Annotated in this window: 45 protein-coding genes; 27 read left to right on the top strand and 18 right to left on the bottom strand. The window is 45.9% G+C overall.

The window, feature by feature from the left end:
* The first annotated feature begins 440 nt into the window (after positions 1-440).
* From fliD to R8O10_RS13235, 9 genes are all read left to right on the top strand, one after another.
* A complete protein-coding gene (gene fliD, locus R8O10_RS13275; protein ID WP_318191468.1) occupies positions 441-1,787 on the top strand; it encodes a flagellar filament capping protein FliD in 1,347 nt (448 codons plus the stop codon).
* A gap of 32 nt (positions 1,788-1,819) precedes the next feature.
* The gene (gene fliS, locus R8O10_RS13270) at positions 1,820-2,206 is read left to right on the top strand and encodes a flagellar export chaperone FliS (protein WP_005375014.1); all 387 of its coding nucleotides are present in this window, start codon (positions 1,820-1,822) and stop codon (positions 2,204-2,206) included.
* On the top strand, positions 2,190-2,510 hold the full coding sequence (locus R8O10_RS13265; RefSeq protein ID WP_005375013.1) for a hypothetical protein: 321 nt from the start codon (positions 2,190-2,192) through the stop codon (positions 2,508-2,510). The genes fliS and R8O10_RS13265 overlap by 17 nt, the downstream gene beginning before the upstream one ends.
* Entirely contained in the window at positions 2,507-3,580 is a 1,074-nt protein-coding gene (locus tag R8O10_RS13260; protein ID WP_318191467.1) for a flagellar hook-length control protein FliK, read from the top strand. The genes R8O10_RS13265 and R8O10_RS13260 overlap by 4 nt, the downstream gene beginning before the upstream one ends.
* A 22-nt stretch (positions 3,581-3,602) precedes the next feature.
* Entirely contained in the window at positions 3,603-4,103 is a 501-nt protein-coding gene (gene fliL, locus R8O10_RS13255) for a flagellar basal body-associated protein FliL (protein ID WP_005375011.1), read from the top strand.
* 12 nt (positions 4,104-4,115) lie between these two features.
* A complete protein-coding gene (locus tag R8O10_RS13250; RefSeq protein ID WP_005375008.1) occupies positions 4,116-4,844 on the top strand; it encodes a FliA/WhiG family RNA polymerase sigma factor in 729 nt (242 codons plus the stop codon).
* 10 nt (positions 4,845-4,854) lie between these two features.
* Positions 4,855-5,712, top strand: coding sequence for a flagellar motor stator protein MotA (gene motA, locus R8O10_RS13245; protein ID WP_005375006.1), 858 nt, complete (start codon positions 4,855-4,857; stop codon positions 5,710-5,712).
* Positions 5,712-6,707 carry a flagellar motor protein MotB gene (locus tag R8O10_RS13240; protein ID WP_005375003.1) on the top strand — a complete coding sequence of 332 codons (996 nt, stop codon included), beginning with the start codon at positions 5,712-5,714 and terminating at the stop codon, positions 6,705-6,707. The genes motA and R8O10_RS13240 overlap by 1 nt, the downstream gene beginning before the upstream one ends.
* Positions 6,708-6,784: 77 nt before the next feature.
* The gene (locus tag R8O10_RS13235; RefSeq protein ID WP_005375002.1) at positions 6,785-7,072 is read left to right on the top strand and encodes a hypothetical protein; all 288 of its coding nucleotides are present in this window, start codon (positions 6,785-6,787) and stop codon (positions 7,070-7,072) included.
* Here R8O10_RS13235 and R8O10_RS13230 read toward each other — a convergent pair.
* The 4 genes from R8O10_RS13230 to R8O10_RS13215 all read right to left on the bottom strand — a co-directional run bounded on the left by R8O10_RS13230 (position 7,069) and on the right by R8O10_RS13215 (position 8,615).
* Complete coding sequence (locus R8O10_RS13230) at positions 7,069-7,287, bottom strand: DUF6500 family protein (RefSeq protein ID WP_017634431.1); 219 nt, start codon at positions 7,285-7,287, stop codon at positions 7,069-7,071. The genes R8O10_RS13235 and R8O10_RS13230 overlap by 4 nt on opposite strands.
* Positions 7,288-7,297: 10 nt before the next feature.
* Positions 7,298-7,675 (bottom strand): PH domain-containing protein, encoded by a 378-nt coding sequence (locus R8O10_RS13225; protein WP_005386881.1) that lies wholly within the window; start codon positions 7,673-7,675, stop codon positions 7,298-7,300.
* 112 nt (positions 7,676-7,787) lie between these two features.
* Complete coding sequence (locus R8O10_RS13220) at positions 7,788-8,003, bottom strand: TIGR02450 family Trp-rich protein (protein ID WP_005374999.1); 216 nt, start codon at positions 8,001-8,003, stop codon at positions 7,788-7,790.
* A 138-nt stretch (positions 8,004-8,141) separates the two neighbouring features.
* Entirely contained in the window at positions 8,142-8,615 is a 474-nt protein-coding gene (locus tag R8O10_RS13215; RefSeq protein WP_005374998.1) for an HPP family protein, read from the bottom strand.
* A gap of 98 nt (positions 8,616-8,713) precedes the next feature.
* Here R8O10_RS13215 and R8O10_RS13210 point away from each other — a divergent pair, with 98 nt between their 5' ends.
* Positions 8,714-9,259 (top strand): TetR/AcrR family transcriptional regulator, encoded by a 546-nt coding sequence (locus R8O10_RS13210; RefSeq protein ID WP_054579365.1) that lies wholly within the window; start codon positions 8,714-8,716, stop codon positions 9,257-9,259.
* 84 nt (positions 9,260-9,343) lie between these two features.
* Here the strand turns inward: R8O10_RS13210 and R8O10_RS13205 are convergent, their stop codons facing one another.
* Positions 9,344-11,782, bottom strand: a complete 2,439-nt coding sequence (locus tag R8O10_RS13205; RefSeq protein ID WP_318191466.1) for a formate C-acetyltransferase/glycerol dehydratase family glycyl radical enzyme — start codon at positions 11,780-11,782, stop codon at positions 9,344-9,346.
* 2 nt (positions 11,783-11,784) lie between these two features.
* A complete protein-coding gene (locus R8O10_RS13200; protein WP_025768602.1) occupies positions 11,785-12,726 on the bottom strand; it encodes a glycyl-radical enzyme activating protein in 942 nt (313 codons plus the stop codon).
* A 258-nt stretch (positions 12,727-12,984) separates the two neighbouring features.
* Here R8O10_RS13200 and R8O10_RS13195 point away from each other — a divergent pair, with 258 nt between their 5' ends.
* A complete protein-coding gene (locus R8O10_RS13195; protein ID WP_054576623.1) occupies positions 12,985-13,659 on the top strand; it encodes a fructose-6-phosphate aldolase in 675 nt (224 codons plus the stop codon).
* A 507-nt stretch (positions 13,660-14,166) separates the two neighbouring features.
* On the opposite strand, the gene R8O10_RS13190 is transcribed toward R8O10_RS13195, so the two are convergent.
* The 4 genes from R8O10_RS13190 to R8O10_RS13175 form a co-directional block, all read right to left on the bottom strand.
* A complete protein-coding gene (locus R8O10_RS13190) occupies positions 14,167-14,595 on the bottom strand; it encodes a DUF2809 domain-containing protein (RefSeq protein ID WP_053303880.1) in 429 nt (142 codons plus the stop codon).
* A complete protein-coding gene (gene creD / locus R8O10_RS13185) occupies positions 14,582-15,922 on the bottom strand; it encodes a cell envelope integrity protein CreD (protein WP_318191465.1) in 1,341 nt (446 codons plus the stop codon). The genes R8O10_RS13190 and creD overlap by 14 nt, the downstream gene beginning before the upstream one ends.
* A 75-nt stretch (positions 15,923-15,997) precedes the next feature.
* Positions 15,998-17,440, bottom strand: a complete 1,443-nt coding sequence (gene creC / locus R8O10_RS13180) for a two-component system sensor histidine kinase CreC (protein ID WP_258487795.1) — start codon at positions 17,438-17,440, stop codon at positions 15,998-16,000.
* Entirely contained in the window at positions 17,440-18,150 is a 711-nt protein-coding gene (locus tag R8O10_RS13175) for a response regulator (protein ID WP_262650078.1), read from the bottom strand. The genes creC and R8O10_RS13175 overlap by 1 nt, the downstream gene beginning before the upstream one ends.
* Positions 18,151-18,409: 259 nt before the next feature.
* Here R8O10_RS13175 and R8O10_RS13170 point away from each other — a divergent pair, with 259 nt between their 5' ends.
* Positions 18,410-18,922 carry a DUF2799 domain-containing protein gene (locus tag R8O10_RS13170; RefSeq protein WP_054730098.1) on the top strand — a complete coding sequence of 171 codons (513 nt, stop codon included), beginning with the start codon at positions 18,410-18,412 and terminating at the stop codon, positions 18,920-18,922.
* Between the two features lie 34 nt (positions 18,923-18,956).
* Here R8O10_RS13170 and R8O10_RS13165 read toward each other — a convergent pair whose 3' ends face one another.
* Both R8O10_RS13165 and R8O10_RS13160 read right to left on the bottom strand, forming a co-directional pair.
* Positions 18,957-19,415, bottom strand: a complete 459-nt coding sequence (locus R8O10_RS13165) for a GNAT family N-acetyltransferase (protein WP_054730099.1) — start codon at positions 19,413-19,415, stop codon at positions 18,957-18,959.
* Between the two features lie 24 nt (positions 19,416-19,439).
* A complete protein-coding gene (locus R8O10_RS13160; RefSeq protein WP_262650075.1) occupies positions 19,440-19,910 on the bottom strand; it encodes a GNAT family N-acetyltransferase in 471 nt (156 codons plus the stop codon).
* 132 nt (positions 19,911-20,042) lie between these two features.
* On the opposite strand from R8O10_RS13160, the gene R8O10_RS13155 reads away from it, so the two are divergent.
* The 10 genes from R8O10_RS13155 (at position 20,043) to R8O10_RS13110 (ending at position 31,245) form a co-directional block, all read left to right on the top strand.
* Positions 20,043-21,233, top strand: a complete 1,191-nt coding sequence (locus tag R8O10_RS13155; protein ID WP_262650072.1) for an MFS transporter — start codon at positions 20,043-20,045, stop codon at positions 21,231-21,233.
* Positions 21,208-22,176 carry an HTH-type transcriptional regulator YidZ gene (gene yidZ, locus R8O10_RS13150; RefSeq protein ID WP_005374957.1) on the top strand — a complete coding sequence of 323 codons (969 nt, stop codon included), beginning with the start codon at positions 21,208-21,210 and terminating at the stop codon, positions 22,174-22,176. The genes R8O10_RS13155 and yidZ overlap by 26 nt, the downstream gene beginning before the upstream one ends.
* A 141-nt stretch (positions 22,177-22,317) precedes the next feature.
* Positions 22,318-23,187, top strand: coding sequence for a DMT family transporter (locus R8O10_RS13145; RefSeq protein WP_161440752.1), 870 nt, complete (start codon positions 22,318-22,320; stop codon positions 23,185-23,187).
* A 388-nt stretch (positions 23,188-23,575) separates the two neighbouring features.
* Positions 23,576-25,753, top strand: a complete 2,178-nt coding sequence (locus R8O10_RS13140; RefSeq protein ID WP_318191464.1) for an FUSC family protein — start codon at positions 23,576-23,578, stop codon at positions 25,751-25,753.
* A 10-nt stretch (positions 25,754-25,763) separates the two neighbouring features.
* Positions 25,764-27,407, top strand: coding sequence for a TolC family protein (locus R8O10_RS13135; protein WP_054574892.1), 1,644 nt, complete (start codon positions 25,764-25,766; stop codon positions 27,405-27,407).
* Positions 27,407-27,610, top strand: a complete 204-nt coding sequence (locus R8O10_RS13130; protein WP_005374946.1) for a DUF1656 domain-containing protein — start codon at positions 27,407-27,409, stop codon at positions 27,608-27,610. Before R8O10_RS13135 ends, R8O10_RS13130 begins: the two co-directional genes overlap by 1 nt.
* Before the next feature lie 12 nt (positions 27,611-27,622).
* On the top strand, positions 27,623-28,513 hold the full coding sequence (locus R8O10_RS13125) for an HlyD family secretion protein (protein WP_033906681.1): 891 nt from the start codon (positions 27,623-27,625) through the stop codon (positions 28,511-28,513).
* 16 nt (positions 28,514-28,529) lie between these two features.
* A complete protein-coding gene (locus R8O10_RS13120) occupies positions 28,530-29,216 on the top strand; it encodes a potassium channel family protein (RefSeq protein ID WP_005374942.1) in 687 nt (228 codons plus the stop codon).
* Entirely contained in the window at positions 29,209-30,357 is a 1,149-nt protein-coding gene (locus R8O10_RS13115; RefSeq protein ID WP_318191463.1) for an AI-2E family transporter, read from the top strand. Before R8O10_RS13120 ends, R8O10_RS13115 begins: the two co-directional genes overlap by 8 nt.
* Positions 30,358-30,573: 216 nt before the next feature.
* Positions 30,574-31,245, top strand: a complete 672-nt coding sequence (locus R8O10_RS13110) for a DUF2057 domain-containing protein (RefSeq protein ID WP_318191462.1) — start codon at positions 30,574-30,576, stop codon at positions 31,243-31,245.
* Positions 31,246-31,305: 60 nt separating this feature from the next.
* Here R8O10_RS13110 and R8O10_RS13105 read toward each other — a convergent pair whose 3' ends face one another.
* On the bottom strand, positions 31,306-31,752 hold the full coding sequence (locus R8O10_RS13105; protein ID WP_025768614.1) for an RDD family protein: 447 nt from the start codon (positions 31,750-31,752) through the stop codon (positions 31,306-31,308).
* 180 nt (positions 31,753-31,932) lie between these two features.
* Positions 31,933-32,697: a ferredoxin--NADP reductase gene (locus tag R8O10_RS13100; RefSeq protein WP_005374935.1), complete on the bottom strand. Its 765-nt coding sequence runs from the start codon at positions 32,695-32,697 to the stop codon at positions 31,933-31,935.
* Between the two features lie 210 nt (positions 32,698-32,907).
* Between R8O10_RS13100 and R8O10_RS13095 the strand changes: the two genes are divergently transcribed.
* Positions 32,908-33,360: an acyl-CoA thioesterase gene (locus R8O10_RS13095; protein WP_171345528.1), complete on the top strand. Its 453-nt coding sequence runs from the start codon at positions 32,908-32,910 to the stop codon at positions 33,358-33,360.
* 1,327 nt (positions 33,361-34,687) lie between these two features.
* Here the strand turns inward: R8O10_RS13095 and R8O10_RS13090 are convergent.
* A complete protein-coding gene (locus R8O10_RS13090) occupies positions 34,688-34,906 on the bottom strand; it encodes a VF530 family DNA-binding protein (RefSeq protein ID WP_005374929.1) in 219 nt (72 codons plus the stop codon).
* A 132-nt stretch (positions 34,907-35,038) separates the two neighbouring features.
* Between R8O10_RS13090 and R8O10_RS13085 the strand changes: the two genes are divergently transcribed.
* Positions 35,039-35,962 carry a LysR family transcriptional regulator gene (locus tag R8O10_RS13085; RefSeq protein ID WP_025768616.1) on the top strand — a complete coding sequence of 308 codons (924 nt, stop codon included), beginning with the start codon at positions 35,039-35,041 and terminating at the stop codon, positions 35,960-35,962.
* On the opposite strand, the gene R8O10_RS13080 is transcribed toward R8O10_RS13085, so the two are convergent.
* Positions 35,959-36,249, bottom strand: a complete 291-nt coding sequence (locus tag R8O10_RS13080; protein ID WP_005374925.1) for a putative quinol monooxygenase — start codon at positions 36,247-36,249, stop codon at positions 35,959-35,961. The two genes, R8O10_RS13085 and R8O10_RS13080, sit on opposite strands and share 4 nt — an antisense overlap.
* Positions 36,250-36,318: 69 nt before the next feature.
* Complete coding sequence (locus R8O10_RS13075) at positions 36,319-36,972, bottom strand: oxygen-insensitive NAD(P)H-dependent nitroreductase NfsB (protein WP_005374924.1); 654 nt, start codon at positions 36,970-36,972, stop codon at positions 36,319-36,321.
* 167 nt (positions 36,973-37,139) lie between these two features.
* Between R8O10_RS13075 and R8O10_RS13070 the strand changes: the two genes are divergently transcribed.
* Together R8O10_RS13070 and R8O10_RS13065 are read left to right on the top strand one after the other, a co-directional pair.
* On the top strand, positions 37,140-38,603 hold the full coding sequence (locus tag R8O10_RS13070; protein WP_186585076.1) for a helix-turn-helix domain-containing protein: 1,464 nt from the start codon (positions 37,140-37,142) through the stop codon (positions 38,601-38,603).
* 129 nt (positions 38,604-38,732) lie between these two features.
* Positions 38,733-41,390 carry an alpha-amylase family glycosyl hydrolase gene (locus R8O10_RS13065; protein ID WP_318191461.1) on the top strand — a complete coding sequence of 886 codons (2,658 nt, stop codon included), beginning with the start codon at positions 38,733-38,735 and terminating at the stop codon, positions 41,388-41,390.
* 85 nt (positions 41,391-41,475) lie between these two features.
* Here the strand turns inward: R8O10_RS13065 and R8O10_RS13060 are convergent, their stop codons facing one another.
* Positions 41,476-42,633, bottom strand: a complete 1,158-nt coding sequence (locus R8O10_RS13060; RefSeq protein WP_213965838.1) for a D-alanyl-D-alanine carboxypeptidase family protein — start codon at positions 42,631-42,633, stop codon at positions 41,476-41,478.
* Between the two features lie 210 nt (positions 42,634-42,843).
* Between R8O10_RS13060 and R8O10_RS13055 the strand changes: the two genes are divergently transcribed.
* Positions 42,844-44,139, top strand: a complete 1,296-nt coding sequence (locus R8O10_RS13055) for an alpha/beta fold hydrolase (protein WP_140267471.1) — start codon at positions 42,844-42,846, stop codon at positions 44,137-44,139.
* The last annotated feature ends 458 nt before the right edge of the window (positions 44,140-44,597 follow it).

The raw sequence follows: 44,597 nt of genomic DNA, 5'->3' as shown, positions 1-44,597 counted from the left end.
CTGAAACTCGGTATGTTGTTTAAGAACTGATCAACATGGGGCTACCATGTCTTCTCACCGAATTAAGCAACAAAGCCCATCGCACTATCAAAAATAATATCAGAACGCAATTAATGCACTCTGTAAGAATTATCTGAATCAAGCTGAAGTAAAGGCTGAATATAACGTCTAATTAAAACATCTCTCCTAATTAGAACCGTCAATACAATTAAATATTTTCTTTGTTTAGGTCGCCTTTTCTTATAAGGAAATTACTTTTTCCATGGAGGAAGGCGGAACAAACAAGGTGGAAACACCACTTCCTCCCAAGAAAACAAAATAGCTTTAAACCTTTGTTTTAATTGAATTTAATATACGGCACGCATCTTGCCACTGATAATTAAACTAAGGCGTAGCATTCAAAGTATTCAAGCCAATAAGAGATGAGAGGAGCACACCTCATGAGTTCTTTAGACCCAGTAAAAATGGCAACCCAATTCGCACAATTGGACACAAACCCATTCAAAAACCGTTACCAAGCGCAAGCTAATGTGTACCAGTCACAACTGTCAGCTTTTAATAAAGTTGAAAGCGCACTACGTGATTTTCGTACTGCAATGAAAGAGATGAATAACAGCACAAACAGCATCATCAAAAACAGTGCGACACTCTCTCAAGAAGGTAACTTTACTGCAAACGCGGATGCTAAAGCGCTAACGGGTAACTATCAGATTTTTGTAGAAAAAGTGGCATCGGCGCATCAAGTATCTACAGGAATGCCTGCAGACCTTGAGGCGACGACAGAAGTACCAACTACTGGATCTTTAGAATTCACCATCAACGGTGAAACAATGACTCTAGACTTGTCCTCCGTTGATGTTAATGGTGACGGCACTGCAACGATCAGCGATTTAGCCAGTGCGATTAACAATCACACGGACAACCCTGGCGTTAACGCCACTCTAGTTCGCTCGAATGGTCAAACACACTTTATGCTATCGAGCACTGAGACTGGTGTCGAAAATAAGATCAACGTATCTGCATCGGGTACTGGCCAAGCGTGGTTTGAAGACGCCTTCACCAACCTCAAGCAAATCAACGCTCCGCAAGATGCGGTTATGTGGCTAGGTGCAAAAGACTCAGGCCTGAAACTAACCAACGCAAGTAATACTTTTGAAGGTGTCATCGACGGTGTTGACATTACCGTATCTAAACCGCAAGCCGCGGGAGATTCTCCAATCGGTTTAAAAATTGGAGCTGATAGCGAAGGCACTAAAGAACAACTAGATAAGTTTGTGGAAACCTACAATGCCCTTGTTTCGACTATCGATCAGTACACCCAAATTGGCGGTGAAGATCAGAAACGCGGCGTGCTCGCTAGCGACTCGACATTGCGTTCTATTGAGAGTCAGTTAACGGGGTTAATCCGAGGTGAACACAATGGTATGCGCCTAAGCGAAATCGGCGTGAGCCTAGACCGCAACGGTAAAATGAAAGTTGATCAAGAAAAGTTCAAAGAAGCTCAACAAACAAACAGCGCAGGCTTAGAGGCGTTGTTTAATGGGGATGACGCTTTGCTAGATTCTCTTGACGCGATGGTAGAACCTTTCTTGAAGTTCTCATCAGGTACCTTCAGCACGCGTAAAGACGCAATACAGTCAAGCTTAGACCGAATCAAAGATAAACAAACCAATTTAGAGCGTAAGTACGAAATGTCGTACAACCGCTATCTCAAACAATTCACTCAAATGAATTCAATTATGACCCAAATGAACCAAACCATGTCCATGTTTAATGCTCAAAAATAAGACATTTGGTTCCAAATTTAGGAGAAATATTCATGCTTATGGATTCTGGTTACGATTCGTACCAACAAGTCGATCTCGACGCTCAAGCGGCAGCAGCAAATCCACACCAATTAGTCATCATGTTAATCGATGGCCTACTCGATGAAGTTGAACGTATTCGCGGCCACCTAGCCGCAAATCGTTTGGCTGAGAAAGGGAATGGAATCAACAAATGCATGAACATCTTGATTGGACTAACAAGTGCTTTAGATGATGAAAACGGCGGTGAAATTGCGGAAAACCTACGCCAGCTGTATGACTTCTGCCAAGTCGAACTTTATTACGCTAGCGTGCAAAACGATGCAAATCGCTTGGTTAACGTTGAGCGTGTAATGGGTAACATTCGTGAAGGTTGGATGAATTTTGGACAACAAGCATAAAGTATCGCCAGAGCGATTCCGTCATTTATCTCAGCTCATCCAGTTCGCCGCAAAAACGGCCGATTGGCATGCGCTCAAGCGGTACGACTTGCAGTTGCGAGAGCTTTTGATCAGTCACAAGCCTTTTTTGAAAGATCCTAAGCTTGCCCCTGAAATCCAGCGAGCGAAAACAGTGCACGCTAATGCTTTCGCAGTATTAGAGAAGTCGACCAACGAGTTGAAAAAAGAGATGAACATGGTCAATGACCATCAAGAACGCGCTATGGCCTATCAATTAGCAATGACCATGGAGCTGACTCAATGATCATACCTTCTTCAACTCAGCACTCGGGTAATTCGCCAGCTAATAGTGAGGGTCACATCAAGCAAGCGAGCTCGGTACACGGCTTTTCTCATGGTTTTAAATCAGGGAACAAGCAGAATGGTGAGCAAGACTTTAACTCTGCGTCAGCGGTACCGAGTTTTCACCTTACGGCCTCTACTTTGAACAGCGCAAACAAAGTACAAAGTCATGGTTTTGATACTGATGACCGCTCAGCTTCAGATCCGGATGCCAACTTGACCAGTACACCAGGGTTAACAGAATCGACTGATCTTGCAGCGCAAGCTCAAGCTTTAACCCAGGGTATGATTACCATGGTAGAGAAGCAGGCTGAGAAACTAGGAAAAGCGTCATCTTTAATGACTGCGAGCGAAGTTAAGTCTGTTACTCAAGATTCGTCTAACGCTATGTTAAACACATCATCAAAACAAGATGTGAAGCAAAGTCTGCCGACTTCATCGAGTTCGCGTTTGCCTATCTCCGGTGCTGAGTTTCAAACTCTTTTGAATCAACCTGTTCAAGGGCAACCAACCGCATCTCTACTTCAAGCACAAGCTCCTACAACACAACCTGCACATTCACCGGTTGCGACGAGTCATGTTCAAGCTCAAGGCTCTGAGTGGGCAGCGGTGCGTGTTGATACCACTGCCGGAAAGTGGGGGGAGCAAATGATGCAAGTTTTACATGATCGCGTGACGCTCCAAGCTCAACAAAATGTACAAGAAGCAAAAATCCGCCTAGACCCACCAGACTTGGGGAAACTGGATTTACTTGTACGTGTTGAAGGTGACCGATTGAGTGTCCACATCAACGCCAATGCCGCAGCAACACGAGAAGCTTTAATGCAAGTTTCGGAACGATTGCGTACTGAGTTACAAGAGCAAAACTTCGTTCATGTCGATGTCAATGTTGGCTCTGATCAAAACCAAGGTCGAAATGACCCACATGCAAACGAAGAAGACGCCAATATTTTCGCCGCACGAGAATCTGGTGCATTCCAAACCACGACAACAACTAACTATTCAGAACACTGGCTAAGCACTCAAGCTTAGTGAATCTTCGAGGAAAAAGGTTATGACCAAACAACAAATGATCGCCCTGTTTATCGCCATGATCATCACCAGTGCCCTCGTTTCGGCCGTCACAATTATGGGCGGAATCTGGTACTTAAACAAACACGCTCAAGAGTCACCTGACTCTGGTTCACTGATCGAAGACTCCCCACTGTCTTTTTTGGTCACAGAACAACCGACAAGCAAAGGTCCTAGCTTCCATCCTTTGGACAAAGTCGTTTTGACCGTTAAAGGCAAGAAACAGACTCACTTTGTGATGCTAGAACTGGCAATTGAGACACGCCGCCCAGAGCGTATCAAAGAGATCGATGAATACATGCCTATGGTACAAAACTCTCTATTAAAACTGTTTAGCGACAAAACGTTTGATCAGTTACAGCAAGCGGGTGCCATCGATATTCTGCAAGACGAAGTGAAGCAAACGCTTCTACTCGCTTTTGCTAAAACAGACATCGTCCGAGAAATCGACGATGTTTTGTTGACTAAATATGTTGTGCAATAACGGAGCACAACCATGTTAGACATGAATGTACAAGACACTTACACCACAGAAGAGGAAGTGACAACACCGTCACGACCAATTGATGAAAACGCATTGCTACAACGTCATCAGGTCATGGTAAAACGCGTAGTTAACCAGCTGCGCGTTCATGCCACTTCTCACTGTAGTATTGAAGATATGCAGCAGATAGGCCTCATCGCTCTAGTCGAGGCTGGACGCCGATATGGCGATGTTGACGATCCTCACTTTCCTGCTTTCGCCGTTTGTCGAGTTCGGGGAGCTATTTTAGACGAATTACGCCGACTAGATTGGCGTTCACGTAAGACTCGTCAACAAGCCCACGAGCTCAACGACGTGACTCGAGATCTCACTCGAACGTTAGGTCGAATGCCAACGGATGCCGAAATCATCCAGGCTTTAGGGACGAATGAGCAAGATTATTACAACCGTCAAAATGCCGCTCTCGCAGGCGAGATGCAAAGCCTTGACCAACTGATGGAGAGCAGCGGTGATAGCTACATTGGCGGACAATACGATGGCATGGAACATGAACATATTCGTCGTAGTTTAGACAGTGCTTTGGGTAAGTTACCTAAGCGCGATCAACTGCTCCTGACTCTGTTCTATCAACATGAACTCAACTTACACGAAATAGCTCTGGTATTGGATCTGACACCACCTCGTATATGTCAGCTTCACAAACAAGCGCTGAAACAACTCAACCAATTAATGTCCTCTTAGGAGTCACAAGATGCAAAAGTTTTTTGGAGTGCTCACTATCCTGGTGTGCGTCTTCGGTGGATATATGTGGGCCGGTGGTAGCTTAGGTGCTATCTGGCAGCCAGCCGAATTCCTTATCATTATTGGCGCCGCTGCTGGTTCTCTGATCATCGGTAATCCGCCTCATGTACTGAAAGAAATGCGTCGCCAAGTGCCAGCGACCATTAAAGGTCCAACAGAAGAGCATGAGTACTACATGGAATTAATGGCACTACTCAACAACTTGCTAGAGACAGCGAGAAACCGCGGATACAAGTTTCTGGATTCTCATATTGAGGCTCCGGAGCAAAGCTCTATGTTCCTCGCTTACCCGACGATCGCAGAAGATCATCGCCTAATTTCTTTCATTACTGACAATTTACGTTTAATGGCAATGGGACAGATGTCGCCTCATGAATTAGAGGGACTGCTAGAGCAAGAAATCGAAGCAATACAGAACGAAATGCTTTTACCTTCACGCTCACTACAGCGTACAGCAGAAGCACTACCTGGCTTCGGTATTCTTGCAGCAGTTGGTGGCATCATTATCACCATGCAAGCTATTGATGGCTCAATCGCTATGATTGGTTATCACGTTGCGGCAGCTCTCGTTGGTACATTCATTGGTATTTTCGGTTGTTACTGTGGCTTAGATCCACTAAGTAACGCCATGGCTCAGCGAGTAAAACGTAATATGACTGCTTTTGAGTGCGTTCGTGCAACCTTGGTTGCCTACGTAGCGAAAAAGCCGACATTGCTCGCCATTGACGCTGGTCGTAAACATATTCAGCTAGACATCAAACCAACATTCAACCAAATGGAGAAGTGGTTAGCTGAACAGGAGGGATAATGCAAAAACAAGAGCATGTAGTGTTCAAACGTGCCAAAGTATACAGCCATGATGAGTCGTCTCATGGCGGCGCGTGGAAAGTCGCGTTTGCTGACTTCATGATCGCCCTAATGGCGCTGTTTCTTGTACTTTGGGTTATGCAGGTGGTAGACAAAGAAGAGCGTAAAGCGATTGTTGCCCACTTGCATAGTTCAAGCGTATTCGACAAGAGTTACGGCAACCCATTTGATACGTCACAAAGTATTTCTCCTATCGACTTGGCACAGGACTCTTCTGTGCCAAGTAAACACAACTCCAACCATGTGGTAAGCTCTTACTTCAAAGGTGATGGGGATGGACCAGAAATTGATTCTTTGATTCCTGGTAACTTCGATACTCAAGAGCAACTTGCCGCACTAGCGAAAGTAATTGAGCAAATGACTGCCCAAATTAACGCGCAGGGAAATGTAAACGTCACGGTGACACCACAAGGTTTGCGTATCGTCCTTCAAGATGATTACAAACAGCACATGTTCAGCCGTGGTGGTGCAGAACTTACTCCTTTTTTTGAAGATTTACTGCTCGCACTAGCACCTGTATTTCATCGTGTTAACAACCCTCTGATCATCAGCGGACACACAGATGCAATTCCATTTAAAAAGCGTTTTGGTCGTCAATCTAACTGGGCGTTATCAGCCTCTCGAGCAGACGTAGCAAGAAATACGTTAGTTGAAGGCGGTATGCCGGATGATAGAGTAATGCAGGTAACGGGTATGTCAGATAGAGCGCTGCTTAATCCTGATGAGCCAGATTCTAGCGAAAACCGTCGTATTGAGCTGTTTGTTTTAACGACTCCTGCCGCTAAAGTGCTTGAGACCCTTTTTGGCAACCACCAAGAAAGTGAACTGCAAAAAGCGAAAGATAAGGCTGAATTCAACCAACCAGTCATTCGTCAAGAAGTCATCAATTACTCCGGCGATACCGCCACCAGCGAAGTAAAAATTCAAGAATTATAATCTTAAAAGGTCACCACTCTGATGGTGACCTCTCTAACCAAAGCCTCTGTTACTGTGACTTTTTAGTTGAGTTCTATATGCACATAACATCATCCGAAAAAAGAAAAAGCGACTTACTGAAGAAAGCCTTTTTATGGCTCATTGTCTTCGATTACCTTTTATTGGCGTTTTTCTTAACTCAGCTATCAAGTATGACACTAAACAGCGGAACCATGATCAGCTTGTTACTTGTTGTTTATAACGTCTTACTTGTTTCGCTATGTTTTCAACGAACCAACAAGCAGGACTCTTACATTATCTACCCTGTTTTGTCCGCAACGTTATTAGCATTTGTCTGCTTTCTTTACTTCTTTTTTTTAATTTAGCTCCCCGACTCGACCATTGATTTTATTTTTACTGCTTTTTCGAAGTGGTCGAGCTGATGAGTCTGAATCCACCACGTAGCCGCTTCCATCAACAGCTCTGGGTCGTCATTTTTATTAGCGAAAAACGCATAAAATGAGAGACCAACCAATTCACCTTTACTCGCGATCTTTTTGTCACAGACCTCTATAATTTTGTCTCTCAGCGAAGCTCTCATTTCTAATCCCTTAACCTAGTACATACTCACTAACCATACGGTTGAAAGAAATCAAATCAAACGAGCCTTTAATTTCAAAACGCACTCTTCCCACCTCACTCATGAAGAACTCGATTTCACAATCCAAATCAAAAGTACCAGAGGTCTCGATAGAAAATGCATTGATCTTACTGTAAGGCAAAGAAGTGTAATCCACTTTTGAGCCGGTAATCCCTTGCACATTTGCCGCTATCACTCGCTTGTTCGTAAACACCACTTGGTCACGAACTGTTTTAAAAGCAGCGAAAATAGTCTCACCATCAATCAAGAACTTAAGGAAGTCTTCTCTGGCATTAGAAACGTCAATCGGCTTAAGCTTAAATACAGAGGAATTGTCGAAATCAATCATAATTAATCCTTTGAGTGGGCGTTAGAACGAATTATCAACGTATCAGATAGCACCACTTTTGCCTACTCGCAACGCACGTTTCTGCTTGATTCGCCCAACAACGAAGCGTCACTCACTTCCACCCTTGCATCCATTGCTCAGAGTCTTTTAGGTCTTGCCAGTTCATCTCTCGGTCGCGTTTACTCATGACTGCCTCGATGACACATCTCACAACGTTACCATCTTCATCTAGTTCCATTTCCGTCACGACAAAATGCTTCTCTTTGTTTTTAGGTGAAATTGCCGTCCATTTACTGTGCAATAGTTTCTTAGGGTGGATTCTGTTCATCGCATTGTACCAATTTAACTACCATGTTGATGTATACGACTGAATACCAAGAGAGAATCAGATTTTGTTTTTGCAAACCGACAAAAGATAAAACCGCAAAAGAGATCACTCCCTTTCGCGGCTCTAACTACAATCCGACTAGGTCTTCTGACCATTCAGTCGAGGGTTTAGGTACTGACTTTGTAGCAACTGTAACCCTTTACCGACCAGAACAATCACTACCGCGCCAATCAGGACAGGCGTGAAGAGAAAACTCCATCCCTGCCCAGACGCCATGATCAAAATTGGATTTGCACCCGCAGGTGGATGAGTGGTCTTCGTAATCAGCATCGCAGACACGCCTAGCCCCGTCGCAATCGCGAGCGTGACCGGCGTGACGTCAACATACTGGCTAAACGCAATACCGATAGAGGCCGTGATAAAGTGACCAATGATCACGTTTTTGGGTTGAGCGAGAGGGCTGCTAGGCACCCCAAACACCAACACCGCCGTAGCACCAAATGGCGCCATGAGAAGTACTACCTCAGTAAGAGATACCTCAGCGTAGGACAATACGCCAATAGCCAACGTAGCGCCAAGCCCGGCAACCAACGATAAAATTAAATTATTCATAAACACCTCAAAGTAGACCGAATTGTCTACAAAATAAAATAGACAAAACTGTCTACCTTTGTCAATATGTGTTTATGGAACTTTTTGAGGACGTAGTTATGAACAAAAAGAAACAGTTATTGATCGACACAGCTTTGTCACTGTTTTACAAACAAGGCATAAACTCTATTGGCATCAATGAAGTCCTCAATGTTTCCGGCGTGGCTAAACGCACGCTATATAACCATTTTGAGAGCAAAGAAGCGCTTATCATCGCCGCATTAGAACAACGCCACGAAATATTTATGGAATGGTTGGAGGAAAAGCTTTCTTCAGCACAAACGTGCGCGGAGGTGATCGATCAGTTATTTACAGCACTCAACGGCTGGTTTCATGGCTCTGAAGAAAAGTTGGGCGAGTTTCGCGGTTGCTTTTTCATCAATACGTCCGCGGAGTTCAGTGACGACAGTGGCGAGATCGCAACGTATTGCCGCTACCATAAGCAGCAAGTCAGAGAGCTAATTCAACGCTATCTCAAATCAGACAACGCTGCATTACTTGATGCCATTTGCATCATGAAAGAGGGCGCGATCACTACCGCTTACATGACGAAAGAGTACGACAACGTCACGAAAAAATGCGTGACCATTTTGCACAAGCTGTAATGCGGTCAGGTATAGTCATTCGCGAATTAAGTATTCAAACCAAAGGCACCAGTCGGTGCCTTTTGTTTTAGTTAATCAGTGTACTTATAGCTCGTGCTCAGTACGTGCGATGATGTCGTCTTGAGCATCTGGTGATAGCGCGGTGAAAAACGCTGAGTAGCCTGCAACTCGCACGACAAGATCACGATATTGCTCTGGGTTCTTCTTCGCGGCTAACAAGGTCTCACGAGAAACGATGTTGTACTGCACGTGCCAACCTTTGTGGTGGTTGAAGAAGGTACGAATCAACATAGAAAGCTTGAGCTTATCCCCTTCAGACTCAACCGCCGCCGGGCTTAACTTCTGGTTAAGCAGCACGCCACCAAGGATCTTGTTCGCTTGGATCTTACCGACCGAGTTGTACACAGCCGTTGGACCTAAACGGTCTGAGCCAGATGACGGGCTTGCACCTTCAGCTAACGGCGTTTTCGCTTTACGACCATCTGGCGTTGCCATGGTTGAAGCACCGAATGGGACGTTTGCCGAGATACTTGATGTACCTGCGTAGTAACCGCCGCCAATTGGACCACGACCCTGACGCGTATTAACGAACTGCTCTAGCTCATCAATGTACACTTGGTACGCGTCTGCCAGTAGTTGGTCTACTGCGTCATCATCGTTACCGTATTTTGGTACAAAGTTGATCAGACGTTGGCGAAGTTGTTCGTTCTCCATGCCGTCGAAATCTTCAGCCAATGCTTTTGCTAGCTGTTGTTGTGAGATAAGGGGCTGGGTGATTTGCGCATCATCGAAAACAAGGTGCTTGATGGCAGCTAGGCTGTTACCCAAGTTTGCGATACCGACTTGTAAGCCAGATACCCAATCGTATTTCGCACCACCCTCTTTCACGGTTTTACCGCGAGCCAAACAGTCATCCACCAGCGTTGAACAGAAGATGTCTTGTGCCTGCTGTTCAAGCACACTGTCAACTACCGTATCAATCTCAATCGATTTACGGGTGTAGTAGCGGATTTGCTCTGCCCAAGAAGCCGTCACTTGCTCAAAGTTCTCAAAGTTGCCTTTTGCTAATGACTTATCGTGCGGCAAGAAAGCTTTACCCGTTGTTGCATCCACACCTTCGTTCAATGAAGCGAGCAGGATACGAGCGAAGTTAATGAAGCTCATGCCCGTACAACGGTAACCCCATTTGCCGGGAACCGCCGTCTCGATACAGCCGATAGATGCGTAGTTGTAAGCGTCTTCTTTCTCTACACCAAGCTTGATGAATTCAGGAATAACAATCTCATCGTTGTTGAACGCTGGCATACCGAAGCCGCATTTAATCACTTCAATACAGCCCATTAAGAACTCTTGGTTTAAACCTTCATGGTAACGCACACTCAAGTTAGGTTGCGTCGAACGTAACTGACCACAAGATTCCAGAATCGCCCAAGAAAGTGGATTCACTGCATCTTCAGGCTCACCCTTTTCATTCAACTTCTGACCGCCGATACACACGTTTTGATACAGCGGAGAACCTGCCGATGCTTTTGAGTGTGCACCAGAGCGAATCTTGTTTACTTCAAGCAACTTCAACCAGCAGCTTTGTAAAAGCTCTAGTGCAAAGTCTTTTTCAATCGCGCCGTTTTCGATATCGCGAACATAAAATTCGTTTAGGAATTGGTCCATACGACCGAAAGAAACCGAGTGACCATTCGATTCGATTTGTAGCATCAACTGAACAAAGTAGCTCAATTGCAGTGCTTGCCAGAAGTTTTCTGGTGCGTGGCTTGCTACATGACGACAGTTTGCAGCAATGCTTTCTAATTCAGCTTTGCGTAGGGGGCGCGTCTCTTCTAGCGCCATTTTTGCCGCCAATTCAGCATAGCTCAGCATGTGATCTTGAATCGCAAGCAGCACGATTTCGACTGATTTGTAGAACTGCTCTTTCTTCAAGCCTTCAAAGGTCGAAACATCATTGTTAGCACGGTGCTGACGAACATCCTCTAGCAAACCGTTCATGCCTAGCTTCAAGATTTTCTCGTTATCCACCGCAAGGTGCGCGTCACCCGAAGTCATGTTGCCTTCGGCTTTAATGATGGTGCTGGCTAAGATTTCTTGCTGCTCATCAGTAAACAAACCATAACAACGGTCTTGAACAGTTTTACCGCGCCAATACGGTGTGATGCTGTGGATGCTTTGCTTATCTTCTTCAGTAACAGCAAAGCCTGCACCAGGACGGTCGGCTAGCTCATCAATTTCCGCTTCAATCCAACGCACTGTGTATTCTGGGAAAATAGGCGCAGCGCGTACTTTGCTCGCTTGGTTACCGACGATCAACTCATCGTGTTTAATCCAAATCGTACGAGTGCGTAAGTGCTCTTGCAGTGCTAGCGCACGTTGGACAATCACAGGTTTGTCTTCGTTTGCTTGATAAGCACGAGTGTATGCCTCTGCACGCTCGGTACAGACAGGTGGCGTTACGATATTTACCAGTGCCGATTTGTGCGCTTTGATACGCTCAGGAAGGTAATTCAGGTCCATAGTTAACCTCTTACAATCACGTTAAGTTGGGTGTTTTCGCTTGCGTATTGCATGGCGCTTTCTAGCAGTTCTGGTTTGTTTAATGGCTTGTCAGAACACTCGTAAGGCATATCGAGCAAACGGTATTTATTGATGCCGAGCGTGTGGTACGGCAGCAAGTGAAGTTCTTGGCAGCTTTCTAGTGAAGCCGCAAAATCGATGATGTCTTTCAACTCTTCGATGGTGTCATTGAACCCCGGCACAACGGGAACGCGAATCACAATGCGTTTCGCGATAGGTGCCAGTTTTCGGAAATTGTCTTTGATGCGTTTTAGTGAACCTTTCGCCCAGCTAAGAAACTTTTCTTCATCAGTGTGTTTTAAATCCGCCAACCAGCAATCAATATGCGGCGCGGCTTTTTCGACGTTCTTCCACGGCACATGCATGCACGATTCAATAGCGGTAGAGACTTGGTTGTCATGCAGACGCTGCGCGAGCTCTGCTACCAAATCGGCTTGCATGAGTGGCTCACCACCGGAGAAGGTCACACCACCTTGGCTTTGGTCGTAGAAAGGTTTGTCTTTCATCAAGGTGTCGAACAACATGTCTGATTTCGCCTCTTCACCGCAGACAGTCAGTGCTTGCGTAGGACAGACGTCTCGCAGCGCGATCAGTTGGTCTTCTTTGATGGCTTTGCGATTGATGATGATCTGGTTGTCGATGCGTTGAATACCATCGCTCACCGTTTCACTATCCGCTCTGGATTGAGTTGTGGCTTGATAAGCAGAAACGCATAGCTGGCAACCTTCCATACAGCTTCGCTGATCAAACAGCAGTGAATGCTTTTCGCTGCGGCTTTCTGGGTTTTGACACCAAGGGCAAGACAAGCTGCATCCTTTAAGAAAAAGAATGGAACGAATGCCATCGCCATCATGGGTAGAGAATCGTTGAATATTGAAATACATCTCTGCTTGCCTCTTGGTCTGTGCTACCGCTTTTACTTAATTCGTTTCTTTTTGTGCTGGTTAAGTCTTATGAACGGCTTTTCTTTGTTCGAACTGAAAGCTTCATTTGAGCATTTACAAGTTTCACTTAACTTTCATTTAATGAAATTATTATAGTTTCAAATGAAATTTCAATTGATCAAAATCAAGATCTCGTTCGATTGTCAGATCTATAGTGATCCCATCATCAAAACGAAGATTTTGTTTAAGGTAGAAACCATGATCGAACTTTATTTAGATACTGCTGATGTGGCAGAAGTAAAACGCTTTAACCAATGCCTACCGCTAAAAGGCGTGACGACAAACCCAAGCATTTTGGCGAAGTCAAAACAGGGACTGAATAAAACCCTAGCAGGCATGCAAGAAGCACTTGGCGGTACACCTCGCTTTCACGCTCAAGTCGTGAGTTCAACCGTCGAAGGCATGGTGGCAGAAGCGCGCCAACTGAATGAATTGCCTTACGATATGGTGGTAAAAGTGCCAGCCACAGAAACCGGATTAGCGGCAATTAAGCTAATGAAAAAAGAGGGAATTCAGGTTCTTGCTACCGCTATCTATTCAGCTCAACAAGGTTTCCTAGCGGCACTGTGCGGTGCTGACTACCTAGCACCTTACGTAAACCGCATTGATGCGATGAACGGCAACGGTGTTGAAGTGGTCGCGGATCTTCAATTGTTGCTCGATCAAAACCAACTACCAGCGAAGATTTTGGCAGCCAGCTTCAAGAACACTCAACAAGCGATGGAGGTGATGAAACTTGGTATCGAAGCCATTACATTACCAACCGATGTGGCGGCACAAATGTTCGCTCACCCAGCAGTAAAACCTGCGGTTGAACAGTTCGATAAAGACTGGAAAGAGACGTTCGGCGATAAACTTTCATTTGAAAGCTAATTAAAAGTAGCAGCTAGATGTCTTAGTTAGGGTCTATTGAACTTTCATGGTTAAATTTTGTTCGAGATAAAAGCGTTTTAATCGCGGCGAGAGGTTTGCCGCCTAGTCATTCTAAGCAATTACCTCTCAACAAAGAGTAAAACGCTTTTAGCCGAACCCTTCGGGCAGCGTTTGTGGTTCATTTCTACTTCATTACCGGCTTATCAGTTACACCAACTACATTTCAAATGTCTCTGCCTCATATAAATTACCCACAAACAGCTGCAAAAATCAGCTTGAAAGCTCAATAGCCCCTATTAATAAAGGGAATCTTAACTCACCCTGTGCGCCGGTGAGTTTGAGATTCCCTTTTGTATTTCATATAAAGAGGTGATGTTTACAGCAGTTCTCTGTTGGTCAGTGACCAAAGGTACACGCGCTTTAGTAAACTGATTTTGATCCTTTTACGAATACCTCGTTTGGAATGGCGGAGTCGGTTTGGTAGCGCAATGGCTTTCATCTCGGTTTTCATTTCTTTTCCATCCACCAACACAGTAGACCCCCGATGCAGTAAGCCAGCAGATCTTTCCAATCAAATGTGGCGCCCAAAATCACAGCCAGAGGCGATGAAGATTCGATACCAAGCCAAACCGCGACCTGTAACAATTGCCCTAACTCAACAGCAAACGCAATCAACACCACCAGTGAAACCAGCCAGTTAACGGGCATGGAGAACAAGCTTGCAAGAAAGTAGTAGAGCCAAACCACAACGAGAACATCACCAACTGTCGGACGAATAAAGCTGTCTCGAACATAGAGCGCGATAACGACCAATGCGATAAAACACACCAAGCTTTTGAGTCCATTTTTTGCAGAAAATTGCAGGCGGATAGCAGACGTTTCTTCCACCATATTGCTTGGCTGCCCAGTGAGAATTGCTCGTTTAAACATCTTCATGATTCGCCTTTGCACTTTCTTCCGCTTTCTTATTTCGTGCGTACCAGTCGATGTTGCGTGTAATGACCATAGTGAAACTCAAAATCGCGAAACACAGTAATGCCCCCATGACCAATGCGTAGCTTTCTGCTTGTAGCAAGCCAAACAGTAATCCGTAGAGAGTGAGCAAACACGCTCCGAAGATCGCGCCGTGTTTGGTGTTGCTCAACATACCGCTCACGTAAACACTTAAAAGCCCCGTCGATGCGACTGCTGACACCACATATGCCCAGTTAAAGCCGAGGTGTTCACTCATCGAAATCAGCAATAGATAGAAAAGCGCTAAAGCCAGACCAATAAAGCCGTATTGTACTGGGTGAACCGGACGCGCTTGGAACAGCTCCAGTAAGAAGAAACTCGCAAATACTAATGTGATAACCAACAGTGAATAGTTCACAGCTCGGTGAGATTTCAAATAGTGGTCCACGGGATCAATCAAATCTACGCCCATTTGTCGCTGTTCAAGCTCGTGACAAGCGTGATTCGATGACAAACAGCTTTGGAACAGCTGCGCAATATTGGTAGAGAAGTTGTTGCTCGCCCACTGTGCGTTAAATCCATCTTCAGATACTTCTGATGACACCGGTAAGTAATCACCGATAAAGCTTGGATGCGCCCAAGTTGAAGAGAGTTCAACCGTTGTTTGACTGCCAATTGGTGTGACTTGAAGCTGTCCCATCCCTTGTAGCAAGAAGTTAAGATCGAATGCCAAAGGTTGTGCTGGGTTTAGGTCTGCAAGTGTCAGATCACTGTGGAAGCCTTGTGGTAACTGATTTAACCCCGTTCCCGGTGCGACTTCGATATCAGAGCTCGCCATGGTCATGTCATCCAAACGAATCAATCCACGGCTGTCTTCAATGCCAACCACTAGGCTCATGTTTTCAATATCAAGCCCCTGCAACGCCGCGAGATCGTCTGCATCAAAAGCGCCTTTCAGTGCCACTTGTGCTTTGTATAAACGCGCGCGGTAAATGCCTCGGTACTTTTCAAAACTGTCCAGATTCGCGCTCATATCAAAAGTGCTGGGTAAAAGAAATTTACGACGCTCTTTAATCTGTACTTTGTCATCTCGGTAACTGGTTTCGGTGTAGTTAACCATGATGAATGGACCAATGATGCGCTGTTCGCCGCTGCTGCTGCGTGCGATGTCATTTCTGACTTCATCTTGGCGATATGAGCGCTCTGAGATCAGCCCTGTGACCATTGAAAGCGGGATTTGCAATAAGACAAACAAAAACAGCACGAAGGCGAACTTCGTGCCGAGTTGGTTATTGAGGATCTTTTTCATATTTCATTCTCCATTTGCTGATGGGAGTAATCTAAATCAGCAATTTGGAGAACGAATGGAGCTAATGTGGAGTTTCTATGGAGTTGGTAAAATAAGGGTCACTTTCACGCCAGAATCGACGTTTTCGACTTGCAACTTACCTTTGTGCAGCTTGGTCACTTGCTCAACAAAATTCAGCCCAAGCCCAGTGCTCTTAACGCCATTTTCCCGAGCGAGGGAGTAGAAGCGCTCGGTTAAACGAGGCATTGCATAGTCGGGAATGTGAGGACCTGAATTGAAAATCGACAAGCACACCTTCTCTTTTGTGACCTCAGCTTTCCATTCAATGCATCCCTCTGAATCAACAAAATCCAGCGCATTGTCCATCAGGTTAAAAACGGCTTGTTTCAGTAAGAAGGCATCACCAAGCACGGCTTGGTGGTCATCAATTTGGATGTTGGCAATCACCGACTTTGCACTCAAACGCGCATCCGCCGATTCAACCACTTCATTGACCATTTGTTTTAGCGAGATAGCTTCGACTTGTTCTAGTTCAGGGCGCTTTTCAAGACGAGCCAGTTCGAGCAACTTATCAATCAATGACTGCATGCGATCGCTTTCTCGCTCAATGTTGCTAGCAAAGCGCGTGACCTTTTCTTCAGGCAACGGCATTTGCAATATTTCACTCGCGCCTTTAATCGCTGATAACGGACTTTTCAGCTCATGAGTCAGCGTCTGTACGTACTCTTCCACATACTGTTTGCCATCGAGCTGGTTGCGCATTTTCTCTAATGCGTCGCTTAGCGTGCCGTACTCATAAAAGATACGAAATGTCGGCTTAGAAACCTTTTCGCCTTCACCCATTTTGGTTGCGTAATCTTCTAGCTTGTTCAGTGCCGAGTGAATTCGCCAAGCAAACAATGCCCCTGCCAAAAGCACTAAACCACTCATCCACACCATCCAAAACAACACATTGCGTTTAGACAGATCGATGAAGGGTTGTACTGAGCGATTGGATTTTGCCACCGTCACGCTGCCAATGATTTCGCCTTTGTGGTAAATGGGCGCAGCAACGTGCATAACGGTTGAGAGCGGATCTTTCGGGTCTTCGATGGTACTGCGTGCGCCGTATTGACCGCGCAACGTGAGATAAACATCGTTCCATTGCGAGTAGTCTTTGCCTACGTCTTGCTGCCAAGAATCCGCAATCACAATCCCTTGTTTATCGGTGATGTAAATTCGATGGTTAATCGCTTTTTTGCCAATTTCCCAAATGCGCGCTTGAGGTTCTCGCTGCCCATAAGCCGCTAATAGTTTGGAGAAGCGACTCTCAGACAACTTTCCGTTTGCAACGTCCTCTTCTGCCAATACCGCGAGCAAGTTCGCCATATCCACCAGCGTCTCTTCGGTGGTTTGACGCACGGTTGGCTTAAGTTCTTGGACGACAGTTTTGCTCACCATGTAAGCCGTCATTCCGACTAAGATGAAGTAGAGAAAAAACAGTCTGAGTCCAAGCGGGATCTTCGGCCAGCGATTCATCATTCACCTTTAATGCAGTAAAAGTAACCAAAGCCACGTTTGGTACAGATGCGTTCAGACATCTCAAACGGCTTCAACTTATGGCGAATGGCTTTGATGTGGGTATCGATATTGCGCTCGTATGCAGCCTCTGGCGCCATGTCTGCCGCGACCATGAGCTGCTCTCGGCTCAATACATTGGAAGAGACGGAAATCAGCTTATCGAGAATCTTAAATTCGACCGCAGTTAACCCAAGCATTTGCCCGCCAACACCGTAGTCAAAGTTTTGCGCAACCAAATCATGGCTCAATTGAGGTTGATCTGGAACAGTCACAGGCTCTGGTTTGTGCTCCATCATTGGCGCTTTAGCTTTGATTCTAAGTTTAATGCGAGCCAACATTTCACGCGGACTAAATGGCTTAGTCACGTAATCATCCGCGCCAATCTCCAAGCCGACTACACGGTCAATTTCATCGCTTCTTGCGGTGAGAAAGATAATGGGAATATCAGAAAACTCACGGATGGTTTTGCATAATTCAAAACCATTGCCATCCGGTAAGCCTACGTCTAACACAAGTAACGATGCTGAGTTATGCTGCAAAAAGGCCAAGCCCTCTCCTGCTGTTGCAAGCCACTCTGCGTGGTAGCCATCCATCTCTAATACATGAATCAGGTTCTCTGCGATAGCAGCTTCATCCTCGATAATAAGGACGGTGGGTTGTTCGCTCAATGTCTTAGCCTCATTGACGGTGTTTATCTTTATGTTGGTATTATCACTTAATTTGGGGCCAAGGCTAGTGGATTGATGCAGCAAAGGCGCAGTTCGTGGATAATACTAATCAAACACACTTCTATTCAGCATAATAAATTTATCACTTAGATTAATGAGTCACCACAATTGTGAATACAATGATTTCAACCATTGATATGAACAGTGTTCATTTTAAACTCAAGTTATCAATTCGATTTTATTTAAAGGACAGTCACTGATGAAAAGAGCGCTAATCCCCCTGGCTTTACTGACTTTGCTCTCAGGTTGCGCCAGCATGTCTCCGGATGAGTGCAAAACGGCGAACTGGTACAACGTAGGTTATCAAGATGGCCGAGATGGCAACGATCCAAACATTATCAATAGCTATACCGAAGACTGTGGTGAAGCGGGTGTGACACCCGACCGAGCGAAATGGAAAGAAGGCTTTGATAAAGGCACTATCCAATATTGCTCACCAGACAATGGGTACACTGTCGGTATCGAAGGCAAAGAATACTACGGTGTGTGCAGCAGCAAAGAGTTCATTGAGAACTACCAGTTAGGTCATCAAGAATATCAACGCCAGCAACGCATCCAACAAATCGATACTGAAATCTCGGTCATCGATAATCAGCTTGATGGCAATCCAGACAAAGATAATGCCAAGAGACTGAAAGAGAAGAGAAAGCGATTGGCTGACGAGCGTTCAAGCCTCTTGTCGCCAGCCATCAACTTGAATCTGAATTTCTAAATCGATTGGATTTAGCTTCTAAAAATTCATGGCCCTAGCTCAGTTCTAGGGTCATGAATTGACTGTTCGGATCGAGTTCGTAATCCCCGAACGGCTCGCAGTACACAAAGCCATGCTTTTCATACAACAGGCGCGCTGGTTTAAAAAACTCCATCGAGCCCGTTTCTAAACTCAAGCGCTGCAAACCTTTTTGCTTCGTTTGCTCAATCACATGAATCAATAATTGAGATGCCACACCTTGGTTTCTTGCCGTAGGCGTGGTGCGCATGGATTTCAGCTCCGCGTGTTGGTCATCCAACTCTTTAATCGCCGCACACCCAAGCAGTTGCTCACCTTTCCATCCGGTCCAAAATGTCACTTCTGGCGCTTTGAGCTTATCTAAATCTAACGCATGCACGCTTTCTGGTGGTGACGTGGCGTACATGTCCTGTAAATGTCCTTCCAACAGCGCTATCACTTGCGGCCGTTCTAAATTGTCGATTTCAATCCTCATCTTTCCATCCTTGGTTTTTCCTAGCTAAAGCGGCTGTCTCATAATGTGTTGCGGTCCAACGGGGCCGCCGTGGTAAAGCTCATTGGTATCTTCAAACCCTGATTTTACATAGCACTGATAAGCAGGTATGTTGCGGCAATTCACAGTGAGATAAAGCGCATCAAACTCGGGATAATGGCGTTTGGCGAAATTGGCAAACTGTTGAATGGCTCGCTTGGCGATGCCTTTGCCTTGATGACGGTGATCCACCAGCAAAGCACGCACGCCTAAACTGTTTTTCGGGCAAAAATCGTATTTCTCGCTGTAAGCTGCATCAAATAGAAAAAAGCCAACCACGTCATCGTCCGCCAGAATCAGATGCGGAAGCTCTGTAGGTTCAAGACGCGTAAGCATTTCACCCACATCCGCGACCGTAAACTGCGATTGCTCTTCTAGCACGCTAAGTTCGCAAGTTTGTTCATGTCGCTCAGGCGAATACTTTTCAATGGTAATCATAATCTTCCTTGTTGTTTTTATGCTCAATTCATACAGGGTATGTCGTAAATAGAAATACCTGGTGTCGTATTTCCCACTCGCAGGCAAACGTTTAGCACTCTATTATCCTCGCCATTCGATAGAGAGGTTTCCATGTCCCGTTTTTTACTTTGCAGTTTTGCACTCGTCTTACTCTACCCTACTGCCATTGATTTGTATCTTGTTGGTTTGCCTCAAATTGCGTCAGATCTCAACGCCAGTGAATCTCAGTTGCATATTGCGTTTTCGATCTATTTAGCTGGCATGGCTACCACGATGTTATTCGCGGGAAAAATTGCAGACTCTGTGGGACGAAAGCCCGTTGCCGTCGTCGGCGCGATGATCTTCGTGCTCGCATCTTTTCTCGGCGGGATGGCCGAGCAACCAAACACTTTCTTGATTGCTCGCTTTTGCCAAGGCATCGGTGCTGGATCTTGCTATGTCGTTGCGTTCGCGATTTTACGCGACACGTTAGACGATGAACGCCGCGCGAGAGTATTGTCGATGCTCAATGGCATCACCTGTATCATTCCAGTGAGCGCACCCGTGATTGGTCACTTGATTATGCTGAAATTTCCTTGGCCGAGTTTGTTTACCACAATGGCAGGAATGGGCATTCTCGTCAGTGTATTGGCCATTTTTGTTCTCAAGGAATCACTACCCAGCCAACAAGGTGAAGAACAGACAGCGCCAGAGAGCCATCAAGAGACTTTCTTCGAGCGATTTTTTATCAGTAGGCTGATCATTACTGCACTTGGAGTGACCACCATTCTGACCTTTGTTAACGCTTCACCAATTGTCGTGATGAGCATGCTTGGTTTTGATCGCGGTGGCTATTCTTCCATCATGGCTGGTACTGCGACGATCAGTATGTTGATTTCGTTCTCGGCACCATTGGTATTGGGGATTTTTAAACAGCGAACCTTAATGATAACCTCTCAAGTATTGCTCGCTTGTGCAGGCATCGTGCTCAGTGCTGCCTATTTCCATGATGGACAATCTCATTACTATGTGTTCGGACTTGGGCTGATTTGCGCTGGCTTCGCTTGTGGCTTTGGCGTGGCCATGAGCCAAGCGCTCAGCCCATTCTCTCAACAAGCTGGCGTGGCGAGCTCACTACTGGGCATTGCTCAAGTTTGTAGTTCCGCGTTCTATATTTGGTTTATGGGTTTCATCGGCGTTAGTGCACTGAATATGTTGGTGTTTATCTTAGTGTTAGGTAGCGTAATCAGCCTTGCTCTAATACTATTGATTCCAAAGCCTGTTCACGATACCCATTATGAAGAAATCCCTAGCGCGACTTGATTTAAACTTACTGTTCACTCTGCAATTATTGCTGCAAGAGCAAAGCGTCTCGAAAGCCTCGAAAAAGCTGAACGTTACGCCCTCTACCGTAAGTAAGTCGCTCAACAAACTTCGTCATTGGTTCGATGATCCTTTGTTTGTCAAAACACCTAAAGGTCTTGCGCCAACGCCTTTGGCACAAAGCATGGAGCAAGATCTCGCAGAATGGCTGCAAATTGGCAGCCAAATTGCAGAAAAACGCAGCGATATTACGCCTAAAGGAGTGCGTTTTGATATCACGATTGAGTCGCCATTAGTGCTCACAGTGCTGGACAGACTCATCGTCGCTATCCACCAGCGATACCCTGAAGCGAAAGTAAAAACCAGTAACTGGGATTACGATTCACTCGACGCCATCATTCGAGGAGAGGCGGATATCGGTTTTACCGGCCGAGAGAGTCACCCGAGATCGAAAGAGTCGTTGGATCTTCTGCCGTATTTCTTGGATTTTGAGATTCTATTTTATGACCTGCCGATGGTGTATTTACATAAAGATCATCCGGCATTACAGCAAGAGTGGAATCTCGAGACCTTTCTGAGCTACCAACACATCAATATTGTTTGGGAAAAAAGTGAAACTTGGGCGTTGGATGAAGTATTAACGGAACTAGGGCTACAGCGCTCTATCGGGCTGACGATGTCCAACTTTGAGCAATCCCTTTTTATGGCAGCGCAGCCGACGCATGACATGATCACCACCGCGCCGCACTATTGCAAAAGTTACACAGAAAAGCTGCATCTCGATTTGGTGTGCTTGCCAATTCCATTAGACCAAGCTCAACAAGACAAGTTACTGATTCCATTTACCATGATTTGGCATAAACGCAATGCGTACAATCCCAAATTGCTATGGTTGAAAAACACCATTAAGTCATTGTACAAACAACCTTCCCAACCACAGTAAGACTCAGGCTAAGGTCAGGTTTTCTCTGGTTATTTTTAATGACTTTCTTGCTCTGATAGCTATAACTAATCACTTTATCAACTAATAAAAATGTTCTTTTGGATCTACACTAGCTGTTCATTTACACGCTAAGGATCAAGGATGTCGACCTTTTTACTCACTGCCATTGCAATGCTGGCGTTCGCTGCCAATTCATTATTGTGCCGACTTGCATTGGCCGAAGGGTTAATTGATGCAGGAAGCTTCACTCTCGTTCGATTGATATCTGGCGCTGTTATCTTAATCGCATTGCTTGTCGTGAGAGGTCAGTGGAAAACCGATCGGCCAACGTCTCGCTTTCGCTTTTTTGCTGGCGTGGCGTTATTTGGTTACGCTGCCCTTTTCTCTTTCGCGTACTTACAACTGGCGACAGGAACAGGTGCTTTGCTTTTGTTTGGTGCCGTGCAACTTACGTTACTGGCAATCTATTGGTGGCAAGGTGAGCGCTTTCAGTTTCTCGAAATCATCGGTATCGGCCTTTCAATTGTTGGATTTGTTTGGTTGATGTTGCCATCTGCCACGCGCCCCGATATTAGCTCTGCACTTCTCATGTTGATTTCTGGCGTTTGTTGGGCTGCGTTTACTGCGCTCGGTAAACAAGCGCCTTCTCCAAGTAGTGGAATCACGTGGGGATTCATCGCAGCATCAATAATTGGCGTGCTCCTTTCGCCATTAATCTTGTCCTCAATCCACCTTTCTTTGAGCGGAGTGTTGCTCGCTATCGCATCTGGTGCCATTGCCTCTGGCCTTGGTTATACACTTTGGTACCAAGTCGTACGTAAGCTCTCTTTACTTCAAGCCGCCGTCAGCCAACTTTCCGTGCCAGCCATTGCTTTACTACTCGGCAGCATCGTACTCCACGAGCCTCTTTCACTGCATACTCTTTTAACCAGCGGCATCATTCTTGGTGGGATCGCTTTGGTTTTTTTATCTCGATCCAAAAAAACAAACGAACAATCGGCAAGCCGATAAAAAGTAATAACTTTCCCTCTCAAATACCCATTCATCATCTATGCTTTTTAAAGCAGTAAAGCTCATTGCAGATGGTACAAGTGGTCTGCTTTGGTACCAGGCGAAGAATATAAGGTGAGAATTGGCTCACACAATGCAGCGATTTTGTTTCAAAAGTGAGAATCATCACAGATCGCGAATTTGCTCGTTTTAGGCGTTTCACCAATAACGCCAAGGGCTAGCACGAGATCAAGCCAAATACGCACTTTTTGTTTTGACAAAGGGTTTACAAAGCACACTTTTTCACCCGCTATATTCCGCCCCCCGAATTTATTCAGAACAAGATTCTGATTATTCATATAAGAAATTCATCAACTTATAACGATAAGCCTGAGCAAACTTTGACACTATGAACGACAAAATAAAATTCGCTATTAAAGTATCGCTTAGCCTAACTCTGGCTTATCTGATCCCGTTTGCCATGGGTTGGCCGCAAGCATCGACGGCCGCAACCACAGTGATGCTGATTGCATCCACAGGCAGTCGTCGTGAATCCCTCGCCAAAGGTACCTTACGCGTGTTAGGTACATTGGTTGGTGCCGTGGTTGGCTTGTTACTGGTGGGGTTGTTTGCTCAAGACCGCTTGCTGTACATGCTGAGCGTGTCGGTTGTGGTCTCATTCATTTTTTACTTCCGTAATGCCTATCAAAAAGATCCTACGCTACTCATGCTGACCGGTGTGATGACGTTGATGATGTCCAATGGCGGTGACGCAGAAGGTGCGTTCCTTTATGGCGTTGACCGCGCCTATATGACGGTGTTTGGGGTGGTGGTTTACACACTCGTGGGAACTTTCTTATTCCCGACCAAAACAGAACAAAACCTAAGACAGCTCATCGAACAACTCAACCAAGCACAACGCGCGTTGTTCACCGCTATCTTGCAAAATTTCGAGCAAAAATCGGCAGGGCAAATCTCTCCTCAAGAAGGCGGAGAAGAAAATCCAGAAGCGGAAGAGCCACAACCTCCTAGCGTGGACACTCTCATCGAACAGATGTTTGCCGCTCAAAATGCGCTCGAACAGCGTTTTTCCACGGTCAGTGTGGAATGCAGTGACGTGTCGGCCTACATGAAAGAGTGGCGCTTGGCAGTTCATTTGAACAAGCAGGTAACGCAACAATTGACCGTCGCGGCGCACAGCCACTTTAGCCACCAGCAAGACCGTGAAAGCATCAGCAACGTTGATCAAGCCGTGGCGGAAATTGACGCGCTATTTGATACCTGCCAACAAGTCTGGGACGAAAAAGAACCCGCTTATCGTGCTCAGGAATTCAAAGTCAAATACAACCAAGCGTTGCTAGAAGACGCAGCGCACCTAGAGAAAGGCTCTGCGCTTACGCTTGGTCACCTGTTGGAACTGATGCATCAAAATTTGTCGCGTTTAGCGGAGAGCATTAGCTGTATTGACTCTGTGACGAACAATGTCTCCTTTGACGTGCCACTGCCGAAACCGAAAGGCAAGTTTCTATGGTGGGACGCAGAAAACTTTAAAACTGCGGTCAAAACCTTTGTTACCTATTGGATTGCAGGACTGATTTGGATTTATTTCAATCCACCAGGCGGCTATTCATTCGTGGTCTTCTCGACCATGTTTATGTCTTTGCTGTCGTTCGTGCCTGTGCACCCAATTTTGTTGCTTGTGCTGTTCACTTTCGGCTTCTTGTTCGCGGTGCCTTCTTACGTCTTCATTCTTCCGCAATTGGATCTCGGGTTAGAACTTGGCCTGTTCATCTTTATCTACACCTTTATCGGCTTTTATCTGTTTAACGGGCCAGTGACGATTTTCTATATGATTGGCTTGTTTGTTCTTGGTTTAGACAACAACATGTTTTATCACTTCGGGATCCTCATGACGATCATGCTGTTGTTCTACATGGTGGTGTTCATGATTATTTTCGCGCACTACTTCCCGTTTAGCTCACGACCAGAACACCTCTTTTTGACCATAAAAGAACGCTACTTCCGACATACCCGAGAGCTGTTCACTACCTATCAACAGCAGTCCAGCTCGATTATTACGCCGCTCAAACGGGCCTTGCACTTGGTGACGCTCAATGTCTCATCGAAAAAGCTCAAAGTCTGGGGTTCGAAAATCAACCACAAACACTTTGATAAAACCACGCCAGAAGCGATTGGCGCGTTTAGCAAAGCGTGTGATGTACTCAGTAATCACATCAACATCTTAATGGCCGCCGAGAAAAAGTTGATGACCAATCCACTAATTACTCAGCTTCGCCAACAGCACCGCGATTCCATCATTCCTTTGATGGCGGGCGCTTTAGCCAGCCATCAAGCAACACAAGAACTCGACTCCGTATTCGACCAATACAGTCAAGATTACCAAACATTCGAAGATAAACTGGAAGATTTTTTTAGTGAGTTGGATTTATCTGACTACGCTTATTCAGAGATAGCCGGTTTTTATATCTTGCTGAATTTAAAACGGAACGTGTTCGAAGCAATCAAGCATTGCAAGCAAACCTACGAGGATATCGATTGGGTGAACTTACAACAGAAGCGTTTTTAAAGGTGGGGATATGATGCTTCCAAAACTAACCAAACCAAGCCTCGCCATACTCTCTTTACTCGGACTCAGTGCGTGTACCACGGTAGGACCAGATTATGTTCATCCAAAGCAGGCGCCACTGCCAAGTGACTGGTCGGTGCAAAAAGCAGCCAAAGATACGCAGCAATCAGAGCAACAGCTACAACAATGGTGGCAGCAATTTAATGACTCGACTCTTAATCAGCTGGTTGAGTTGGCGAGCAAACAAAACCTCGATTTAGAAGCCGCAGGGCTACGAATTGTCCAAGCACGTTCATTGCTTGGTATTTCGACTGGCTTGCAATACCCACAAGTTCAAACCGTGTCAGGAAACCTAGCGCGTGCCTACGTAAATGATCAGGGCGTGAATAACGCCACTTTGTCGTTTGATGCTGCTTGGGAAATGGATGTTTGGGGCAAGTATGCTCGCGGTATTGAGTCGGCAGAAGCGGGTTACTACGCATCCATCGCATCGTATCACGACATCATGGTCACCATAACCGCCGAAGTGGCGCGCAATTACATCAACTATCGCACATTCCAAGAACGTATTTTGCTGTCTCGCCGCAACATAGAGATTCAAGAGCGTGTCGTACGTATTACTCAGGTGCAGTTCGACTCTGGCAACGTAACAGAGCTAGACGTTCAACAAGCTAAAAACCAACTCTACACCACCAAAGCAGCGTTACCGAGCCTCGAAGTGGCAATGAAGCAATCACGTACTGTGTTGGCTTTGCTACTGGGTCTGTTACCAGAAGAAGTAGATCGACTGCTACAGTCGGATGGGATGCACAAGCAAATCGCTGAGTACGAAGCCCAGTTCAAATCGACGGGCAGAAAATCGGCACTATCGGGCACCGACGAGCGTTCCATTGTGCCACGTCCACCGCTTTTGGATACGCAAGTGGATGCTAACTTAGTGATGCGACGTCCGGATTTGCAAGTCTCTGAGATGCAAGCTCGCGCGCAAAGTGCGCAGATTGGCGTGGCAGAAACCGCTCTGTACCCAAGCTTTTCGTTGTTCGGTTCCATCGGTATCGACAGTACGGTTCCCGATGGCAGCAGTTTCAGTTTTAGCGATTCGCTCACCATGGTGGTTGGCCCAACGTTCAGTTGGAACATTTTCCAATACGGACGCGTGAAAAATAACATTCGTTTCGAAGATGCTCGCTTCCAAGAAACGCTGACGAACTACAACAAAAAGGTACTGCAAGCCGTTAATGAAGTCACCAATGCAATCGAAGCGTATGACCTGTATTTGCAACAAAAAGATTTACGCTTGCAATCGGTCAACTCTTCCATTCGTGCGTTCAACATATCCATGACACAGTACGAAAACGGACAAATTTCATTCGAACGTCTGCTTAACTCGGTAGAAAAAATGACCCGCGCAGAAGACAGCTACGCAACGATCAAAGGGAACGTGGCGAACCAAGTTGTTGCACTCTATAAAGCCCTCGGTGGAGGCTGGCAAACCCAAACAGGCAAGCCTTTCATCAGTGAATCGATTGCCACGCAGATGACAGAGCGCACTGACTGGGGAAGTTATTTAAATGAAGAAAACCGCGTATTGCCGCCTTTGCGCCTCGAAACTCCGGCTGAGACCAGTGATGAAAACAAAACGGAGGATCTCTAATGCCTCATGAACTTTCTTGGGGAGACGTTTACTTTTCTCCCACGTTACTGGTGCTCTTTCTCGCCGTCACGGCCACGTGGATAACGGTGATGATATTGAACAAGACACGTTTGTCTCGCTTCATCGCTTTTCCGTCTCTGACGTTTATTGCCATCATGGTCGGTTATGTGGTGGCCATCGACAGCTTTTATATTCAATTTTAGGTGCCAAACAAGATGAAAAAACTATTCGTAATCGCACTCAATCTTGTCATTCTTGGTGGCGCAGCTTGGCTCGGCTATCAAAAGTTTGAGGAATACTTTAATAACCCATGGACACGAGATGGGCAAGTGCGTGCTAACGTCATCAAAGTGGCTCCTCGCGTATCAGGCCCAATTGTAAATGTCGCGGTGCAAGACAACCAAGAAGTAAAAACGGGGGATTTACTGTTTGAAATCGATCCTGCGACTTACCAGGTTGCGTTATCTCAAGCCGAAGTAGCACTGGAGCGCTCCATTGTTAGCTCTCGCGGTAAAAAAATCGAATATGACCGCTTAAAAGACATTCGTGCCAAAGACCGTGGCGCGGTTTCTCACAAGGATCTGATTCGTCGTGAAATCGCTTACGAAGAGTCGCTACTGCAAATCAAATCTGCAGAAGAGCAACTAAAATCAGCACGCCTTAATCTCAGCTTTACCAAAGTTTATGCGACCGTCGATGGTTTTGTATCTAACCTCGATATTAGAAACGGTACGCAAGCGGTCGCAAACCAACCACTGCTCGCACTGATCGACAAAAACAGCTTTTGGGTATTTGGTTTCTTCCGTGAAAACCAACTTGCGCAAATCGAACCTGGCAGCCAAGCGCGTGTCACTTTGATGTCTCACCCAGACACGCCAATTGACGCGACGGTTGACTCGATTGGTTGGGGTATTGCGCCCAAAGACGGCACGGTCGGCTACAACCTTCTTCCAAACGTAAACCCTGTTTTTCAGTGGATTCGCTTAGCACAACGTATTCCGGTGCGAATCTCCCTACAAGAACTTCCTGAAGATGTTGATCTTCGATTCGGGCTTTCTGCGTCCATCATGGTGATGAAAGAGTCATCCGCAGAAAGTGAACAATAACTAAGTGAGAAGAGCCATGGTCATTGGTAAAAACCTCAAAAATATTAATGAAGAAAACAACTTCTTCTATCTAACCTTAGCACTAGTGATTTTGTTGCTAGGGAGTGCGATGGCACAAGTCGTAGGTGAAGGGACGATTGAACACATACTTCAGGCTTTCACGGTTCTGACGTTTATCGTCTGTTTTGCGAGCCTTCGCTTTGACAAAACCTGGTCTCGTTTCCTCTACAGCCTGTTTGGTATTTGGGTTCTTGTGATTGTGATCAAGACCGTTTTCGACATCAGAGAGATGAATGTGGTGATGCTTGCCCTCACCTTTGCGTTCTTTTTCGGCACTTTTAAATCCATCGCAAGACAGATTCTTTTCACCGGCCATGTCAACAGCAACAAAGTCATTGGCTCGGTCGCGCTTTTCTTGCTGCTTGGTCTGATGTGGGCGATTGCCTACCTCATTCTGCTTGAGTTTTCGCCTGAAGCCTTTACCGGTATGGAAGCGATTTCTTGGGGGCAGAACTTCTCCAATGCAGCGTATTTCAGTTTCGTTACCTTAACCACGCTCGGTTATGGCGACATTAGTCCTCTAACACCACTGGCTCAAGTCGTGGTGTATTTAGAGGCCATCACAGGTGTTTTTTATATGGCGATTGTTGTTTCAAGTCTCGTCAGTTCTAACATTGATCATCAGGTAAACAAAAATGGATAAACAATCGGTAAAAATCGACAGTAAGCTTTTCATCAGTAATATGGTGGAATCGGCAATACGCATTGGCTTGATCTTTGTCTTGCTGATGTTTACGTACGACATCATCAAACCCTTCATCCTTCCGGTTATTTGGGGCGCTATTATAGTCGTCGCTTTAATGCCGCTTACCCAAAAATTGCAGCGTGTATATGGTGGTCGTAGAGGCTTGGCAGCCACAACCATTGCTTTACTTGGTATTGCCCTCCTTGTCACGCCACTTGTTATGGTATCAGGCTCCATTGTGGATGGTGCAACGCACGCGCTTGAAGTACTACAAAATGGACAAGTGAAAATACCAGGGCCAAAACCTTCCGTAGCGGATTGGCCTATCGTGGGTGATAAGCTCTACGAAGTGTGGACCCTATTCGCTACTAATCTTGAACAAGCTATTCAAACCTTTATGCCACAAATAAAGGCAGGACTCACATCTTTACTGGGTACACTGGGGGGCGTATTGGGAAGTTTACTGCTTTCAATCTTGTCACTTGCGATTGCAGCAGGTTTCATGACGTACTCTGAATCTGCAGCATCAGGCTTAAGAACCATCGCGATTCGAACCGCTGGTGAAAACGCAAAAAGCTGGACCACGCTTATCGCTGCGACAATTAAAAGCGTACTGCTTGGCGTAGTCGGTGTAGCGGCGATTCAAGCACTGTTGATCGGTGCTGGTTTCTTCGTATTTGGCGTTCCGGCAGCAGGTTTACTCACACTGCTTCTAATGATTTTATGTATCGCTCAGCTCCCGGCGTTGCTCGCAGTGCTACCTGTGATTGGCTTCATGTACATGACCCAAGACACCTCAACAGCAACCATGTTTACTGTTTGGGTCGTAGTTGCGGCTCTTTCTGAAAACCTGTTCAAACCAATGTTAATGGGACGTGGCGTCGACGTGCCAATGCCTGTGATTCTGCTCGGTGCCATCGGTGGTATGCTTTTCTACGGCATCGTTGGTCTGTTCTTAGGTGCCGTTATCCTAGCAATTTGGTATGAGTTATTTGTTTGGTGGTTGAGCATTGAGAAAGCACAACAGCAAGAAGAAATGGCAGAACAACAAGACGCTTCTGATGACCAATCAGAACCTGGACACGGTGCTGGTATTTAATAAATCAATAAGTTAGAAAGAAATTTAATCTATAACTTATGATATCAAACCGCTGCATTTCAGCGGTTTGATTCTATTTGGATCACAGTTTCGTCGTAATAAATGCGATAAAAATGACGTTCTTGTTAAATTTTCATACTTATTACACTTGGGAGTTGCAATCGGGCAATGAACGATGCACTCTCGATGACCACTAATTTGCTTAGGATAAAAACAATGAAATTGATCAAGCCTTTAACTTGTGCGCTTGCTCTCGCAATGAGTGGCATGGCATTCGCAGATGTAACCGTGAGTGTTCCTGACAACGTTTCAGTATTAGCGGCTAACGGTGAAAAAGCAGATCTTTCGGGTGGTTTTTTCGCCTCTGAAAGAACACTGACGTTACCTGATGGCCTTAACCAAGTCGTATTTCGTTTCGCCCCTTACTTCAACCAAGGTAATGACCGTTTAAGTGTTGAAAGCGATGTTATCGTTACACGATTTGACGCGACCAATGCCGAACTCACTCTACAAATGCCAGAATACCGCAACCTACGTGATGCGGAAGAGAAGATCAAAGACTTAGATTGGAAACTGATTGATGATTCAGGCAACGCAATCGCGGTTGACCAGGACAAGTTGCTCAAACCGGGTATGCAAATCGGTCGTGATTACGTACGTGAAATCGAAGATTATAACCAAGCTGGCGGTGCAGCAGCCGTGGCTTTTGCTGGCGCAGCGACCATGCAGCCAGTCACGCTTCCTGCAAAGGTTCCTGCGGATATGAAGCAAGTGAGAGCAACTGCGGTTAAAGCGGATTCGACAGCTGAAGAGATGCTGCACTTCTGGTACCAAAAAGCAGACGCAGAAACCAAAGCTCGCTTTAAGAAATATGTTAATCAACAGTAAATCTGGTTAACTTTATCGATATTAAAAAAGCCACTTCACGTGGCTTTTTCGATCAAAAAATTAGGAAACTTGGACAACTTTAGTATTGGCGATCAAGTCATGCAACAAACGTCGCTCCGGATGAAAGAACAACAATGCCAAATTTACCAACGGGATCCCCGGAATGAGCATCTCCAGTAAGTAGCTAATAACAAGCCTTAACCCTGCTGTAACTTTCGTTGCCTTACTATCATTTTTCATTACAACTTTAATACCAATCATGCGCATACCAATGGTTTGCCCATGACTCAATGCATTCCAGTTGATCATTAAAACCGTTGGTAAAGAAAGCAAGTAAAACGCCTGAGTTTCACGAACAAGCGTGAGGTTATCTGCTAAAGAGAGCTGAAAGTCGTTAAGAAAAGAGTTAATACTCAATGCGATGATTAACACGACCACCATCGTAAAGAGCAGGTCGATAAAACCAGCAATGATTCTCTGTTGCTTGCTCGCGATAAAAGCATACATGGACTTCAGTCACCTCAATGTAATTGGTTAAGCGAGAATGACTGAGTGTACAGACGCGCAATGGTGAGCGCAGTTTAGGTATTGCCAACATAATATTCAACTAAGAACATACTAAATCGCGGTCGTATCTCAAAAGTAATCATTACATCTTGAGCATAACCGTATCAATTTAACAAAACGCTACCAGTAACGTTCGTAAATGATATTTCCCCCAGTTTGATGGCGATACTTTTCCAAGCCTAGCTCTTGTAAAACGGGCACGGTATCTTTGATCATTTGTGGATTCCCACACATCATGACAAAGCTACGCTGAGCTGAGAATGGCGCATCAGCGGCGTTGGACAGTAAACCCGATTCGATGAGTTCAGGAATTCGGCCTTGTAATTTACCATCAACCACTTCCCTGCTAACTATCGGTATATACTTTAATCTGCCTTCATATCGTTGCTGAAGCTGTTCAATTAGGTATTTATAAACCAGATCTTTTTCGAAACGAACGGCATGAACCAGCACAATGCGCTCATTGTGAGGCGGTAAGTTTATATCATCCAGCAGCGACAAAAACGGTCCAATCCCCGTACCTGTAGATAGCAGCCACAGGTCATGAGCCTGTTTAGGAATAGAATCATGGATTAAATCGCCATGTGCGGTGGCACCGACATAAATGCTATCACCAGATTTAAGCTTTTGGAGCCGTGGAGAAAGTTGTCCTTGAGGGTCGGCTACTATTAGAAACTCCAACCAATCGAATTGCTCGCTTGGCGCATTAACCACAGAGTAAGCGCGGCTGATCGGCTTACCTTCATCATCAAGCAAAGCAAGCTTGGTGAATTGGCCAGCTTTAAAGGAAAGAGGCGCGCCAGATATTCTCAAACTGAACAGCTCACCTGTCCAATCGATGCGTTTCTCAACTCTTGCGAGGTTGAAACCTTTGAGTTCAATCATGAGACACCTCCTATCTGGTTACTCTTAGTTAAACTTACGCCTTCAACTCAATTATGTAAAGTTTCTAGTTTACATAATCAAACCACCATTTCATTTCACATTTTAAAAACAATTTTATTACATATTAAATGATTACATCTAGAATAAATGCTCAAAGTGATAAGTCGCGTCGCAATTTGTGGCAAAGCAGATGAAAAAGGAGCAATAAAAATGGACACACTGTTAAAGGACTTTCCCGTTATCACAGAGATAAAAGTCGCATGGGGTGAAATGGATGCTCTGCAACACGTTAATAACGTGGTCTATTTTCGCTACTTTGAGACCGCACGTTTAGATTACTTCAACAAAATTAACCTGCTGGTCGACCTGCAGACCTCGCAAATTGGACCTGTACTGAGCGAGACTCAATGCCGCTACAAATTGCCTGTTACTTACCCAGACACGCTATTAGTCGGTTCTCGCGTAATCGACATGCAAGAAGATCGCATCACGATGGAGTACCAAGTGCTGAGTAAGAAGTGGGGTAAAATTGCGACCATCGCGACCGCCACTGGTGTGATGTTTGATTTTAAGAACAACGTTAAAGCTTCGATTCCAGATCACGTTCGCCAGTCGATTTTAGACTTGGAAGGAACCGTGGGTAGTACGCATCATTTGGAGTAACAATAAACGAGAGATTAAAGGCGAGGTTCCCGACAGCGCTTCTTCATCGCTATCGGGAATGATGCTGAGATACCATTCCAACTTACGCAATAAGAAAACTAGAGTCATTCTAATGAGCCTAAGTGAATCATTCGAAACCTCGCTAAACGTAACAGCAGCGCGACTCTTCCAGCCTACGCGATAAGAAAGCTACGTCATTCTAGCGAGCCATAGCGAGACTAAGAATCTACTTACCGCTTGCTGCAGACCATAAAGCCATGAATAAACTCAATACAATCTGAGAGTAGATTCTGAATCACGCTCGTTCCTCGCGGTTCAGAATGACGGTTCGAGTTTGGCTCTGAGCTCTACAAAACCATCTAAAAAAGCGATTGCAGACAAGCCTATATGACCATCCGAAATTTCGCTTTAGACGTAACAGTAGAGCGACTCTTTCAGCCCACGCGATAAGAAAAGCTACGTCATTCTAACGAGCCAAAGCGAGACCAAGAATCTACTTGCCGCTTGCTGCAGACCATAGAGCTATGAATAAACTCAATACAATCTGAGGGTAGATTCTGAATCACACTCGTTCCTCGCGGTTCAGAATGACGGTTCGAGTTTGGCTCTGAGCTCTACAAAACCATCTAAAAAAAGCGATTCCAGAAGAACCTAAGTGAGTCACTCGGAATCTCGCTTTAGACGTATCAGTAGAGCGACTCTTCCAGCCTACGCGATAAGAAAAGCTACGTCATTCTAGCGAGCCATAGCGAGACTAAGAATCTACTTGCCGCTTGCTGCAGACCATAGAACCATGAATAAACTCAATACAATCTGAGGGTAGATTTTGAATCACGCTTGTTCCTCGCGGTTCAGAGTAACAGTTCGAGATTGGCTCTGATCTCTACAAAACCATCTAAAAAAGCGATTCCAGACGAGCCTATGTGACCATCCGGAATTTCGCTTTAGACGTAACAGTAGAGCGACTCTTTCAGCCTACGCGATAAGAAAAGCTGCGTCATTCTAGCGAGCCATAGCGAGACTAAGAATCTACTTGCCGCTTGCTGCAGACCATAGTGCCATGAATAAACTCAATACAATCTGAGGGTAGATTCTGATTCACGCTCGTTCCTCGCAGTTCAGAATGACGGTTCGAGTTTGGCTCTGACCTCTACAAAACCATCTAAAAAAGCGATTCCAGATAAGCCTAAGTGACCATCCGGAAAATCGCTTTAGGCTTATCAGTGGAGCGACTCTTCCAGCCTACGCGACAAGAAAAGCTACGTCATTCTAGCGAGCCAAAGCGAGACTAAGAATCTACTTACCGCTGCTGCAGACCATAGAGCGGTTAGCAGAATGTCTCGATGTACAGCGCTTCCACCTTATCTCTGGCCCATTGCGTTTTACGCAGGAACTTCAGCGACGATTTGATTGAAGGATCTTTCTTGAAACAGTTCACACGAACGCGCTCATACATGCCATTCCAACCAAAGTGTTCAACTAGTCGGGTGACGATTTTCTCTAAACTCAACCCGTGAAGTGGGTTATTCGGCTGCTGTTGGCTCATGCTATTGATCCGGTAAAGTGAAGTTTCGCGCTAATCTAACTCAAACTCGCCGTGCAACCTAATGTTTTAACCTTGAATTGGCCTACGACTCTCCCCTATAGTAGCCCAAACTTCTTAAAAGCCCTTTTCATTATGAAAGCCCTCAACGACCTCAATATTTTTGTCGAAACCGCGCGCCAAGGCAGCTTTTCAAAAGCCGCTAACAGCATGGACATGACACCTGCCGCCATTAGCGCATCGATTAAGCGTCTTGAAGGGCAAATCGGTTTCCCACTGTTTGTGCGTTCCACCCGAAGCCTGCGTTTAACCTCAGAGGGCGAACTGTTTTTAGACAAAACCACGCAAGCGTTGGCAACATTGCAAGAGGGGTTGGATCAGATCTCAAGTGCGCGCGGGGAGTTGTCTGGTCAGCTGCACATTACTGCACCCTCCGATTTTGGTCGCAATATGTTGCTCGATTGGGTGGATGAGTTCATCGATCTCTACCCAAATGTTTCCATTAAACTAGAGCTGTCCGATAGCTTGACGGATATGTATACCAAGCCTGTCGATATTGCGATTCGCTACGGCGAACCGGCCGACTCCAATCTGGTCGTATTGGCATTGTGTGGGTCAAACGAACGGATATTATGTGCATCGCCAGAGTACGTAGCTACACATCCAGAACTCACCTCTCCTGCCGATTTAACGCAACACAATTGCTTGTGCTACATGGTCGCGGATTCGGTCTACAACAAATGGACGCTCACGCGTGGCAGCGAGAAAGAACAAATCGTGGTCAGCGGTAACTTGTTGAGCAACGATAGTGACTTGCCACACCGGTTAGCGATCAAAGGCAAAGGCATTGCGAATAAATCATTGATGGACATTAGCCGAGACTTAATCGAGGGAAGATTGGTGCGAGTGTTACCAGAGTGGGATTGCGGCCCAGTGCCGCTCTACATGGTATGTGCCGATCGTCGATTATTGACGCCAACGATTCGGACTTTCCGCGACTTTATCCAACAAAAATGCTGCCAGCAACGCGCCAACGTGCTGGCAACCTTCTGTCATTAGGCGATAAATCGAAGAGGACGAATCTGGGTATATTCAACCCAATCATTCTCTTCCAATGTTTCAAGAAACGTCGCCATATGCGGGCTTTGCAAATGCTTATCCAAGGCCTCTTGCGATGCCCAGATTTCTTGGAACATAAATAGGCCATCAACTTTTTCGTCGAGATACAACTCGTATTGGCAACAGCCTTCTTCTTTACGAGTTGGCTCTAGTAAACCAGCAAGCAAATTCACCACCTGATCCTTACTATCTGGATAGGCTTTCACTTCTGCGACTAAGTGGATCATCGTTTTATCACTCTTTTGCGATTTATATATTGATTACGGGGTTCTACGTCACCTGTAAGTAAGCTCGAATTAGATCTCGGTGAATACGGTTTCTGCGTCCCAGCGAGACTTTGGCGTTTTCGCGTTGAAGTCATCTTCCGCGTGGTAGCCAAGCGGCACGATCACAACACTGGTATAACCTTTTTCACGCAAGCCAAATTCTTCATCCAGCACTTTTGGATCAAACCCTTCAATTGGTACTGCATCGATTTCTAACGTCGAAGCACCCAACAGCAACGTACCCACGTTGAGGTAAACTTGTTTCTCCATCCAATGGTTTGCATCTTTCAAATCAAAACGGTGCATGTTCACAAAGTAGCTACGACCACCGCGCACAGCCGCTTTCGCTTCTTCAGTTGGGAATCGACCATCTTTTTCTTCTTGCACCATTAGCGCTTCAATGTAGTCGTTATCAATGCCTGTTTTTGCACAAAACACCAATACGTGAGAAGCGTTGAGAATCTTCGCCGCGTTAAACGCGTAATTCTCTTGCGCCGCTTTAGCGATGCGCTGCTTGCCTTCTTCTGTGCTTGCCAGAATGAAATGCCAAGGCTGGGAGTTCACACTCGATGGACTAAAACGAATCAGCTCTTTAACTGCGTCGATTTTTTCTTGAGGTAGCTTGCGCGTTGGGTCAAACACTTTCGTTGAGTAACGAGATTTTGCAGCTTGTACGATATCCATGAGGTTCTCCAATTAATGAATTTAAGCTGTGTAACAGCATAACCTCATGAGATAAAGGGAAAAACCGATTTCGATTAAAAACATTTTCAAAATAAATTTGAAAATAAAACGATAAGAAAGGCTTTGAGCGTTCTCACTGAACTTCTTCATCTTTTCAGCAATAATGCATGTTTGCTCGCAACCAAACTCAACTCATGCTGCCTCAAGATAACGTTATTACATCCTTTCTGTGCAAAAAGCTCGGTCACAATCACCTTCGAATTGCCGGCGAATATTGGCACATTGAGAAGTTGGTGGCCTTGCAATGCATGATGTTGAAAGAAGCGCCTAACCTCCAAGAAGGGCTGCTTTGGTGGAGCAAAAGTGTCTCATTATTCGACCGCCGTTTGTACGTCACATTGCAACATGGTGATGCCCAAATCCATCTGCAAGTAGAATGCAGAACAGCCGATATGCCAAATTGGGCGGAGTCGGTGTTTGGCTTGCTCAAAATGCAGTTGGAGACGCTTGAGCTAAGCGAATCAATACAAGTACAAGTTCACGCCAACAATCCACTCACGGCCGATATTTTTCTAAAGGAAACGCGAGATTCTAAAACGAGTTCAAGCGTGTTTGAACTGGTGAAACATGTTTATTTGCTACTTTCTCACCAGCCAATTGAACAACCCGAATTGCTGAGTGTTTTGAACGCCTTGTTCATCAAAAACAGCAATTACGCGCTCAAGTTAGAGCAAGCGGCAAGGCAACTGGGCGTCTCCAAACGCACCTTGCAACGTCGACTGCAAGAGAAGCAAATGAGCTACTCTCAATGCGTTGATTTCGCTAAAAGAAAGCAAGCACTCACTTTGCTTGCCGACACCCAACTCACAACGCAGCAAATCGCCTATCAACTTGGTTATGAAGAACCTTCGAACTTTCACCGCACTTTTCGTCGTTGGTATCCGTTTTCACCCATGCAATATCGCCAGCAGTGCTTAGATAACCGCACTCATCTCAACAACCAACCCATCCGCTTGTACTACGCCAAAGCGAATACTTTAGCCGATAACGACATTGACCAACCCGTCGGTAAAATCTGGATGGAAGTGGATAATATTGCGTTTGAGAAAGTGGTCTCGGTAGAATGCCGTGACCGTGATGGCGCATGGCGGCGCTACCCCGCTTTCTTCGAGCGTTTTTTAAGTCATGGCACCGAACTATGGGCAACGACCGAACTTCCGGTAGCGCACCCCCTTACCTTTCGCCTTTGTTATGAAGTCGATGGGGAACGTTACATTGAGAATAACCACCAGCGTGACTATGTGGTCTCCAAGGGGCTTTTAATTGGCGCAACGGAATACATTGTCCCGACAAGACAACTTATCCAACTCGGCACTCAGTACACCTTGTTTGTGGAACTCGCGTGTAGATTAAAAGACGTAGCGAAGATCGATTGCTACGTGGGTGACGCGCCAGCTCTGCACGCAATGAGCCAAACTCAGAATGCAGAAGATTACACATGCTGGGCGCTACAACTTCCCCTCACCCAAACGGCTAAACAGTGTCGATTCCGACTCTATGATCATTCTGGTAATGAGTTAGCCAAAGACCATTACCCGATTCAATACCCAATTGTGCAACCACTCAGTTAAATATGTAGCACAGTTCAAATTCAGCACTTCGTGACATCATTTCACGTCTCTTTTGGCGTGAAATGACACTCTCAATTTCAAACCTTTGATTTATCGTTTCCGCATTGCTGCACAACGGAGACAAAAACCGTGTTTGAAACCTTACCTAACCCTATGAATAAAATAAAAATACTCCCTATAGCGATCGCCCTAGCTCTTTCTGGCTGTGGTAGCGATGAAACTACGCCAACCGATACAGGAAGCCACGTGGCATCTCCTGATTGGCAAGACCAGATCATTTACTTCTTGATGATCGACCGTTTTAACGACGGCGACAACACGCTTAACGATCAAGGTCAGAATGAATACGATCCTACCTCAGACAAGAAATTCAGTGGTGGAGACCTGGTTGGTGTCAGTGACAAACTGGGCTACATCGAAGACCTAGGCGCTACCTCTATCTGGATTACACCGCCAGTGGCAAACCAATGGTGGGATGCCGAGCAAAACTACGGCGGCTACCACGGCTACTGGGCGCGTGATTTCCAAAAAGTGGATGAGCACTTTGGTGACATGGAAAGCTACCAAGCGTTAGCGCGAGAAGTGCACGCTCGTAATATGTTCTTGATTCAAGACATCGTGACCAACCACGTAGGTAACTTCTTCACTTACGATGACCCATACTATTACGACCCTAGCCTACCTTGCCAAGGTTTCCGTTTGATTGAAAATGCGCTGCCAGCAGGGCAAGAACTGCCTTATCCGCTCAACATGAATGAGTGTAAAGAAGACGGTACTGGCATTTACCACTGGACGCCAAGCATCACCGACCACAACGATCCCGTCCAAGAAAAAACCTGGCAACTGTCGGATCTGGATGATCTAAATACGTCCGATCCTGAAGTACGCGCTTATTTAAAAGAGAGCTACCGAAAATGGATCCGCGAAGTGGGCGTTGACGGTTTCCGTATCGATACCGTGAAGTTTGTTGAGCACGATTTCTGGAACGACTTCCTGCACGCCGACGATGGTGTGATGACTCAAGCGGTTGATACTGGTCGCGATAACTTCCTGACCTTTGGTGAAGTCTTCGAAACATCTACGCCTTACAACACAGAAGGCGAAGAGAAGATGCTGACTTACATCGGCGAAAGCGGCTCGCCGGAGCAGTTAACCTCGGTGTTGAACTTCCCATTGCAAGCAACCATGACTCGCGTGTTTGCAGCAGGACAACCGACCGATTACCTACGCTTCCGTCTTGAAAAAATGATGGCGATGTTCCCGAATCCATACATCATGCCGAACTTCATTGATAACCACGATATGCCACGTTTTCTATCACAAGGCAGTGTCAATGATATGAAGCAAGCGCTGATCACAATGATGGCTGTGCCGGGTATCCCTGTGATTTACCAAGGGACAGAACAGGCGATGTCAGCGGCGCGCGATGCGATGTTCGCCGGAGGGTACCGTGAAGATGGCAACTACGTAGACTCGTTCGACCAAAACAGTGAGATGTACTTGTTTATTCAAGAACTTGCCAAGCTACGCACTGAAAACAAAGTCATGACACGTGGCGAAATAAAAGTGATTGGCAGCGATAAAGCGGGTGCGGGCGTGTTCGCCTTTACCCGAACGTTGGATAACGACGAAGTCTTGGTTGTGATGAACACATCCAACTCGCCGATGTTGATGAACCAACTCGATGTAGAACAAGTTGGCGGCACCGTCTTCCAACAACAAATCATGTCGAACTGGGCAGAAGCTCCAGAACAGTTAATCGCAGATGAAAATGGTCACGTAACCCTTGAGCTACCAGCCAAGTCTGCAGTGATTTACTCAAAAACAAGCAGCAATCAATCTGTAGATACGCCAGACCTCAACATCCAACTAGCGCAGGATTGGGAAGGACAAACCATCACTGGTGATATTGTTATCGCGGGTAGTGCGAACGCCAACGAGAAGTTGAACCTCGTCATCGATGGTAACTTGGAAACAGCGCAAACCATTACTGTAGGCGCTGATGGTCAGTTTAGAGTCACGCTGTCGACCCGTCACTTTGCGATTGGCGAACAGCAACACCGCTTCGCGATTTATTCCACCGAGAAAAAAGCAGGCATCGAGGACGTGAATTTTATCTCCAACCTAAGCTGGTCAAACACGCCGGACGACACCATTGATGATGCGGGCGATGCACAAGACGGCGTGGGCGGCCCAAACGGCAACTACTCATTACCAACCGATCCAACGTTCGACAAAGACAACAGCCAACTCGCGATCAACAAAGCAGAAGTGTTTACCGTTGGCAGTAACGTACGTTTGACCTTCACTATGGACAAAATCACCGACACTTGGTTGCCACCAAACGGCTTCGACCACGTGGGTTTCACCATCTTTATTGATTTACCTGAAGAAGCCGCAACTAACTTGTCTGAGCTACCGAAGATCAACGCTTCTATGCCAAGCGGAACCTGGAGTCGTAATGCGGTTGTTTTTGGCTGGCAAAGCTCGATTTACAACACCAAAGGAGCAAATGCGACGACATGGGGAGAAGCGGTCACGCCAGCACCAACAGTGACAGTAGACAAAGCCAATAACACTATTTCGATGGACTTTGCGAGTGACGCGCTGGGTCGACCTGATTCACTGGATGGCATTCGATTCTATGTGACGACTTGGGACTTAGACGGCCTTTCGGCAACTTACCGTCCGCTAGAACAAAACAAAGGCCCTTGGAACTTCTCCGGTGGCGCATCGGATGAAAGTAAGATTTGGGACGATTTACCAATCATCACCTTGTCGGAATAAACCGTTAAATAAGACACCGCCCAGCGTTATGACTGGGCGGTCATCAACAAAAGAATGCAGAAAGAAACTTCTGCTCGTTTTTATTCTAGCTAAAGAATGATTTCACCCACAGCACCAGACTGTCCCAAAGCTGAGCGAACCACGAGCCCTCTTCTACCGCTTGGCTGCTGACCAAGGGATAACTCGCCACGGTACTGTCATCGCTTTTCCAAACGACCTTACCAATCTCATCTCCTTGCGCGATCGGCGCAATCAACGGTTCATTTAACACCACACTCTTATCAAGCCCAGCCGTCATTGAACGAGGCAGAGTGAGATAGGCATCTTTAGCAAAGATCGCCTCAACTTGATTGGTATTTCCCTTCCAAACGCGAACTTTAGACTCAACTTGGCCTTGCTTAGCAACTTGCTTTGTGTCATAAAAACGAAAACCATAGCTGAGTAGATTCTTCGATTGGCTGATCCGAGCCTGTTTACTTGGCGTGCCCATCACCACCGAGATAAGGCGCATTCTTCCTTCTTTGGCCGAGCTCACCAAGCTGTATCCGGCATTGCTGGTGTAGCCGGTTTTGCCCCCGTCGACATCAATGGAATTGTCCCACAACAACTTATTGCGGTTGTACTGCGTAATGTCGTTCCACTTGAAGACTTTCTCGCTGTATAGCGCATACACATCGGGAACATCGCTGATGATCGACTGCATGAGTCTTGCCATATCGGTTGGTGAGGTTTGGATGCCATCACTATCAAGACCATGGGAGTTCACAAAATAGGTGTCTTGCAGTCCTAATTTCTCCGCCCAACCATTCATCAAGGCGACAAAGCCGCGTTCACTGCCTGCAACATGCTCAGCCAGTGCAACGCACGCGTCATTTCCTGATTGGATGATCACGCCGCGCATTAAGTTCGCAACACTAATTTCATCTTTCGGTTTGATGAACATTTTAGAAGAACCGGGAAACTTGGCCGACCACGCGTTTTCGCTCACGGTGACAACATCATCCCATTTCAAACGCCCCGCTTTGATTTCTTGTCCAACTACATAAGCGGTCATCAACTTGGTTAAACTCGCCGGAGCAAGGCCTGCTCGCCCGTTATACTCGGCAATAATGGCACCGGATTGAAAGTCCATTAATACGTAGCCTTTTGCCTGTAACTGAGGTGGGTTGGGCGTAACAACGGCAAAAGTAGGTACGCTTATTAAACAAGTCACAATTGTCCATCGAGCCAGTGACACTTTCATCCGACTTCCTCCATGCTCTTACTTTGTCGCAACTCTATTGAGCATAGCTCACTCAACCAGTTGCACCAGTCGCTAATCGTTTCATTTTCTTGAACTTACATTGATTTGACCAAGGTATAGAACTGAAGAGGCAATTGGGAAATAGCGTTGGTTCTTCATGCCATTCGCAGTAAAGTAGCGCTACCCCTCAATAAGGAAATAAAGATAACAATGAACGCTCAATCATTTATCGACGCAGGATTGCATTACACTCCCCACAGTTTTACCGTTCCTCTGGATTACCAAGACGCAAGCAAAGGCACCATTGAAGTCTTCGCCCGTGCGGTTTGCCTAGTTGGCGATGAAGAATCGACCAAACCTTGGTTGGTTTACTTTCAGGGCGGGCCTGGCTTTCCCTCTCCGCGTCAAAACGGCAATAGCGGCTGGGTAAAGCGCGCGCTGCAAGAGTACCGAGTTTTGCTCCTCGACCAGCGCGGTACGGGCAATAGCAGCGTAATTAATCACCAGACGCTTGCTCACCTCACGCCAGAGCAACAAGCAGACTACTTGAGCCACTTCCGAGCGGATAACATCGTGCGCGACGCGGAATACATTCGTGAGCAATTTGGCGTCGAAAAATGGGCGATCTTAGGTCAAAGCTTTGGTGGTTTTTGCTCCCTCACCTATTTGTCTTTGTTCCCAGACAGCTTGCTACAAAGCTACATCACAGGTGGCGTGCCATCAGTCTCGCGTCATGCCGACGATGTGTATGAAGCCACCTTCAAACGCACCATGGAGAAAAACCAAGCGTTCTTCCAACAATTTCCAAGTGCGCAACAACTTTGCCAAAACATTGCGAATCACTTGCTGGAAAACGAAGAGTACCTACCAAATGGTCAACGCTTCACGGTGGAGCAATTTCAACAAATCGGCATCAACTTTGGTGTGAGTGATACTTTCTTGCCAACTTACTATTGGCTAGAAAGCGCGTTGATTGAAGTGAACGGCAAACCACAACTTCGTTATGAGTTCTTGAACGATATGTTGGCGCAGCAAAACTTCCAAACCAACCCGATCTACGCCATTTTGCATGAATCGATTTACTGCCAAGGCTTTGCGTCGAATTGGAGTGCGCACCGTGTTCGCCAAACCCGACCAGAGTTTAATTATGAACCTGGCCAGCCATTTTACTTTACGGGGGAAATGGTCTTCCCGTGGATGTTCGACCAATACGTCAACCTCAAACCACTAAAAGACGCCGCAGAAATATTGGCCGCGAAAGACGATTGGGCTGCGCTGTACGATCAAACACAATTGGCTCAAAATAAAGTTCCTGTCAGTTGCGCCGTTTACGCCGATGATATGTTTGTTGAAATGGATATCAGCCGAGAGACACTCGCGTTAATCCCAAATTCAAAAGCGTGGATCACCAACGAGTACGAGCACAACGGTTTGCGTGCCGACGGTGAACGTATTCTCGACAGGCTCATTGCCATGGGAAAACAGACCGCAGCTACGTTGAAATAAGCAGGACAGACGTTAGAAAAACGCCTTTTCAGTATTTGGTGAAAAGGCGTTTATAGCGGCTTATGAACAATGGCGATCAGTCATTCACTCTTTGTCCCTAAACCTTTATCCCTCACCACCTCATGTATAAAACTGCGACATGTCCTTTCCTTGTCAATGACTCCGGTGATTATTTGGTGCTTCTTGCGCCTAACTTTTTTGAAGGGCCTAAAACAGAATAACAACATAAATTTAAACCAAAAGTATCGGCCCCAACCTACCTGACTCACTATAATTAATGCTTATAATTTGAACACATAGCGGCTTCACCTGCGGACATGCCCCCCCTATCAAAGACCGCCAGGCCCCGCCTACTCATAATATCCGTATAATTTGTCCGTATTTCCGACTAGTTTAGTCAGGTATACTTCGTGCCGCTAAAATTTTAAGGTCGTTGACCACCTGTATTTTTAAAGGAA

This window comes from Vibrio sp. 1727 (assembly GCF_033344415.1).
Taxonomy (GTDB): Bacteria; Pseudomonadota; Gammaproteobacteria; order Enterobacterales; family Vibrionaceae; genus Vibrio; species Vibrio alginolyticus.
Note: the sequence above shows the minus strand (reverse complement) of the source record. Positions and strands in the feature narration are given on the sequence as shown.

What these genes read in the sequence shown, in the direction of transcription:
- R8O10_RS13260 (WP_318191467.1), top strand. Translation starts at nt 2,507, where the DNA reads ATGATCATACCTTCTTCAACTCAGCACTCGGGTAATTCGCCAGCTAAT.
- R8O10_RS13120 (WP_005374942.1), top strand. Translation starts at nt 28,530, where the DNA reads ATGGTCATTGGTAAAAACCTCAAAAATATTAATGAAGAAAACAACTTC.
- R8O10_RS13105 (WP_025768614.1), bottom strand. Translation starts at nt 31,752, where the DNA reads ATGTATGCTTTTATCGCGAGCAAGCAACAGAGAATCATTGCTGGTTTT.
- R8O10_RS13140 (WP_318191464.1), top strand. Translation starts at nt 23,576, where the DNA reads ATGAACGACAAAATAAAATTCGCTATTAAAGTATCGCTTAGCCTAACT.
- creD (WP_318191465.1), bottom strand. Translation starts at nt 15,922, where the DNA reads ATGAAAAAGATCCTCAATAACCAACTCGGCACGAAGTTCGCCTTCGTG.
- R8O10_RS13210 (WP_054579365.1), top strand. Translation starts at nt 8,714, where the DNA reads ATGAACAAAAAGAAACAGTTATTGATCGACACAGCTTTGTCACTGTTT.
- R8O10_RS13220 (WP_005374999.1), bottom strand. Translation starts at nt 8,003, where the DNA reads ATGAACAGAATCCACCCTAAGAAACTATTGCACAGTAAATGGACGGCA.
- R8O10_RS13060 (WP_213965838.1), bottom strand. Translation starts at nt 42,633, where the DNA reads ATGAAAGTGTCACTGGCTCGATGGACAATTGTGACTTGTTTAATAAGC.
- R8O10_RS13145 (WP_161440752.1), top strand. Translation starts at nt 22,318, where the DNA reads ATGTCGACCTTTTTACTCACTGCCATTGCAATGCTGGCGTTCGCTGCC.
- R8O10_RS13090 (WP_005374929.1), bottom strand. Translation starts at nt 34,906, where the DNA reads ATGAGCCAACAGCAGCCGAATAACCCACTTCACGGGTTGAGTTTAGAG.
- R8O10_RS13125 (WP_033906681.1), top strand. Translation starts at nt 27,623, where the DNA reads ATGAAAAAACTATTCGTAATCGCACTCAATCTTGTCATTCTTGGTGGC.
- R8O10_RS13250 (WP_005375008.1), top strand. Translation starts at nt 4,116, where the DNA reads ATGTTAGACATGAATGTACAAGACACTTACACCACAGAAGAGGAAGTG.
- R8O10_RS13110 (WP_318191462.1), top strand. Translation starts at nt 30,574, where the DNA reads ATGAAATTGATCAAGCCTTTAACTTGTGCGCTTGCTCTCGCAATGAGT.
- R8O10_RS13080 (WP_005374925.1), bottom strand. Translation starts at nt 36,249, where the DNA reads ATGATCCACTTAGTCGCAGAAGTGAAAGCCTATCCAGATAGTAAGGAT.
- R8O10_RS13165 (WP_054730099.1), bottom strand. Translation starts at nt 19,415, where the DNA reads ATGAGGATTGAAATCGACAATTTAGAACGGCCGCAAGTGATAGCGCTG.
- R8O10_RS13095 (WP_171345528.1), top strand. Translation starts at nt 32,908, where the DNA reads ATGGACACACTGTTAAAGGACTTTCCCGTTATCACAGAGATAAAAGTC.
- motA (WP_005375006.1), top strand. Translation starts at nt 4,855, where the DNA reads ATGCAAAAGTTTTTTGGAGTGCTCACTATCCTGGTGTGCGTCTTCGGT.
- R8O10_RS13100 (WP_005374935.1), bottom strand. Translation starts at nt 32,697, where the DNA reads ATGATTGAACTCAAAGGTTTCAACCTCGCAAGAGTTGAGAAACGCATC.
- R8O10_RS13055 (WP_140267471.1), top strand. Translation starts at nt 42,844, where the DNA reads ATGAACGCTCAATCATTTATCGACGCAGGATTGCATTACACTCCCCAC.
- R8O10_RS13190 (WP_053303880.1), bottom strand. Translation starts at nt 14,595, where the DNA reads ATGAAGATGTTTAAACGAGCAATTCTCACTGGGCAGCCAAGCAATATG.
- fliL (WP_005375011.1), top strand. Translation starts at nt 3,603, where the DNA reads ATGACCAAACAACAAATGATCGCCCTGTTTATCGCCATGATCATCACC.
- R8O10_RS13215 (WP_005374998.1), bottom strand. Translation starts at nt 8,615, where the DNA reads ATGAATAATTTAATTTTATCGTTGGTTGCCGGGCTTGGCGCTACGTTG.
- R8O10_RS13135 (WP_054574892.1), top strand. Translation starts at nt 25,764, where the DNA reads ATGATGCTTCCAAAACTAACCAAACCAAGCCTCGCCATACTCTCTTTA.
- R8O10_RS13170 (WP_054730098.1), top strand. Translation starts at nt 18,410, where the DNA reads ATGAAAAGAGCGCTAATCCCCCTGGCTTTACTGACTTTGCTCTCAGGT.
- R8O10_RS13200 (WP_025768602.1), bottom strand. Translation starts at nt 12,726, where the DNA reads ATGTATTTCAATATTCAACGATTCTCTACCCATGATGGCGATGGCATT.
- R8O10_RS13070 (WP_186585076.1), top strand. Translation starts at nt 37,140, where the DNA reads ATGTTTGCTCGCAACCAAACTCAACTCATGCTGCCTCAAGATAACGTT.
- fliS (WP_005375014.1), top strand. Translation starts at nt 1,820, where the DNA reads ATGCTTATGGATTCTGGTTACGATTCGTACCAACAAGTCGATCTCGAC.
- R8O10_RS13075 (WP_005374924.1), bottom strand. Translation starts at nt 36,972, where the DNA reads ATGGATATCGTACAAGCTGCAAAATCTCGTTACTCAACGAAAGTGTTT.
- fliD (WP_318191468.1), top strand. Translation starts at nt 441, where the DNA reads ATGAGTTCTTTAGACCCAGTAAAAATGGCAACCCAATTCGCACAATTG.
- R8O10_RS13240 (WP_005375003.1), top strand. Translation starts at nt 5,712, where the DNA reads ATGCAAAAACAAGAGCATGTAGTGTTCAAACGTGCCAAAGTATACAGC.
- R8O10_RS13230 (WP_017634431.1), bottom strand. Translation starts at nt 7,287, where the DNA reads ATGAGAGCTTCGCTGAGAGACAAAATTATAGAGGTCTGTGACAAAAAG.
- R8O10_RS13195 (WP_054576623.1), top strand. Translation starts at nt 12,985, where the DNA reads ATGATCGAACTTTATTTAGATACTGCTGATGTGGCAGAAGTAAAACGC.
- R8O10_RS13085 (WP_025768616.1), top strand. Translation starts at nt 35,039, where the DNA reads ATGAAAGCCCTCAACGACCTCAATATTTTTGTCGAAACCGCGCGCCAA.
- yidZ (WP_005374957.1), top strand. Translation starts at nt 21,208, where the DNA reads ATGAAGAAATCCCTAGCGCGACTTGATTTAAACTTACTGTTCACTCTG.
- R8O10_RS13235 (WP_005375002.1), top strand. Translation starts at nt 6,785, where the DNA reads ATGCACATAACATCATCCGAAAAAAGAAAAAGCGACTTACTGAAGAAA.
- R8O10_RS13225 (WP_005386881.1), bottom strand. Translation starts at nt 7,675, where the DNA reads ATGATTGATTTCGACAATTCCTCTGTATTTAAGCTTAAGCCGATTGAC.
- R8O10_RS13205 (WP_318191466.1), bottom strand. Translation starts at nt 11,782, where the DNA reads ATGGACCTGAATTACCTTCCTGAGCGTATCAAAGCGCACAAATCGGCA.
- R8O10_RS13115 (WP_318191463.1), top strand. Translation starts at nt 29,209, where the DNA reads ATGGATAAACAATCGGTAAAAATCGACAGTAAGCTTTTCATCAGTAAT.
- R8O10_RS13160 (WP_262650075.1), bottom strand. Translation starts at nt 19,910, where the DNA reads ATGATTACCATTGAAAAGTATTCGCCTGAGCGACATGAACAAACTTGC.
- creC (WP_258487795.1), bottom strand. Translation starts at nt 17,440, where the DNA reads ATGAATCGCTGGCCGAAGATCCCGCTTGGACTCAGACTGTTTTTTCTC.
- R8O10_RS13155 (WP_262650072.1), top strand. Translation starts at nt 20,043, where the DNA reads ATGTCCCGTTTTTTACTTTGCAGTTTTGCACTCGTCTTACTCTACCCT.
- R8O10_RS13130 (WP_005374946.1), top strand. Translation starts at nt 27,407, where the DNA reads ATGCCTCATGAACTTTCTTGGGGAGACGTTTACTTTTCTCCCACGTTA.